This is a genomic window from Faecalicoccus sp. LCP19S3_E2, from assembly GCF_052121255.1.
GTDB lineage: Bacteria > Bacillota_I > Bacilli_A > Erysipelotrichales > Erysipelotrichaceae > Faecalicoccus.
Window position 1 is genome coordinate 1 of the sequence record NZ_JBQKEP010000008.1, and the last position, 57,671, is coordinate 57,671.

Annotated in this window: 58 protein-coding genes, 1 pseudogene and 1 other annotated feature (1 of these 60 running past the window's edge); of the genes and pseudogenes, 18 read left to right on the plus strand and 41 right to left on the minus strand. The window is 38.3% G+C overall.

The features are described 5' to 3' along the window. Positions 1-353: 353 nt before the first annotated feature. The 12 genes from dusB to rnmV are packed head-to-tail and all read right to left on the minus strand — an operon-like array spanning position 354 to position 10,949. Positions 354-1,322 carry a tRNA dihydrouridine synthase DusB gene (gene dusB, locus ACTQX6_RS08250; RefSeq protein WP_117446071.1) on the minus strand — a complete coding sequence of 323 codons (969 nt, stop codon included), beginning with the start codon at positions 1,320-1,322 and terminating at the stop codon, positions 354-356. Then, entirely contained in the window at positions 1,315-2,208 is an 894-nt protein-coding gene (gene hslO / locus ACTQX6_RS08255) for an Hsp33 family molecular chaperone HslO (protein ID WP_117446053.1), read from the minus strand. The genes dusB and hslO overlap by 8 nt, the downstream gene beginning before the upstream one ends. A 36-nt stretch (positions 2,209-2,244) precedes the next feature. Further along, a complete protein-coding gene (gene ftsH, locus ACTQX6_RS08260) occupies positions 2,245-4,194 on the minus strand; it encodes an ATP-dependent zinc metalloprotease FtsH (RefSeq protein ID WP_117446054.1) in 1,950 nt (649 codons plus the stop codon). A 15-nt stretch (positions 4,195-4,209) separates the two neighbouring features. Continuing rightward, positions 4,210-4,752 (minus strand): hypoxanthine phosphoribosyltransferase, encoded by a 543-nt coding sequence (hpt, locus tag ACTQX6_RS08265; protein ID WP_181965588.1) that lies wholly within the window; start codon positions 4,750-4,752, stop codon positions 4,210-4,212. A gap of 26 nt (positions 4,753-4,778) precedes the next feature. Next, positions 4,779-5,942 (minus strand): tRNA lysidine(34) synthetase TilS, encoded by a 1,164-nt coding sequence (tilS, locus tag ACTQX6_RS08270; RefSeq protein WP_117446055.1) that lies wholly within the window; start codon positions 5,940-5,942, stop codon positions 4,779-4,781. 12 nt (positions 5,943-5,954) lie between these two features. Next, the gene (locus ACTQX6_RS08275; protein ID WP_294689171.1) at positions 5,955-6,497 is read right to left on the minus strand and encodes a hypothetical protein; all 543 of its coding nucleotides are present in this window, start codon (positions 6,495-6,497) and stop codon (positions 5,955-5,957) included. Between the two features lie 44 nt (positions 6,498-6,541). Then, positions 6,542-7,612, minus strand: coding sequence for an MraY family glycosyltransferase (locus tag ACTQX6_RS08280; RefSeq protein WP_294689170.1), 1,071 nt, complete (start codon positions 7,610-7,612; stop codon positions 6,542-6,544). Then, complete coding sequence (locus tag ACTQX6_RS08285) at positions 7,609-8,535, minus strand: rod shape-determining protein (protein ID WP_294689169.1); 927 nt, start codon at positions 8,533-8,535, stop codon at positions 7,609-7,611. Before ACTQX6_RS08285 ends, ACTQX6_RS08280 begins: the two co-directional genes overlap by 4 nt. A gap of 2 nt (positions 8,536-8,537) precedes the next feature. Then, positions 8,538-8,747 carry a DUF1146 domain-containing protein gene (locus ACTQX6_RS08290; RefSeq protein ID WP_117446060.1) on the minus strand — a complete coding sequence of 70 codons (210 nt, stop codon included), beginning with the start codon at positions 8,745-8,747 and terminating at the stop codon, positions 8,538-8,540. An 8-nt stretch (positions 8,748-8,755) separates the two neighbouring features. Further along, positions 8,756-9,586 (minus strand): 4-(cytidine 5'-diphospho)-2-C-methyl-D-erythritol kinase, encoded by an 831-nt coding sequence (ispE, locus tag ACTQX6_RS08295; RefSeq protein WP_294689168.1) that lies wholly within the window; start codon positions 9,584-9,586, stop codon positions 8,756-8,758. Then, a complete protein-coding gene (rsmA, locus tag ACTQX6_RS08300) occupies positions 9,583-10,422 on the minus strand; it encodes a 16S rRNA (adenine(1518)-N(6)/adenine(1519)-N(6))-dimethyltransferase RsmA (RefSeq protein WP_259295328.1) in 840 nt (279 codons plus the stop codon). The genes ispE and rsmA overlap by 4 nt, the downstream gene beginning before the upstream one ends. Positions 10,423-10,424: 2 nt before the next feature. Continuing rightward, a complete protein-coding gene (rnmV, locus tag ACTQX6_RS08305) occupies positions 10,425-10,949 on the minus strand; it encodes a ribonuclease M5 (RefSeq protein ID WP_168966639.1) in 525 nt (174 codons plus the stop codon). A gap of 300 nt (positions 10,950-11,249) precedes the next feature. Here rnmV and ACTQX6_RS08310 point away from each other — a divergent pair, with 300 nt between their 5' ends. After that, a complete protein-coding gene (locus ACTQX6_RS08310) occupies positions 11,250-12,620 on the plus strand; it encodes an NAD(P)/FAD-dependent oxidoreductase (protein WP_294689167.1) in 1,371 nt (456 codons plus the stop codon). Here the strand turns inward: ACTQX6_RS08310 and ACTQX6_RS08315 are convergent. After that, complete coding sequence (locus ACTQX6_RS08315; protein ID WP_294689166.1) at positions 12,617-13,528, minus strand: alpha/beta fold hydrolase; 912 nt, start codon at positions 13,526-13,528, stop codon at positions 12,617-12,619. The genes ACTQX6_RS08310 and ACTQX6_RS08315 overlap by 4 nt on opposite strands. 175 nt (positions 13,529-13,703) lie before the next feature. Here ACTQX6_RS08315 and ACTQX6_RS08320 point away from each other — a divergent pair, with 175 nt between their 5' ends. From ACTQX6_RS08320 to ACTQX6_RS08335, 4 genes are all read left to right on the plus strand, one after another. Beyond that, positions 13,704-14,855, plus strand: a complete 1,152-nt coding sequence (locus tag ACTQX6_RS08320) for a DUF349 domain-containing protein (protein ID WP_181965590.1) — start codon at positions 13,704-13,706, stop codon at positions 14,853-14,855. 65 nt (positions 14,856-14,920) lie between these two features. Next, positions 14,921-15,703: a hypothetical protein gene (locus ACTQX6_RS08325; RefSeq protein WP_117446067.1), complete on the plus strand. Its 783-nt coding sequence runs from the start codon at positions 14,921-14,923 to the stop codon at positions 15,701-15,703. After that, positions 15,688-16,086 carry an HIRAN domain-containing protein gene (locus ACTQX6_RS08330; protein WP_117446068.1) on the plus strand — a complete coding sequence of 133 codons (399 nt, stop codon included), beginning with the start codon at positions 15,688-15,690 and terminating at the stop codon, positions 16,084-16,086. Before ACTQX6_RS08325 ends, ACTQX6_RS08330 begins: the two co-directional genes overlap by 16 nt. 8 nt (positions 16,087-16,094) lie before the next feature. Next, positions 16,095-16,481 carry a hypothetical protein gene (locus ACTQX6_RS08335; RefSeq protein ID WP_117446069.1) on the plus strand — a complete coding sequence of 129 codons (387 nt, stop codon included), beginning with the start codon at positions 16,095-16,097 and terminating at the stop codon, positions 16,479-16,481. Positions 16,482-16,648: 167 nt separating this feature from the next. On the opposite strand, the gene ACTQX6_RS08340 is transcribed toward ACTQX6_RS08335, so the two are convergent. The 4 genes from ACTQX6_RS08340 to rho all read right to left on the minus strand — a co-directional run bounded on the left by ACTQX6_RS08340 (position 16,649) and on the right by rho (position 19,840). Continuing rightward, positions 16,649-16,858, minus strand: coding sequence for a hypothetical protein (locus ACTQX6_RS08340; protein ID WP_168966944.1), 210 nt, complete (start codon positions 16,856-16,858; stop codon positions 16,649-16,651). Positions 16,859-17,003: 145 nt separating this feature from the next. Further along, positions 17,004-17,615 carry a hypothetical protein gene (locus ACTQX6_RS08345; protein ID WP_441657419.1) on the minus strand — a complete coding sequence of 204 codons (612 nt, stop codon included), beginning with the start codon at positions 17,613-17,615 and terminating at the stop codon, positions 17,004-17,006. Positions 17,616-18,217: 602 nt separating this feature from the next. Continuing rightward, positions 18,218-18,574: a carbon starvation CstA family protein gene (locus ACTQX6_RS08350; RefSeq protein ID WP_366558453.1), complete on the minus strand. Its 357-nt coding sequence runs from the start codon at positions 18,572-18,574 to the stop codon at positions 18,218-18,220. 132 nt (positions 18,575-18,706) lie between these two features. Next, positions 18,707-19,840: a transcription termination factor Rho gene (gene rho / locus ACTQX6_RS08355; RefSeq protein ID WP_117447104.1), complete on the minus strand. Its 1,134-nt coding sequence runs from the start codon at positions 19,838-19,840 to the stop codon at positions 18,707-18,709. Positions 19,841-20,069: 229 nt separating this feature from the next. Here rho and ACTQX6_RS08360 point away from each other — a divergent pair, with 229 nt between their 5' ends. Further along, complete coding sequence (locus ACTQX6_RS08360; protein WP_181965669.1) at positions 20,070-21,134, plus strand: serine hydrolase; 1,065 nt, start codon at positions 20,070-20,072, stop codon at positions 21,132-21,134. Positions 21,135-21,143: 9 nt separating this feature from the next. Here ACTQX6_RS08360 and ACTQX6_RS08365 read toward each other — a convergent pair whose 3' ends face one another. From ACTQX6_RS08365 to ACTQX6_RS08400, 8 genes are read right to left on the minus strand one after another with little or no spacing between them, the layout of a single operon-like run. After that, positions 21,144-22,736: a sensor histidine kinase gene (locus tag ACTQX6_RS08365; protein WP_441657418.1), complete on the minus strand. Its 1,593-nt coding sequence runs from the start codon at positions 22,734-22,736 to the stop codon at positions 21,144-21,146. Further along, on the minus strand, positions 22,720-23,424 hold the full coding sequence (locus tag ACTQX6_RS08370) for a response regulator transcription factor (RefSeq protein WP_117447107.1): 705 nt from the start codon (positions 23,422-23,424) through the stop codon (positions 22,720-22,722). Before ACTQX6_RS08370 ends, ACTQX6_RS08365 begins: the two co-directional genes overlap by 17 nt. A 52-nt stretch (positions 23,425-23,476) precedes the next feature. Further along, positions 23,477-23,788 carry a holo-ACP synthase gene (gene acpS / locus ACTQX6_RS08375; RefSeq protein ID WP_168966734.1) on the minus strand — a complete coding sequence of 104 codons (312 nt, stop codon included), beginning with the start codon at positions 23,786-23,788 and terminating at the stop codon, positions 23,477-23,479. Further along, the gene (locus ACTQX6_RS08380) at positions 23,785-24,747 is read right to left on the minus strand and encodes a hypothetical protein (protein ID WP_294688725.1); all 963 of its coding nucleotides are present in this window, start codon (positions 24,745-24,747) and stop codon (positions 23,785-23,787) included. Before ACTQX6_RS08380 ends, acpS begins: the two co-directional genes overlap by 4 nt. Before the next feature lie 15 nt (positions 24,748-24,762). After that, positions 24,763-26,304: an MBOAT family O-acyltransferase gene (locus ACTQX6_RS08385; RefSeq protein ID WP_294688728.1), complete on the minus strand. Its 1,542-nt coding sequence runs from the start codon at positions 26,302-26,304 to the stop codon at positions 24,763-24,765. A gap of 2 nt (positions 26,305-26,306) precedes the next feature. Next, on the minus strand, positions 26,307-26,534 hold the full coding sequence (locus ACTQX6_RS08390) for a phosphopantetheine-binding protein (protein ID WP_022790729.1): 228 nt from the start codon (positions 26,532-26,534) through the stop codon (positions 26,307-26,309). 13 nt (positions 26,535-26,547) lie between these two features. Then, positions 26,548-27,717 carry a diaminopimelate decarboxylase family protein gene (locus tag ACTQX6_RS08395; protein WP_294688731.1) on the minus strand — a complete coding sequence of 390 codons (1,170 nt, stop codon included), beginning with the start codon at positions 27,715-27,717 and terminating at the stop codon, positions 26,548-26,550. Then, positions 27,714-29,231 (minus strand): amino acid adenylation domain-containing protein, encoded by a 1,518-nt coding sequence (locus ACTQX6_RS08400; protein WP_294688733.1) that lies wholly within the window; start codon positions 29,229-29,231, stop codon positions 27,714-27,716. Before ACTQX6_RS08400 ends, ACTQX6_RS08395 begins: the two co-directional genes overlap by 4 nt. Before the next feature lie 243 nt (positions 29,232-29,474). Between ACTQX6_RS08400 and ACTQX6_RS08405 the strand changes: the two genes are divergently transcribed. Continuing rightward, positions 29,475-30,227, plus strand: coding sequence for a phosphatase PAP2 family protein (locus ACTQX6_RS08405; protein WP_294688790.1), 753 nt, complete (start codon positions 29,475-29,477; stop codon positions 30,225-30,227). Positions 30,228-30,446: 219 nt separating this feature from the next. Here the strand turns inward: ACTQX6_RS08405 and lysS are convergent, their stop codons facing one another. Together lysS and ACTQX6_RS08415 are read right to left on the minus strand one after the other, a co-directional pair. Next, the gene (gene lysS / locus ACTQX6_RS08410) at positions 30,447-32,405 is read right to left on the minus strand and encodes a lysine--tRNA ligase (protein ID WP_272002632.1); all 1,959 of its coding nucleotides are present in this window, start codon (positions 32,403-32,405) and stop codon (positions 30,447-30,449) included. Between the two features lie 39 nt (positions 32,406-32,444). Further along, positions 32,445-32,654: a binding site (T-box leader), on the minus strand. Between the two features lie 198 nt (positions 32,655-32,852). After that, positions 32,853-33,449, minus strand: a complete 597-nt coding sequence (locus ACTQX6_RS08415) for an L-threonylcarbamoyladenylate synthase (protein WP_294688736.1) — start codon at positions 33,447-33,449, stop codon at positions 32,853-32,855. A gap of 51 nt (positions 33,450-33,500) precedes the next feature. Here ACTQX6_RS08415 and mnmE point away from each other — a divergent pair, with 51 nt between their 5' ends. Genes mnmE through ACTQX6_RS08430 form a run of 3 tightly spaced genes read left to right on the plus strand, consistent with a single transcriptional unit; the run spans position 33,501 to position 36,236 of the window. Beyond that, a complete protein-coding gene (gene mnmE / locus ACTQX6_RS08420; RefSeq protein ID WP_294688738.1) occupies positions 33,501-34,829 on the plus strand; it encodes a tRNA uridine-5-carboxymethylaminomethyl(34) synthesis GTPase MnmE in 1,329 nt (442 codons plus the stop codon). A gap of 7 nt (positions 34,830-34,836) precedes the next feature. Then, the gene (locus tag ACTQX6_RS08425) at positions 34,837-35,187 is read left to right on the plus strand and encodes a DUF1622 domain-containing protein (RefSeq protein ID WP_117447115.1); all 351 of its coding nucleotides are present in this window, start codon (positions 34,837-34,839) and stop codon (positions 35,185-35,187) included. Positions 35,188-35,195: 8 nt separating this feature from the next. Continuing rightward, complete coding sequence (locus ACTQX6_RS08430) at positions 35,196-36,236, plus strand: metallophosphoesterase (protein WP_117447116.1); 1,041 nt, start codon at positions 35,196-35,198, stop codon at positions 36,234-36,236. Here ACTQX6_RS08430 and ACTQX6_RS08435 read toward each other — a convergent pair. Further along, positions 36,223-37,374 (minus strand): bifunctional folylpolyglutamate synthase/dihydrofolate synthase, encoded by a 1,152-nt coding sequence (locus ACTQX6_RS08435; RefSeq protein ID WP_240937841.1) that lies wholly within the window; start codon positions 37,372-37,374, stop codon positions 36,223-36,225. The two genes, ACTQX6_RS08430 and ACTQX6_RS08435, sit on opposite strands and share 14 nt — an antisense overlap. A 75-nt stretch (positions 37,375-37,449) precedes the next feature. On the opposite strand from ACTQX6_RS08435, the gene ACTQX6_RS08440 reads away from it, so the two are divergent. Then, positions 37,450-38,109, plus strand: a complete 660-nt coding sequence (locus ACTQX6_RS08440) for a uracil-DNA glycosylase (protein WP_117447118.1) — start codon at positions 37,450-37,452, stop codon at positions 38,107-38,109. Positions 38,110-38,265: 156 nt separating this feature from the next. On the opposite strand, the gene ACTQX6_RS08445 is transcribed toward ACTQX6_RS08440, so the two are convergent. Together ACTQX6_RS08445 and ACTQX6_RS08450 are read right to left on the minus strand one after the other, a co-directional pair. Next, a complete protein-coding gene (locus tag ACTQX6_RS08445; RefSeq protein ID WP_229035601.1) occupies positions 38,266-39,165 on the minus strand; it encodes a PHP domain-containing protein in 900 nt (299 codons plus the stop codon). Positions 39,166-39,210: 45 nt separating this feature from the next. Then, on the minus strand, positions 39,211-40,410 hold the full coding sequence (locus ACTQX6_RS08450; RefSeq protein ID WP_294688743.1) for an aspartate kinase: 1,200 nt from the start codon (positions 40,408-40,410) through the stop codon (positions 39,211-39,213). A 252-nt stretch (positions 40,411-40,662) separates the two neighbouring features. Between ACTQX6_RS08450 and ACTQX6_RS08455 the strand changes: the two genes are divergently transcribed. Continuing rightward, positions 40,663-41,208: a TetR/AcrR family transcriptional regulator gene (locus ACTQX6_RS08455; RefSeq protein ID WP_117447120.1), complete on the plus strand. Its 546-nt coding sequence runs from the start codon at positions 40,663-40,665 to the stop codon at positions 41,206-41,208. A gap of 93 nt (positions 41,209-41,301) precedes the next feature. Beyond that, positions 41,302-42,447 (plus strand): lactaldehyde reductase, encoded by a 1,146-nt coding sequence (gene fucO, locus ACTQX6_RS08460; RefSeq protein WP_117447121.1) that lies wholly within the window; start codon positions 41,302-41,304, stop codon positions 42,445-42,447. A gap of 52 nt (positions 42,448-42,499) precedes the next feature. Here the strand turns inward: fucO and ACTQX6_RS08465 are convergent, their stop codons facing one another. The 6 genes and pseudogenes from ACTQX6_RS08465 to ACTQX6_RS08490 all read right to left on the minus strand — a co-directional run bounded on the left by ACTQX6_RS08465 (position 42,500) and on the right by ACTQX6_RS08490 (position 45,676). Then, positions 42,500-42,631, minus strand: a complete 132-nt coding sequence (locus ACTQX6_RS08465; RefSeq protein WP_272002639.1) for a hypothetical protein — start codon at positions 42,629-42,631, stop codon at positions 42,500-42,502. Between the two features lie 27 nt (positions 42,632-42,658). Then, the gene (locus ACTQX6_RS08470; RefSeq protein ID WP_294688745.1) at positions 42,659-42,841 is read right to left on the minus strand and encodes a hypothetical protein; all 183 of its coding nucleotides are present in this window, start codon (positions 42,839-42,841) and stop codon (positions 42,659-42,661) included. Between the two features lie 88 nt (positions 42,842-42,929). Next, a complete protein-coding gene (locus ACTQX6_RS08475) occupies positions 42,930-43,295 on the minus strand; it encodes a P-II family nitrogen regulator (RefSeq protein WP_294688746.1) in 366 nt (121 codons plus the stop codon). Between the two features lie 11 nt (positions 43,296-43,306). Continuing rightward, positions 43,307-44,203, minus strand: a pseudogene (locus ACTQX6_RS08480) (ammonium transporter); the annotation flags it as partial. A 99-nt stretch (positions 44,204-44,302) separates the two neighbouring features. After that, complete coding sequence (gene tnpA / locus ACTQX6_RS08485) at positions 44,303-44,773, minus strand: IS200/IS605 family transposase (protein ID WP_294688748.1); 471 nt, start codon at positions 44,771-44,773, stop codon at positions 44,303-44,305. A 159-nt stretch (positions 44,774-44,932) separates the two neighbouring features. Beyond that, on the minus strand, positions 44,933-45,676 hold the full coding sequence (locus ACTQX6_RS08490; RefSeq protein WP_294688749.1) for an inositol monophosphatase family protein: 744 nt from the start codon (positions 45,674-45,676) through the stop codon (positions 44,933-44,935). Between the two features lie 109 nt (positions 45,677-45,785). Here ACTQX6_RS08490 and ACTQX6_RS08495 point away from each other — a divergent pair, with 109 nt between their 5' ends. The 4 genes from ACTQX6_RS08495 (at position 45,786) to ACTQX6_RS08510 (ending at position 51,921) form a co-directional block, all read left to right on the plus strand. Then, positions 45,786-46,640, plus strand: a complete 855-nt coding sequence (locus ACTQX6_RS08495) for a MurR/RpiR family transcriptional regulator (RefSeq protein ID WP_294688751.1) — start codon at positions 45,786-45,788, stop codon at positions 46,638-46,640. Between the two features lie 128 nt (positions 46,641-46,768). Next, entirely contained in the window at positions 46,769-48,160 is a 1,392-nt protein-coding gene (locus tag ACTQX6_RS08500; RefSeq protein WP_294688753.1) for a 6-phospho-beta-glucosidase, read from the plus strand. 1 nt (position 48,161) lies between these two features. Continuing rightward, positions 48,162-48,362: a C-GCAxxG-C-C family (seleno)protein gene (locus ACTQX6_RS08505; protein ID WP_294688754.1), complete on the plus strand. Its 201-nt coding sequence runs from the start codon at positions 48,162-48,164 to the stop codon at positions 48,360-48,362. Between the two features lie 301 nt (positions 48,363-48,663). After that, complete coding sequence (locus ACTQX6_RS08510; RefSeq protein ID WP_294688755.1) at positions 48,664-51,921, plus strand: DEAD/DEAH box helicase; 3,258 nt, start codon at positions 48,664-48,666, stop codon at positions 51,919-51,921. Between the two features lie 72 nt (positions 51,922-51,993). On the opposite strand, the gene deoC is transcribed toward ACTQX6_RS08510, so the two are convergent. From deoC to ACTQX6_RS08530, 4 genes are all read right to left on the minus strand, one after another. Next, the gene (deoC, locus tag ACTQX6_RS08515) at positions 51,994-52,713 is read right to left on the minus strand and encodes a deoxyribose-phosphate aldolase (RefSeq protein WP_294688757.1); all 720 of its coding nucleotides are present in this window, start codon (positions 52,711-52,713) and stop codon (positions 51,994-51,996) included. 116 nt (positions 52,714-52,829) lie between these two features. Further along, positions 52,830-53,588, minus strand: coding sequence for a DeoR/GlpR family DNA-binding transcription regulator (locus ACTQX6_RS08520; protein ID WP_117446957.1), 759 nt, complete (start codon positions 53,586-53,588; stop codon positions 52,830-52,832). Between the two features lie 31 nt (positions 53,589-53,619). Next, a complete protein-coding gene (abc-f, locus tag ACTQX6_RS08525; protein WP_294688760.1) occupies positions 53,620-55,080 on the minus strand; it encodes a ribosomal protection-like ABC-F family protein in 1,461 nt (486 codons plus the stop codon). 236 nt (positions 55,081-55,316) lie between these two features. After that, entirely contained in the window at positions 55,317-55,841 is a 525-nt protein-coding gene (locus ACTQX6_RS08530) for a biotin transporter BioY (protein ID WP_294688762.1), read from the minus strand. A gap of 353 nt (positions 55,842-56,194) precedes the next feature. Between ACTQX6_RS08530 and ACTQX6_RS08535 the strand changes: the two genes are divergently transcribed. Further along, positions 56,195-57,007, plus strand: a complete 813-nt coding sequence (locus ACTQX6_RS08535) for a putative ABC transporter permease (protein ID WP_320863302.1) — start codon at positions 56,195-56,197, stop codon at positions 57,005-57,007. Positions 57,008-57,462: 455 nt separating this feature from the next. Here the strand turns inward: ACTQX6_RS08535 and ACTQX6_RS08540 are convergent, their stop codons facing one another. Then, a protein-coding gene (locus ACTQX6_RS08540; RefSeq protein WP_320863303.1) for an SDR family oxidoreductase crosses the window boundary here: on the minus strand, positions 57,463-57,671 show its final stretch. The gene runs 658 nt beyond the window's last position; only the last 209 of its 867 coding nucleotides appear in the window; the start codon falls outside the window, past its right edge; the stop codon is at positions 57,463-57,465.

Sequence of the window (57,671 nt, forward strand, 5' to 3'; positions counted from 1 at the left end):
TAGAATATCAAAATATAAGGAATCACTTAAAAACAAAGCCCAATCAGCATAATACCAATTGGGCAAGAATTTTTACTTATTTAATGTGTCCACTTGACAGGGACCAGATCATATGATTCTCTGTCTTTTTAGTTATAAAATACTGATTTAGAAATGATCACTCCCTTTCAGAAACGATAGATGACAAAGTTCATTCTACGTACTTTCATCTATTCCGTACAGATTTTAAAATAGAGGGTCATAAAGATGCTTCAACTTCTAATAAATCCATGCTTTCTTCTATATATGATTGCTGTCGTTTCCGGAGACACAGTAATATGGTAATAGCATAAAAACAGACAAAAATAACGGCATTACACCGCTACTTTTGTCTTATATTCATGTAAGATTTGTTTGAGATCCTCCATGGTCTGCATACCGGAACAAAGGTTTTTAAATTCTCTGGCATTGGGTAAACCCTTTAAATACCAGGAAGCCAATCCTCTCATCTCACGAATCGCAATAGACTCTCCTTTGGTATCTGCCAGTCCTTGTGCATGATCTAGACAAATTTGAATGCGATCTTCGATTGAAAACTCATGTTTTTGTCCGGTTAAAGAATCCACGCATTCTTGAATCAAGAATGGATTTCCGATAATGCCTCGTCCGATCATAACACCATCGCATCCCGTTTCATTCATCATGTGATGGAAATCTTCCACACTTCGTACATCCCCATTGCCGATGACAGGTATCGAAACCGCATCTTTTACCGCTTTGATATAAGACCAGTCGGCTTTTCCTTCATACATTTGAGAGCGTGTTCGACCATGTACCGCAATGGCTTGAACGCCGACTTCCTCCATGGCCCTGGCCAATTCTACACAATTGATATGATCTTTATCAAAACCAATACGCATCTTTACGGTCACCGGTTTTGATACGCTCTGTACAACTTTTGCCATCAATTCTTTTGCGTATTCAATATCTTTCATCAAATAACTTCCGGCTTTCGCTTTGATCACTTTATTGACCGGACAGCCCATATTAAAATCAATGATATCGCAATCTGTCTGCGTATCCATAAATTTTGCCGCATATACTACGGTATCCATATCATGACCAAAAAGCTGAAAACTGACAGGATGTTCATGGGAATCACACTGGCACATTTCAAAAGTTTTTTTCGAGGCATAATACAGAGCTTTGTCACTGACCATTTCATTACAGACAAGTCCTGCTCCGAATCGTTTTGATATTCTTCGAAACGCAATATTGCTGACACCGGCAAGCGGAGCAACCACGACCGGATTTTCAATGTGAACCTTTCCTATATCAAACATTTTTTTCATGTCTTTTATCCAAAATGCTCTGTAATTCCTGTTCGGTAAATTCATAACGCTCATTACAGAAATTACAGGTCACTTTTGCTCCATGATCTTCCTCTATCATTGCCTTTAAATCCTTTTCATGCAGTGTGGACAGCGCTCTTTCCATACGTTCTTTGGAACATGGGCAGGAAAAAGAAACCTCCTGCACTGATAAAACATGAGCATCTTCAAACATATCTTTGGCCAACTGTTCCAGGCAGGAATCATCGTATTCCTTCATCAATGTACTCATTGGTTTTAAGCCTTCCAAAACATGTTCGCAAATGGATATATCTGTATCTGTCGCATCCGGTAATACCTGCAAAATCAAAGCGCCGGCACTGACGACATTACCGCTTGGATCCACCAACACACCGACACTGACCGCCGTAGGCGTCTGCTCACTTTTCGTAAAATAATACGCAAAGTCTTCTCCGATTTCTCCGCTGACAAGTTCAACGGTTCCGGAAAAGTTTTCCTGCATGCTTAAGTCTTTTGTGACCGTTAATGTACCCTCTTTTCCGACAACTGCTCCAACGTCCAGCTTTCCACTTCCCTTTAATTCTGTATCTACATGTGGGTTGGAACAAAAACCACGTACACTTCCGTCATGATAAGCATCTACGATCAAGGAGCCAATCGGGCCGTGTCCATTGATCGAAATTGTCAGCATCTCTTTTTCATCCTTCAACATGCTTCCCATCAAAGAGCCTACGGATAAAACTCTTCCCAATGCGGCACATGCGCAGGGATACAAATCAAAACGATCTCTTGCCTCCTGCACCAAATCTGTACTTCTCACCATATAAAGGCGAATATGGTCCTGACAAACTAAAGCTTTGCATAAAGTATCTTTCATTTTCTTTCCTCCAAAAGAAAAGACGTTCAAAACGCCTTAACTTTTCTTTTTTGTCAATTCATTCAGGGCATCATCCAAATCCTTTTGTTCGACTCCCTGTTTTGGTAATGGCGGAACTTCTGGTCCGCTTGTTTCTTCCGGTGTTTCCGATGTTTCGGTTTTTGTTTCCGGATTATCCAGAGTACCATAATTCATCAAATTGTTGATTTCTTCATTCGTCAATGTTTCATGTTCAAACAAGTTTTTCGCAATCAAGTCTAAAAGATCACGATTTTCCGTTAAGATCTTTCGACACTGTGTATGACACTCATCAACGATGGCACGCACTTCTTTATCGATTTCATCAGCAACTCCATCCGAGTAAGAACTTCCCTGCGTATAATCACGTCCTAAGAAGACATTTCCCTGTGGATCGGCATACTGAATTGGTCCTAAAGAAGACATACCGTAAACACGAACCATGTTTTTCGCAATCTTTGTCAACTGCTCAATATCGTTTACAGCACCGGCGCTCACTTCGCCAAAGACTAGCTCTTCGGCCGTACGGCCCCCTAAAAGACCAGTAATACGCGCAATAAACTCACTTTTACGATGGAAGTATTTTTCCTCACGCGGTGTCATTAAGTTATATCCACCGGCTTCGCCACGTGGAATGATCGTAACTTTTTGTACCATATCGGCATCTTCCAGCTTCAAGCCGATTACCGCATGTCCGGCTTCATGATACGATACCAGCATCTTATCTTTTTCTGTATATTTCTTGCTCTTTTTGGCCGGCCCCATCATTACACGGTCAATCGCTTCATCCAAATCATTCATCGTGATTTGTTTTTCTTTTTTGCGCACTGCCAGAATGGCACCTTCATTTAACACATTGGCAAGATCGGCCCCGGAAAATCCCGGTGTTCTTTTCGCCAGATTTTCCAATGAAACATCAGTAGAAAGCTTCTTGTTTCGGGCATGTACCTCTAAAATTTCCTTTCGGCCTTTTACATCCGGTAAGTTAACGGTTACACGTCTATCAAAACGTCCGCTTCGCAACAAAGCCGGGTCAAGTACATCCGGACGGTTGGTTGCCGCAATCACGACGATACCGATATTATCGGTCATACCATCCATTTCTACCAACAATTGGTTCAATGTCTGTTCACGCTCATCATTTCCACCGCCCATACCGGCTCCACGCTGACGCCCTACGGCATCAATTTCATCGATAAACACGATACATGGTGCGCTCTTCTGCGCATTCTTAAACATATCACGGACACGGCTGGCACCCGTACCGACAAACATTTCGACAAAGTCAGATCCGGAAATCGAGAAGAATGGTACGTTAGCTTCACCGGCTACCGCTTTGGCAAGCAGCGTTTTTCCGGTTCCCGGCGGACCTACCATCAAGATTCCTTTCGGGATATGCGCTCCCATATCGGTAAACTTCTTCGGGTTTTTCAGATAATCTATAATTTCTTTTACTTCTTCTTTTTCTTCTTCACATCCTGCCACATCTTTAAAACGCGTCTTTACATTCGACTCCACACGGGCTTTGGATTTGGCAAACTCAAATGCTTTGTTGCTGCCGCCACCGCCCATTTTGGCAAACATGATATAGAAAAAGACTCCTATAATCACTAACGGTAGTATATTGGACAACAATGTGATCCAAATACTGGATTGGTTTGGATCTTCTACCGTAATTTCTCCACCATCATCCGTCAATGTTTCATTCAACCATTCCATATTGGATTCTGAATAAGGAATGATCACACTGTAAGATATTTTTTCATCATGACGAGAATAGGTTCCATTCACATGGATGATATTAGAGGAAATGGAAACACGGCTGTCACCAAAATCCGCATCTTCCGCTATTTTTTCAAATTGTGTATAATTCATTGTCCGTGTAGATCCTTGTGAACTGTAAAAGAACAGAGACAAGACGATCATGATCACAAACAACGTAGGCAAATAATTGATCCATTTTTTCATGGGCATCCTCCTTGGTTACTGGTAAACTTCAGGTTTCAGTATTCCTATGTAAGGTAAATTCCGATATTTCTGGTTGTAGTCTAAACCATAGCCCACTACGAATTCATTTGGTACAGGGAAGCCTGTATATTCTGCTTCGATATCCACAACTCTACGCTCCGGCTTATCTAACAGACTGACAACTTTAACATCCTTGGCCCCTTTTCGCAAAAGCAGCTTTTTGACCTCTTTTAAAGTTCGCCCTGTATCAACGATATCTTCTACGATCAAGACAGGACGTCCTTTACAAGAAAGGTCCATATCTTTGTCAATGCGCACATCTCCGATTGATTCAGTACCATCATAAGAGCTGACAGACATAAAGTCGATTTCACAGGCAAATGTGAATCGTTTGATCAACTCTGCCATAAACGGCACACTTCCTTTTAACAATCCAACGATGATCGGAATTTCTCCTTTCGCATTATAATCATTTTCAATTTCCTTTGCGAGTTCTTCGCAGCGTTCTTCAATTTGATCTTCACTAATCAAAACTTTTTGAATATCCTTACTGATCATAACATAATCTCCTTAAGATACGAATTTCATTGTATCATAAAAGCATTCGGTTTAACACTAAAATGTTGGACATCACAGCCTATTTTTGGTACAAAAATGATTCTTTTCTTACTGTTTTCTACAACCAGCCAATTTTTTCGTAAAATCCTTGGAATCTTTCTATCGATGAAGATGCGATGGATCTTTTTGGTTCCCCAGACCATTTCGATCTTATCGCCGGCCTGCACACTACGAATGGTCAGGGGAAAGTCCTCCGGATAGAGTGTGATCCCTTCAATTTTCCTTCCCGTTTTTTCAATAGAAAAGCCTTCATATTGACCATATTTCAAAGAAGTCAATTGAATGAAAACCGGATTTTTTTTCTTTTGAAGATACAGCTTTTTATGATAGCTTTCCAGATCGTAATCACCCAGATCGATCAAAGTATCACTTTGCAGCTGCTTCATCAAATCCATACATTCCCTTTTGGAAAACCTTTTTTGTGTGCATCGAAAGAGCCATTCTTCCAAAAATAACCAATCCGGCAAAGAATCCACACTTTGATCCCAAGTATCCAAAAATAAAGAAATCTGTTCTCTTTTTTTATTCCATTCTCTATTTTCTTTTTCGATCGTATGAAGCCATTCCTCTTTTTGGTCTTCAGAGAGTGTATCTACCAAGGAATGACGAATTTGATTGCGGGTATAATCATCCTTTAAGTTCGATTCATCGATTCCAAAAGGAATCCCATGGTCCAAACAATACTGCATACATTCTTTTTTACTGAGGCCAAGCAAGGGACGGCAAATACGTATTCCTTTATACATACTTTCGACTTTCAAGCCATAAGTTTCACAAAGCATATGCCGTTGTTTCTGAAAGAAATAGGTTTCCAACAGATCATCTTTTTGATGCGCAACATAAATTGTATCAATGTGATATTTCAAAGCCAGATCGACAAAAAAATCATAACGCACCTGCCTTGCCCAAGATTGAAAGTTACCAGCTTTCTCTTGTTTGGGCGCATATACAAACAAAGGAAGATGATGTTGATCACAAAAATTGCGAACAATCTGTTCATCGCGATCTGCAGTATCTCTTTTATGGTAATTGACATGTGCCACAATGACTTTTTTATAACACAGCTTTGCCAACAAAGCCATGCTGTCAGGGCCGCCTGAACAAGCCACTATTCCTTGATATTGAACCATGCAACTATTTTATCATCCTTTTTGAAATGCTCCAATGCATTCGCATACGCATTTTAAAATTTGTTGAAACTGTTTACCCTTTGGATCGATATGTCCTTTGACATCAATAATACGTGCGGTATTGATCCATTTGGCATCATTTAAAAAGAGACACGATTCTTTGTAAAGGCCCGAAATCTCTCCCAATGCGAAAAGATGGCTCTTCATTTTACGAATCGGTTTCCCTGTCATCGGCACTACAAACGCTTTATGGTGTTTAAACGCAAGAATCAATCCAAAATGCTGATAACCAATCTCCATTAGGTAGGCCTGTCCAAAATCTATAAAACAAATATCGCCTTTACGAATTCGTATCTCCGGTAGTATTTCTTTATAGTTATATGTCTGTTTTCTTTGACAAAAATTCAACTTTGAAATCATATAATCATACACTTCATTCGGATTTAATGCCTTCAACATTTCCATTTCCTCTTTTTTTGCCTGATGAATCAATTGTTCTAGGGCACAAGCAGAGATGCCATATTCTTTTTGTTTAAGCCATTCTTTTGGTTCCATATTCTAATCAAAACAAAAAGATGTGACCAAAAAATGACACATCTCTATTTTTTTCGCTTATTTTTTAAACGTATCCCCTGCGCCTGTATCCAATGGCTCACACTTAGAATGGGATGATAATGGTTGGAGATCATTGATGATTTTTCAATAAAGAGTTCTACTCCAAACAGGATGACAAGCATCACAAAGAAGCCAATCGTTCGATTGATCATGTAAACAAAGGCACTGACACCGAATAAAGAAGTCACCCCACATAGGATAATTACTGTATTGCGATGGCCAAACTGCCGCATCAAAAGATGATGAAGATGGCTTTTATCAGCCTGCATAAAGCGTTGTCCTTTTAAGGTTCTGCGCAAAATGGCAGACAATGTATCAATAATGGGAACCATCAAAATCAGTACCGGCAAGGCAAGTGTCATGATCGTACTGGATTTAAAGCCCATGATCGATATAGTGGAAACCATGAATCCCAAGAATAGCGAACCACAGTCGCCCATAAATATACTGGCCGGATGGCAGTTATATACAAGAAAGCCTAAAATGCTGCTGGCAAGAATGAATGCCAAAGACATGATATCAAGACGTCTTTCGATGATAGCCATACTGCCAATGATGATCAGCACAATAACACACAATCCACCGGCAAGTCCATCTAAACCATCAATCAAATTAACCGCATTTGTGATGCCGATGATCCAAATCAAGGTAAACAGAACAGAAAAGATACCGATATCGATCGTTATGCCAAATGGGAGTCGAATGATATCAACACGAACCCCAAAATATATCGCAACAATAGCGGCAATCAGTTCCAGAAAAAGCTTCATACGCGGTTTTAGATCGATCAAATCATCAACCAGTCCCGCAAAAAACATGATACTTCCGCCAAGAATCACACCATTGATCGTTGAATCCACCTCAATAAACAAAGAAGCAACCACGATAAAAGAAAGATAGATGGCTACCCCGCCGATTCGGGAAATCAAGCCATGATGTACTGTTCTTTCATTTTCCTTAGCATAGGCTTTAGCCAAAACGGAATATTTTTTTACAAGTGGGGTCAGGATCAAGCTACCCAAAAACGCTAACAAGATCCACTGCAGATCGATCATCCCTTCAGCTCCTTCATCGTATTGATGATATCATATTCCGGAGTGTTTGTATGCAGTATCGTACAACCAAACGCCTGTTCCAAAAGCTGTCTTAATCCAAAACAATGTGCCAGCCCTCCACTTAAAAGGAAGCCATTTTTCAACAGTGCTTCTTTCATCTGCAAAGGTTGTTCCTTAAAACACTGTTTGGCCCAAAGTACGATCTGCTGCTCTATCATTTCCATTCCCGGCCACAGATCCCAGGCACTGATGGAAATTCTTTGCATATGTTGATAACGATCCAGTGCTGTGCAGGAAAGACGCACATTTTGATTTTTCCAAAATGCATCGCTCGCCGCTTTTTTTAATGCCATCGCATCTTCATTGGAAATCAGACAGTTGGTTTTTGTCGCAACGATACGTTTGATCTGCTCATCCATACGACTTCCCGCAAAAAATATCTTCTTATATGATCGGCAAGTTCCGTTCACATAAATTCCCATTTCCGTATAAGAATGACCGGCATGAATTAAAAAACAAGCTTCTTTGGTCTGCAGTAAATCCATATTCGTGATGAACTTCACTTTTTTGATACCACTATCTAATAGAATGTGCTGCCATTTTGTGCGGTAGGCTTCATCATACCAATTGGGAACTGCCATCCAAATGCATGGCTTTAACAAAGATTGATCCGCCTGCAAGACATTCATACAGTTTTCAATCAGAGAATGAATCATGGAATCCACAGAGTCTTCCCAGATCGGATAACGTATCTGCATCAAAGGATCCTGGTAGATGCAGGAAATTGCCTCCTGTCCATAGAATAAAGGCTGATTATTTTTTACGGCAACGATCGTTCTTGTTTTGGCATCGGTATGTTTGGAACAATCATGCAAACGCAATTCATAAGCACCCGCATCTAATAAAAACCAGCGTTCAAACATATTTAAACACCCAATCCGTTATAGATCGTCAACGCTAATATGGCCTGTGTACAAAGATACGATAAGGCCAATGCGCATAAAAACATCAATAATGTCACTTTCGCAGGCTGTTTCACACGACAGAACTTATCGAACTGCACGGCACTGATCGCATAAAAACTCAACACAAAGCACACAATATATAAAATAATTTCTATGATTGAATTGGCCATACTTCCTCCTAACCGATCGTAACGATCTGACTGAAATAGCCTTGATTTGAAAAATATTTCTGTGTCTGTAATAAAAGTTCCTGATTGAATGAAAAGCCCATCAGACAGGAACCGGAACCGGTCATCATGACGCGATCCAAGCCAAACTTTTCCATCGATTCCTTTAATTCCTTTAAAGATGGCTGCAACATAAATGCTGGTGTTTCCAATGCGTTCTGCATCGTCCTTATCAAAGAATTATAGTCTTTTTGTTCAATGCATTTCTGAATTTGTGATACATCTATAGAACATTGATCTCCACTCTCCCAAAGTTGGAAAGCCTGAGGGGTCGATATGCCAAACGATGGTTTGACTAAAAGGCAAGGCAATTTCCAATCGGTTGTGATGCATTCGATTTTTTCTCCGATTCCTTTGACTCTGGCGAATCGATTAACCATACAAAAAGGGACGTCAGCGCCAATACGAGCCGCAAGCTTTAATTGCTCATCCAACTCCATAGAAAGTCCTTCCATGGCACAAACAGCCTTAAATACAGCAGCTGCATCAGCACTGCTGCCGGCTAGTCCGGCTTGATCGGGAATATGCTTGATCACATGAATCTGATAATGAGGCAGATCCGGCTTTTTCTCTTTTAAGACCTGTAAGGTTCTGTGAATGGTTGAATTTTTTGGAAGAATCATGGTATCGCATGTAATCAAATCTTGTTGGGATGGATGGATTTCTATTTCATTATATAAGGAAACCGGTGCCATGATCATATCAAGTTCATGATATCCGTTTTCCATGATTCCCACTACATCTAAAGCGAGATTCACTTTTGCCTGTGCCTTTATTTTCATGCCAACACCTCATACAACAAAATAAAATCGTCTAAACTTAATTGCTGTGCTCTTGTATTCAAAGGAATACTCGCCTTAGCAAGCACTTCCTCTGCTTTTTTCTTATCTTTTAACCACTGGCCTAAATTGTTATAAATGGTTTTTCTTCTCTGCTGAAAACAAGCTTTAACCATCTCAAAGAAGAAATCTTCATTTTCTACACGATATTTATGATGAAAGGTAAACTGCACGACCATCGAATCCACATTAGGCTTTGGCCAAAATACATGGCGCGAAACATCCATGATCTTCTTTACATCACAACGATATTGAGTAATTACACTCAACGCATTGTATTCACTTTCACAATTGGTAGCCAAAAAACGTGCGCCCACTTCCTTTTGCATCATCACGGTAATCCGTTCAATCGGCTCTTTGGCTTCAAATAATTTAAAAAGAATAGGAGTCGTAATGTAATACGGCAAGTTGCTGGCAAAAACTACTTTTTGATGATCCTTACGTTTAGATGCGATCAATTCATCAATATCTATACTTAATACATCCTGTAAGATGATTTCCAGATTTCCATCAATTTCCCGTTTTAAGATTTCCGGCAGTCTTTCATCAATTTCCAAAGCGATAACACGATCGGCTCTTTGGCATAAAAACTGTGTCAAGGCTCCAATCCCCGGTCCGATCTCAAAGACTAGCTCCGAAGGATCTTCTATAGCTGCCTGTGCGATCTTTTCCACGACCTTAGGCTCTATGATAAAGTTTTGTCCATAGCTCTTTTTCGTAAAGATTTGATATCTTTCCTGAATCTCTTTTGTCCTTTTGATCGTCGCAATCGGCTGCATACTCATTCTTCCTCAATTTCTTTTCTTGTCACTTTCATCTGATTCAAGCGTTTAAAGCATGTCTTCGCATTACAAGGCCCGATATGAAACTTCTGACAAATCTTCTCTCTTCTTTGCGCACTGTCAGCTAAGCCTGTCAATCCCAAATCTACAAACTCTTCCCAGCTTAACGTGCTGACACCTTGTTCAAAAGTAACCACATGGCATAGCGATTCCCATAAATCTTTTTGCGAAGCATGTTCTACACCGACCTTTTTTGTCGTTCTTGCCTTGTATTTATCAATAAACGCATGTTTACAATTTGGTATATGCTCTTGTATCATTCTTCGAATGTGTTCTCCCGGATGATCGGGATCGGTAAAAATGATGACACCTCTTTTTTTCTGTGCCTCTTTGATTCTTTCAATCGTCTCCCTTTGAAGTTGATCTCCACCTGTTTCAATCGTATCACAATCGAAATAAGACTGAAGCCGATTTGTATCATTTTTCCCTTCCACAACGATGATTTCCTTGATTTTTTGTTTCATAGATAATAAAAAAGAGAAGGCAGCGTCATAATGGGGTTTGTTCGGGGTTTGAACAGGTGACGGCCGTTTCTCTTTTATTTACCCCCTTAATCGACAACCATTATAGCACGGTTTATAAAGAACTCAAATATTCCATCTTTTGTTACAGCGATAAATTCCGTATAATAAACATATAGACATGAAAAGAAAAGTATGTGTTCTTTCCTATTATATAAGGAAAAGGATTATAAACCAAAATATTGACAATTCTTTTGTTTTCATGAATAATACTCAAGGTTTGAAAAAAAGGAAGTGTGTCGTATGTATGATGTAATCATTATTGGAGCAGGCCCCGGCGGTATTTTCTCAGCCTACGAACTGCTCAAAGAAAAACCGGAAGCTAAAATCGCAATCTTTGAAACCGGTGGACCATTAGAAAAAAGAAAATGTCCGATCGATGGAGAAAAGATCAAATCCTGTATCCACTGTAAGACTTGTGCCATTATGAATGGTTTTGGAGGGGCTGGTGCCTTCAGCGATGGAAAATACAACATCACCAATGAATTCGGCGGTGACTTGTTCAATTATGTCGGACATAAACAAGCCATCGAACTGATGGAATATGTCGATCAGATCAACTGTGAATATGGCGGTGCCCAGACAAAGCTGTATGTCAACACACATACAGAAATCGCCAAAAAGTGTCTGCAGCACAATCTGCATCTTTTAAAGGCAAACGTGCGTCATTTAGGTACGGATATTAACTATATTGTGCTGGGAAATCTGTACGATATCCTAAAAGAAAAAGTCGATTTCTATTTCTATACACCAGTTGATACCGTTGAAAAAACAGAAAGCGGCTATGAAGTCGTTTGTCAAAATCAGAAGCGATACCAGGGACATCGCTGCATTATTTCGACCGGTCGTTCCGGAAGTAAATGGATGGAGAGTGTTTGCTCAAACCTTGGTATCAAGACCGAAAGCAATCGTGTGGATATCGGTGTACGTGTTGAACTGGCCGCCGATACCTTTAGCGAGCTGACTGATTCTTTATATGAATCCAAGATTGTGTATCGATCCAAAAAGTACCAGGATTTGGTTCGTACTTTCTGTATGAATCCTCATGGTGTCGTGGTTAACGAAAACACTAACGGTATCGTCACCGTAAATGGACACAGCTATGAAGATCCGGCAAAATACACCAACAACACCAATTTTGCTCTGTTGGTTTCCAACCACTTTACTGAGCCGTTCTCCCAAAGCAACCAGTATGGTGAATCGATTGCCCGTCTTTCCAATATGTTAGGCGGCGGTGTCATCGTCCAGCGTTTTGGTGATCTAATCCGTGGTCAGCGTTCTACACCAAGTCGTATCGCATCCGGATTTGTAAAACCAACCTTAAAGGCAACACCGGGGGATCTGTCTCTGGTCATTCCAAAGCGCCAGTTGGATGATATCATCGAAATGATCTACGCATTGGATGAAGTCTGTCCGTCAACCGCAAGCGATGATACTTTGTTGTATGGTGTGGAAGTCAAATTCTACAATATGCAGGTACAGGTGGACAAACGCTTAGAAACATGTCATAAAGGATTGTTTGTAATCGGGGATTGTTCCGGTGTTACCCACTCCTTGAGCCATGCCAGTGCCAGTGGTGTTTACGTCGCAAGAGAAATTGCCAAAGAGCTTTAAGACTTGATAAAGTCAAGGATATCGCAAATCACGGTATCCTTTTTTTCTTCCTGTAATATTTCGTGTCGCATATGCGAATATACTTTTTCTTCGATCGTATCGTATCCTTGTCTACGCATGTCATCTTCTGCCTGATGCAGTTGTTCTACAGAGCCAATGACAGGATCGTTTTCTCCTGCCAGAAACAAAATCGGAAGAGTGGGATTTTTAACTTTCCAGCCTTTTCCATCAAATGTTCTTTTCACCATCAAAAACAGATTTTTAAACCCATTCAACGTAAAGATAAAACCATCTTTTTCTTCTGCGTTATACGCCATCACATTATGCATATTTTCCGATAACCAGCGATTCTCATGGATTCCTTCAAATTTTCGATCATATCCACCAAAAGCCAGAGATTGAATAAAATGACTGCGGTGATGCTTACCAAAACATAAGCTTAAAACGTTTGTCAAAAAAAGTGCTGCTGTAACTAGTGGATTTTTAACGACCGGTCCGGAAAGAATCAGCTTGTCGATTGTATCATCATACTTCTTACAATACAGACGCGCTACCAGTGTTCCCATAGAATGTGCAAATAAAATAACCGGAACTGATGGAAATACCTGTCTGACATGATTGATCACATCTTTGACATCTTCCACGATATAATCCGCATCCTCCTCATAGAAATAGCCATAGTCATCCTTTGAACATACGCTTTCTCCATGCCCTCTATGATCATAGATCAGTGCCGCATACCCGTCTTTCGCACACGCCTGCATAAAATCAACATAACGCTCTTTATGTTCGGCCATACCATGTAAAATCACGATGACTCCCTTTAACGCAGTATCTGGCTGGATCAACAAGGCCGACAAGGCAAGTTCATCACTTGAAGATGATATTATAAATTCTTTTGTATTCATGATAAACCTCTTTCTTGTTTCTATTGAAACACGTATTATTTACATTTACAACTGCAATTTTGCGATCATTTTCTACTATTTTTAGAAAACCACTAGGAATTTTGTGGAATTTCTTGGGATGTTTCTGATTTTGTGATATACTTCATATATGTATCAAAAAGTAGGGGGTGAGCGTATGAACGAAAACTACTTTGAAGAAAAATACGACGATATGGATGAAGATATCCAACAAAAAGAGGCTCTTGTGCTAGAGGCAGAGAAAATCGATGAAATAGAAGATGATCATGAAGCCAGCCAGAAAATCAATCAGTTACGACGCAGCTGGAGACAGATTCATTATTGGGAAAGCGAGTACGAAGAAGATCTAAAAAATCGCTTTGAGGCAGCCATCGATGCTTTCTATGCAAAGTTTAAAGAAGCCGAAAAAGAACACGAAGCAGCTAAACGCGCTCTGATCGAGAAAGCGAAAGAATTATCGCAAGCCAAAGATCTGAAACAGACGACAAAAGCGCAGCAGGAATTGTTTGAAGAATGGAAAAAAATCCCAAGTGCCGGACGTAATTTAGATGACGTTCTCTGGGAAGAATTCCAGAAAGCACGACAGGTATTCTATGACCGCAAACAGGAAGCCTGGGAAAACATGAATCAAAACTTTGATAAAGCCAAAGAAGCTAAAGAGGCTCTCATTGAAAAAGCCAAAGAGCTTGAAGATTCTGTTGAATGGAAAAAAACATCTGAAAAATTCCGTGATTTAATGACGCAATGGAGAGAAGCCGGATTTGCGGGAAAAGAAGATAACGACGCTTTGTGGGAAGCCTTTAATAGCGCCCGTCAAAAATTCTATACCCGCCGTAACGCTTTCTATGAAGAATTGCATAGTACACAAGCTGTCAATTTGAAAGAAAAACAAGAATTGATTGAAAAAGCTCGTGCTATTAAGGATAGCGAAGATTATTCTCGTGAAAATACAGAAACGATGAAGGATCTTGCGGTACAATGGAAAAAAATCGGTTCCTGCGGAAAGAATAAAGATGATAAGATCTGGAATGAATTCCGTGAAATCAACGATATCTATTTTGACGGTTTAGGAAAATCAAATGCCAAACGTCAGGCCGATCATCAGAATCGTATGAAAGATGCTCGTGCTCGTAAAGTTGATTTATTGAACAATCAAAAACGTCAGATTGAACGTCTTCAAGATTCTTTGTATGGCTTAGTTTCTGAGCAGGAAATGAAAGACATCGAAGCGCAGATTCAACAAAAAGAAGACTTCATCAAAGAACTGGAAGCACAAATCGAAGATATCGATTCTAAGATTGGTGAATAGTAGAAAAGCTCGTAAAAAAATCGAGCTTTTTTTAGTATTGTCTTATAATGATATTGGTGATATTTATGTCTATTACAATACATTCAGATTCAAAATATAAACAATATGAAAACTTATTACTCGAAAAGGATCAAATTCAAAAAGAGGCAAATCAATATCAGGGTTTGTATCTACATCATTTCGGTGAAAAAATTGTTACTCTTTACAGACTCAAAGTAGAATGCATTCGTCTTAAAAAGAAAATTTCCCTTTTTCAATTTCAAATCAATCAAAATCAAGGTATTGATATACATAAAATCAACTATATTCTTAAACATGAAATGACATCTTATAATAATTATCTTGAACAACTACTTAATGATGTCAAGAATTGTAAAAAGCTTAAATATTCCAGCGACTATGAAATCAAACGTTCTAAACAGCTTTATCGTCGACTTGCCAAACAAATTCATCCAGATGTCAATCCATTAACCGATAAAACACCTGAATTAATGGACTTATGGAATCAAATTACGATTGCATATCAAGCTAATGATACCAAAGAGTTAAGTGAATTAGATGTTTTAGTTCAAAGGATACTTCAAGACCTCCATTGTTATGCGCGTTCTATCGATATACCTAATATAGATGAAAAAATTCTACAGCTAAAAGAAGAAATTCAAGAATATATTCAAAATGAACCTTATACCTATAAATTTATTGTAATGGATGAAGACAAAATTTATCAAAAAGATATTGAATTAAAAAAAGAAATTCAATCTTATAAAGACTATCAAAATAAGCTTAATGATGTGATCAGTAAACTTTTAGAAGACCAGGAGGTGTTTCAAACATGTCAAATGAATTGATACAAAACCATTCCAATGAATTAGTAGAAACATTGAATCAAAATGGTGGTGTTGATAAGCTTTTAAAACCGTTAATTCGTGAAATTCATTTATTTGATACTTATATTGCAGGTACAACACATTTAAAAGATCCATCCATTTTACTACAACTGAACCCGCAAGAATCTTTAAAACTAGTACGTGAACAAAATCAATTTGATCCAAATGCCATAGTCGTCTTAGACTCTTCCAATAAAAAACTTGGTTATATCCCTGAAAAGGATAATATTGTATTTTCACGATTAATGGATGCAGGAAAGGCATTAAGTGCCAAAATCAAATCGATTCAAAAGAAAAAGAGCTTCATGGATGTTCGGATATCCATATATTTAGTAGATTTTTAGGTATACTTATGGAATTTAAATACGATCCACAAAACAGACGTTTGATCGAAGGATGGAACTTAATCTTCTATGATACAGAAGATACTATACATTTATCAATGGAAGAATATGAACAACTCGCATTTGATTTTAATTGGAATGGAATGATTGACTGCGCTTTTCGTACCTATCATCGTGGAATTGAGGCTGGCTATAAAGAATTAATCCCTTTACTAGGCGAGCTTTACGAACAAAATGACGACTTAGAAAATGCATATCGATGTTATTTAGAAGCTGCTCTGATCAATGATCTAAACGGCATAAAGAATCTTTCAAGAATGTATAAAAAAGGAATCTATGTCCAAAAAGATGAAAAAAAAGCCAAAAAGCTAAATATGTTATCAAAAAAACGGTAGAAAAAAAGTTTAGAATTATCAGGAAATGAAAGACATCAAAGCACAGATTCAACAAAAAGAAGACTTCATTGGGCTTTTTTTAAAGACAAAAAGCCAGACAACTCAAATCAAGACGCCTGGCTTTTAAACATAAATGAACTAACTTCCTGTGATCAATAAAACCATTCTTATCTGTTTTCTAAAATTCTTTCTATATCTGAACGCATTTTTTCATCTACAGACAACATATCCATTGCCTGTTCAATATTGGATGCGATATGATTTTTGACCAATTGTAGAACACTGTCAGCTTTTCCTTGAAGAATACCTTTGATCGTACCTTTGGTCTCACCTCTCAGCTCGCCTTTCTCGATCAATGCCTCGCTAAACGTACACATCTTCCTGACCTCCTCCTCTTCCTCTTTTTCTAATAGTGTATCATATTTTTTCTCTAGGATTTCCAGGATCTGCTCCGCCTTCCTGTTTGACAGAAAGATCAGCTGTATGAACTCCATCACATCCCTGGGGCGCTTTAGGATCTCTTCAGTAGAAATCGTATCGATATCGTCTCCGGGGATACAGGATCAGGACTTCCATCGTATCCTTGCCTCTTCGTTTTGTTTTGCCCTTTCCCGTTATTCGATTCTCCTCTACATAATATCGGTAGAGTTTGTTATCTTTGTACCTAGGATGCCTTAAACAGATCCAAAAAGAAATCACTTTGTGCATATCCGCATACGCATCCCCTGTAAATCCCTGTGGATCGTTTCTTTGTCCGTCAATCAGTCGGCAGACATAGTAGAACCCTCGATGATACAGGACATCTTTTCCCGGGTCGATTCCCTGCGGTTCCATATCGATCCATAGCCTTCTTTTCGGATCCTTTGGATGGGCAAACTTAAACAGCAGATCATAGGAAACCTTACTGTCCGGTATCTTGAGATCCTCTACATTTTGGCTGACCATTTTATTCGATGTTGGATCCGTATCCAGCCGATCATAAATCTCCTTTAAGGAAAGATGCCTGTATTCGGATAAGCACTCTTTATAGAGATAGGCCAGAATCTTTTTTAAAGACAGGATCTTCTTGCACTGGGCATCATAGGATCGTTGGGGATCCTTCAATAAAGCTTCCCAAACTTTTCTTTCTTCCATCGTTTTTTCACCTCTCTTTCGTTACACATAGATGGAAATTAGAAACCTTCCTATTATTAGTTACGATAAAATTTCAAAAAACTATGAAAAAAGTTGAATTTTTCTGATTTTAACTAAAAATGGGATACCTTTGCATATATTACATCAAATTCAGAAATATTCTTTGATATATCAGAAGATGTACTCTGATTAATGAAACATTCTTAAACAATCTAAGAGGAATAGAACTCAAATTCATTCAAGACTTCCTAAATCAATTCACGAATCTTGCTTCTTTCATAACTTCCAAATTTTTTTGTCTGTTTTTTTGTTCTGTTAGACATTTAGACTTTGGTATGAACAGTCCTCTCATCCATTATTTAGCCTTGTATCTGATTTTTATTCGTACGCTCAAAAATAGGACATTCTCATTTCTTCATCCCTGAAATTGTCATCGGCGACTTGTGGTTTTCTACACTTGGTAACGTAATTGGCTTATCTTCAACTGAATTTACATTTTCCCTACACAATAAAAAATCCACCAAAAATACGTTTGGTGGACTCCATACATTTAAAATTTTCTATCTATTTGCTATATCTGTTTACATGATTTTGTTATTTTATTACGCTTCTTTTTTTACTTCTATCAATTTCTTTCCCGATCCCCAGGTAATCATCACGTCTAATAAAACTAATAAAATCGCAACGATCAACTGCAATCCATCTGTTAAGAAGGCAAATCCTCCTGTCACAAACAATTTCATACAAATATTGTAAATAGACATAATCAAACTGGTCATCGTAACAATCAACATTAATACCATTGGTACATACAACATAAATCCTTTATGTCCGGTAACTTTTAGGAAAACCGTCAATGTTATCAATACCATTGCCGCTAAAAACTGGTTTGCACTACCAAATAATGGCCACATATTGTTGTAGCCTCCTTTTTCAAAAGAAAAGCTCAGATTCCTTATTGTTTTTCAATAAAATCAATAGAAACATGACTTATTTCTTGTATTTTTCTTTAATTTCATTTGTCCTATATCGACTGACACAATGCACAAAATTATGTCTTAAAGCATGAAAAAGCAGGGATTACTGAATCCCTACTTCATAGCTAATACTTGTTGAACAAGCACCTCATTCGTTTTATATGTTGAAAACAAATTTAATACACTTTCTGTCGCCTCTTCTGTTGAAAGTCTGTTAATGAATTTACGAATTTTAGTCACAGCTTCCTGTTCTTCTTTTGACAATAACAGATCATCTCTTCGGGTTCCCGATTTTAATATATCAATGGCCGGGAAAATACGGCGTTCGGAAATATTTCGATTTAAAACCAACTCCATATTCCCGGTTCCTTTAAACTCCTCATAAATCACATCATCCATTTTACTTCCGGTATCCACTAAAGCCGTCGCTAAAATGGTTAAGGATCCTCCTTCTTTTTCCCGTGTATTTCTGGCAGCCCCAAAAAACTTTTTAGGAAAGTGAAGGCTGGCAGGATCCAAGCCTCCTGATAATGTCCTACCGCTAGTCTGTGAAGTAAGGTTATACGCTCTGGCAAGACGAGTAATGCTGTCTAACAAGACAACTACATCTTCTCCATGCTCCACCAGACGTTTCGCTCTTTCTAATACCATTTCCGCTACACGCGTATGGTGCTCCGGAAGTTCATCAAACGTTGAATATATGACATCCACTCGCTCCTGTGCTTTATGCTCTTTGATAAAATCCTTAAAATCAGTAACTTCTTCCGGCCGTTCATCGATTAGAAGAATGATCATCTTCACCGTTCTTGTTCTCTTTATGATCGAATTCGCCACGCTCTTTAATAACGTGGTTTTGCCAGCTTTAGGAGAGGATACAATAAGTCCACGTTGTCCTTTTCCGATTGGTGCTAACAAATCGATGATACGCATCGCCAACCCACCATCCGGCGTTTCTAAATTAAACTTTTTATTCGCAAAAACAGGTGTCAATCTTTCGAAGCTCTTTCTTCGGAAAGCCTCTTCCACAGTATGGCCATTGATCAGATCCACACGCATCAATCCGCGATATCGTTCTGTTTCTTTTTTCTCTTTTGGCTCTCCTTCGATCACATCACCGGTACGAAGTCGCAATGATTTGATTTGTGAAGGCGAAACATATACATCGTTCTCCGTCGACAAATAATTATCTCCCCGCAAAAAGCCGAAACCATCTGGTAATACTTCTAAAATTCCTTTGACTTTTTCCATATAACCCTCTTTTCATTACAGTTTAAAAACTAGTCATTTTGCTTTATAATAACGTAAAAGGTGTGAATCGTCTATGCATTTGATGGCAAATTTAAATAAATCAACGAAGAAACTAATTCTTTTCTCCGGCCTGGTTATCTGTCTTTTCTTTTTTTTATGCATTTTTTTCATTTTTGATCAAACTCAAAAGACCGGATTTATCCAAGCCTCGCTCTTTGATTCCTCACATATGATCTACATTGATAAAAATCATGAGCAGCTTTACGGACCGCAGAAAATAGATAACGACTTTTATTATTTTAATGAGGATACAGGTTATATGCATACAGGCTTTTTAGAAACAGAAAACGGAACCTACTACTACGATGAAAACGGAAAAATGGTAACCGGTCTGCAAACGATCGATTCCGATCAATACTATTTTAATGAAAATGGATGTATGAAGGTTAGTACCTTTCAAACCATTGAATCGGATATCTATTACTTTGATGAAACGGGAAAAATGGTCACAGGGGACGTGACCATAAATGGTGTTACCTATGTTTTTGATGAAAACGGAAAACTACAACTAGATATTTCTTCTTTACAAACACAGATTCAATCGATCTTAAATACCTATCCGGGAAACAATGCCGTCTATTTTAAAGATCTGGATACTGATGATAGCTTTTTGATTCATGATCTGGATATGTATCCATGTTCCATCATCAAAATTTTTGTCATGGGCACTGTCTATGAACAAATTGATCAGGGGCATCTAAGCCTCGATGAATGCCACCCCTATTTAGAAGCCATGATCATAGATAGTGACAATACCTCCTACAACATCTTACTTCAAAAGTTAGGCAATGGTGATGGAGTTGCCGGTGCACATAAGGTCAATAGCTTTTGTGAAAAGCTGGGTCTTACGCGTACAGAGATTCATCATGGTCTTGTTCCCGGTGACGGCTACTTTTCCGACGGAAAGAATAATACGACTTGCCCGGAAGATGTTGCCAAATTTTTAGAGCTTCTCTATCGTTCTGATGTCGTATCGAAATCTTATTCTAAAGAGATGTTAGAACTCTTAAAACGATGTGCCGATGATACCGGAATTGTCGCAGGACTTGCAGAAGGTACAGAATGTGCACATAAATCCGGTTGGGCAGACGCCTATTATTTAGATGGCGGCATCATTTATACCGAATATAAAGACTACATACTTGTCGTATTTTCAGATAGTTCCTACCAAAAACCCGCTCAGGAAATCAGCCAATATGTATTTTCTGCCATTCAAAGCTTATACACCAAATAAGCTAACCGGTCATTCATCCTGCGGCAGTTCGATACAAAACTCTGTAGAATAGCCATTTTGCGGCTTTTCCATGACCATAATCGTTCCATGATGCAAGGCTACAATCTTCTGCGCAATAGACATTCCTAATCCATTGGCATGCAAATCATGTCTGGATTCATCACCGGTCACAAAAGGCATAAAAATGTTTTTGCGAACCTCCTCTTTCATGCCTTTGCCATTATCTGCCAAAGTCCAGATAATTTTATGTTGTTTTTGTCGCAGCTTCACAAACACAATCGTTCCTGCCGGATTATGTCTTAGACTGTTTTCTACGATATTTTCAAGAACTCTATCAAACAGCTTGGTATCGATTCTTCCATAATAAGGCTGCTCAGGGATATCGATCTCCAATTCAAATTTTTTGGCCACGATTTCCGGGTACTTTTGCGCAAAGAACTGTTTGGTATATTCACAAACATCTGTTTTCTGCGTATGAAGCTGATACGATGGATGTTCGATCTTCATATAACCAAATAAAGAATCCACCAGATCATTGGCCATCAAAGAGCGTTTATGAATCGTTTGTAAGTATTTCTGTTCTTTTTCCTTTGGAACTTTATCTTCAAGTAAAGCTTCCGAAAAACCCCGAATCACGGTCAGCGGTGTTTTTAAATCATGGGATATTCCGGAAATCAGAGCATACTTTTCCTGTTGAGCCTGCAATCTTTCTTTTTTGGTTTCTTCTAAAGCTTGTATAGTATATTGAAATTCTCTGGCCGTCTGACGTAATTCCAAAGGAATTGTGCCTTCATCAAAACTAGTATTCGCATTTTCACGATATCGCACAATTGCCTTTTGAAACGGCAAAAAAGAACGTTTTACAACATATTTAAACAACAGAATCTGTACCAATACGATAAATAGAAAAATAGGAAAGGCATAAATCTGACGTTTTCCATCATCTTCTATGATTCGATGGTAGGCTGGTTCTGTCATTGTCGGCGATACAAACACCAGTACACGCTTTTCTCCGGCTGTATTGGAATAAGTATACTTTTCCACATTCATCTTTTTATCATAAATTCCCTGTAGGAAGTTTAACTCTCTTTTATTCAGACTTTTTCGGTCTGAGAACAAATTTCCTTCTACGATTTCATATTGACTGTTCAATACACAGCGATCATAGATCGTTCTCATGGAATCTTTTTCATCATACCCTTCCTGGCTGATGATATAAAAAGGTTCCTGATCCTTATTTATGATTTTAGATACGTTGAAATAGCGACTTGTCGAAAAATCATTGATAAATTCCAGATCATCATAATAGATATTCTGCAGGATCTTCTCATCCGATGCATAGACAACACTTCTATTTTTCGCATCAAATACGATAAACGCACTGTGAGGAAATTGATGAATGGGAATTTCTTCGTATCGTTCTTGTTTTAATAATTCGGTATCTTCTACCACGCTCCATAAATCAGGGAAAGCATTCAACATTCTCTGTGTTTCCATGGATTCAAAAACAGCACGATAAATCAAAAGACTGGTCGTATAAATCAATAACAAAATAGCCAATAAGCCGGTTACGCTGTACCATTTTTTAAACATCTTCATCATCGAACCTGTACCCCAGCCCACGAACTGTCTTTATATATTTTGGCTTAGAAGGATCCTCTTCGATCTTAGAACGAATACGGGAAATATGAACCATGATGGTATCTTCATCCGCCTGACAAAAATCACGGCTGATGACTTGATACAGCTGCAGCTTGGTAAAGACACGTCCCGGTGCTTTCATCATGGCAACTAAAAGCTTGAGCTCATAGGCTGTCAAAGAGATTTCTTTTCCCGCTTTTTTTAAACACATTTTTTCCGGGTCATAAACCAGATCGCCTCGTTTTAAAAAGAAAGAACTCGGCTCCTGTCCTGAAGTCGAAAAACGATAGCTTCTTCGAATCATTGCCTTGACCTGAGCTACAAGTTCTAAAGCATCAAAGGGTTTTGTCATGTACATATCGGCACCGATCCCCAATCCCAACACTTTATCTTGATTCATACTTTTGGCCGATAAGATTAAAATCGGTATCTTAGAGACTTCTCGAATCTTGCGAATCGTTTCATACCCGTTGAGTTCCGGCATCATCAGATCAACGATCAAAAGATCGATGTCCATCTTTTCAAACAATTCCAAGGCTTCTTTGCCATTTTGTGCCAGTACGACCTGAAAATCATCGTTTTCCAAATACAGGGAAATGAGTTCCGCAATATCCGCATCATCTTCGGCAATCATTATTTTATAAGGCATGATTTCCACCTCACTTTATTTTCTAATAGTATATCTCGATTTCTGATAAAAGCTATAGAAAAACTCGTAAAGCTACAGCCATGGCATATTCTTTTTCATGAGAAATGCTGATTTGTACATTCTCAATATTGCAGATTGGCCTTCCAATTTGATCATAGGTGATTTCTATATCTTTAAAATCGACAGGTTTATCCAATGTCTTAAAAACGGCTTCTTTTGCCGCAAAATGCCCCGCAAGAAATTCAATGGCGCGTTTTTCTTTCAAGGTTTGATATATTCGTTGTTCGTTTTCACTTAAGATTTTATGAGCTAATGAAGGTCGTATGCGTTGGATCTGTACGATATCACAACCAATGCGCATCATTTCCTATCCTCTATCGTTTTATTATAATTGACTAAAGAATCATTCCATGACTGATATTGTTCATCTTGACGATGATCCTCTAGATCATAATGTTTTTTCAAGTATTCTTCCATATATTTTGTGACCTTCATAGCCCCTTCGTAATTTAGATGATCGCCCTGGTCGCGCGTATCTTCTTTCCAGTCGATTGACAACGATTTTGTTTCTGTATTCAAATCCAAATACGGGATTTGGTTATCATCACAATAGGTTTGCACCGCATCATGACGTTTCCAGTTCCAATTTTTATAGCTTGGTGTGCTATAGATAAGAAGCTGACAGCCTTTTTCTTTACACATCTGCACGATGGAATCTAAAACCCATCGGTTGAGTACCGAAATACTTTCACCCTTTTTGTGATCATCCATGTAAGATTCTATCTTTTGCACCGGCTTAATTTCACGATTGATGCGAAACCCCTTTAAAATATTGTTGTAAGTATAATGTACATCCCCTGTCCAATCCTGTGCCTGAAGATTTTTCCACCGGTCATGATATTCAAACAAAGGGAATAGCTCTTTTATTTTCTCGACAGCAGGATCGGTCGCCAAAAAATCCCGGAAGAATGTATCTGCTTCTAAAACAACAAGCTTTGGCGATTGATTTTGCAGTGTTCTTTCCAACAAACTTTTTGTGTAATACAAAGGTTGTGCCGGTGTCGAACACAAATAACTGGTAAATCCTTCTTTTTCATACATCGCCATAGGTGAGATGGAAGAATATACCAAACTATCTCCTAAAAATAATACATCGATTGAATCTTTACGTTCGCTTAAGATACCATTAGCCGAAACATCTTTCATGCCAAATTGATCCAAATTGTCTTTTGGTTCAACAATGCGGGAACCATACCATACCAGCGTAAAAAAGATCAAAAAGAAAAGAAAGATACGGACGATTCTATTCCATTTTTCTGACATAGCTGTACTCCTTCCTTAGTAGCTTGCATACATAGGATCCACCGGAACATACCCTGTTCCATAAGCACCAAACAGGATCACCGCAAAAATCAAAGTATAGTAAAGTGTCCAGCGCAAAACAATGGGACCGGAAGCCACTTTTTTACGAATCTGTACATTCTTTTCTTTACATACACTGATCACAAATACGATCAATACAGAAACACAAACCAATAGAATATCCTGCATATCAATGTGTAATGTTGCGAGCATTTGGGCATTCAAAGATTCAAATTGAAAATCAACGAACATCTTTTTAATCATTGCCAGCGCAATACGAAGTCCATCGGCTCGGAAGATCAATTCACCGATACATACCAAAATCGTTGTTCGAATCATAGCCAAATATCGCAAAAATCCATGATTAAACTGCAGATGATACTTTCGCAGCAGCGGAAGCATTAAATTTCCCATCAAAATAAAGAAAAAGTGATACAGCCCAAAAAAGATAAAGTGCCAGCCTGAGCCATGCCATAATCCATTACAGATCCAGACCGCAAACAATGCGATGGAACCGGCTACCAAAGGTGCATAGTAATACCCTAATTTTTTCTTTGTCTTCCGTGTTATTTTTTTAGCCATTTTAGACATGGAAACCGGATAAAACACATAGTCTTTAAACCATGTCCCCAAGGTAATGTGCCAGCGCTGCCAGAATTCGGCAATACTTTTGGAAAAGAATGGCTGTCTGAAATTTTCCGGTAGATGAACACCGAAGATTTCTGCCGTACCGATCACAACATCCATGGTTCCCGAGAAATCCATATAGAGTTGAAGCGTATAGGTCACCATCGCAATACATACCATACCACCACTGTAATTTTGATAATTGGTGAACAGTTCATTGACCATTGGATTCAATCTATCGGCAATCACCAGCTTTTTAAAAACGCCCCACAAGATTCGCTGTGTACCAAATGTTAAAGATGAATACGATATTGATTTCCCTTCCCATAAAGAATAGGCTGTCTGTTCATAGCGACAAATCGGCCCTTCCATGATCGTAGGAAAGAAAACCAGAAACAATAATAAACGAAGCGGATTGTGATCCGCTGTGATTTTTTGTCGATATACATCCACGCAATACGATACAGCCTGCAGGCTGTAAAAAGATATTCCGATTGGCAATCCTATTTTCGGTACCTGTATCAATATCGGAATGTTAAGCCATACAAAAAGCGAATTGATATTTCCTAAAAGGAATCCCGTATACTTACAAAGCACAAGAATTCCAATGTGCATACAAATCGCAAAAACTAAAACACCTCTTTTTTTCTTTTGCGCTTCTTTATGCGAACTGCATTGAAGATCGATATTCTCCATCCACAATCCAAAATAATGGATCATAAAACCAGATAAGATCACAAATAAAATCAAACCGCCACTAATGGACCAGAAAAAAATCAAACTGGCAACCAATAAAACGACCCACCTTTTCTTTACCGGAAACAATTGATAGACAAGCATTGTCACCGGTAAAAAGAAAAAGGCAAACATCACTGTGAAATAAGATTCCAATCCTATTCCTCCTCAAGCAAACGATCGACCATGGCCTTCATCCGTTTGACTGAATTAAAATTATCCGGTGTGATCTCAACCGCCGGAATCATTAAATCGAAGGCATCTTCCAATTCCGCAACCAGGGATAAGATAGCCAGTGAGTCCAGCAAATGCCCATCGATCAAATCTTCTCTTGTGCAATCCAGATCCGGTTGGATCTCCTGTAAAATTTCTATAATTGTTTCCATGTTTTTAGCTCCTTTACTTTAGTTTTGGCGCATTGAGTAAAACGACACTCGTATGATCACGCACCATTAATTCTTCTTTTTCATTCACGATGACTACGGCCGGTAAATCCCTTGTCAAGAATAAAGACATACCCTCCGTGGGACAGTAAGCTCCTGTATTTTCAAATACAAAAAGATCTCCTATCTGCGGTTTAGGCAGACTCACCTGTTTCATCAAGATATCGTTGATCGTGCATAGAGCGCCACACACATTCCAGTTGTCTTCCGGCTGATCTTTCTGATTCAGAAAGCGAAAAGGTGGTTGCTTCATCGCCATGCCCTGCCCATAATAGACAAGATGATGAATGCCGCCATCAACCAGCGCATAATTTTGATTTCGATTCGTTTTGGTATCGACTACCTGTGTCACGTAAAAACCACAGCTTGCCGCAATGCTTCTTCCCAGTTCTAATACGATCTTTAAGTTTCCAAACGGTTTGATAGCTTCAGAAAAGAACTGAAGATGTTCATTCTCTTCAAACTTCATGGAAGAAAAATAATCAACAGGAAACCCCGGACCATACTCTAATAATTCCGGTACAAAATCCATCTCTTTTAACTCTGCCAAAAATTCTTCCAGCAGATCCAATTCCTTCAATACGCGTTTTTGGGAATGTTTCTGTGTCCCTGAAAAGTATTGAATGCCCAATACATGTAAACGAGAGGATCGGCAACGAACTAAGATATCTTTTAATACATCTTTATCCAACCCAAACTGATTGCCACTGGTCAACCGTAAAAGTACCGACACATTTCTTTGATAGATATCCGCCAGTTCCTGAATCAATTTATACTGTTCAAAAGATTCAATCGTCATAATAGGAAGTTCTTCTTTAGCCCTAAAGATTTCTTCAATATCCTCTTTATTTTTATAGACCCCGGATAATACGATCTGCTGGTTGGATATCTGGAGTTTCTTACAAATATGAAATTCACCCGGTGAACAAATTTCGAAATGAGTCACTTTGTTCTCCAAAAGTTTTAATATAAAAGAATTTGCCTTTGCCGCATAGCACAGTTCGACATTTTTTGGCAGTGATGCTTTTAAATAGTTCACTCTTTTGCTTAATACATCCGCATCAAAGCCATAAAATGGTGTTCCATATTTCGATACCAGTTTTCTAATTCTTTCTTCCTGTATCATCTTCTTTTTCCTTTCGTCAGTTCAAACAATGCTTTCCGATCTGTTTTTCCATTCTTTGTCAAAGGCATGGATTCAAGAAGAAAAAGCCGAGTAGGCACCATGTAAGCCGGTAAATCCTTTTTTAAACAAGTTACAAAGTCTTCCTTGGAGAGGGTACCGGTATAAAACCCATACAACCGATGTTTTACATCATCGAAAAGACAGATGCACTGTTCAATTCCTTCTATGCGAAGCGCCCTTTTTTCTATTTCTTCCAATTCAATTCGATGCCCCAGATACTTGATCTGATAATCCTTTCGACCTTTGAAATAATATTCACCGGATGCATCTCGATATGCCAGATCACCGGTGCGATAAATTCTTTCCTCATAAGCCTTTTGAAGCGGATTGGAGGTAAAGTGAGCCTGTGTTTGTACTTCATTTCGATAATAGCCCAACGCTAAGCCTCTTCCTTTTACACACAGCTCCCCGGTCTGATTTGGTTCTATAATTTCATGATCTTGCTCATCCAATAAAAACACACCTTTGTTTTCAAAAGCCTGTCCGATCGGAATTCCCTGCTCATAAGCACGATTTGGATCTAAAATATGATAGGTACAGTTACAAGTAATCTCCGTTGGTCCATACAAATTTACAAATAGTGCATCGGGCAAGGCTTTCTTCCATGATTGATAATGTTTTAGCGGCATGACCTCTCCACTAAACAGGATCTTTCGTACCGTATGGGGAACTTTATAATCCAAGCCATGGAAAGCACAGATCAGACTTAAAGCCGATACTGCCCATACCATCGTTGTAACTTCTTTATCACAAAGATAATCAATCAAAGCGGTTGGCTTGGAAAAGTAGGCTCTTGGTATGATGACCAAAGTAGCGCCGGTATATAGACAGGAATAAATATCTTTTACAGATACATCAAAGTCAAAAGGTGCCTGATTTCCAAAACGCTCATCCTCCTGTATTGAAAACGTCTTAACAAAGGATTCGATAAAATCAATCACCGATCCATGCGAAATCAATACGCCTTTAGGAACGCCGGTAGAGCCGGAAGTAAAATTCACATATAAAGGATCCGTATCGATCGTATTCTGCATCAACGTCTGAATCGATGATTCCTCTACATCAGTAGAAAGAATCGTTTCTAAGACAACGATCTTGGCTCCTTTAAAAACAAGCTTTGCCTTTTCTTCATAGGAAGCCGTTGTCAAGACGATCCTTGCCTGCAATACACTTTGTATCTGCTCTAAACGAGATTCCGGAAATTCCGGATTCAATAAAGAATAAAAGTTTTGTGCATAGGCACTTCCAAAGAAAGCATATAATGCCATAATACCTTTATCCATAAATACGATAACCGGTTCCTGTTGTATAGAATTCTGTATCAAATAACTTGCGACAGCTTTCGAATACCTTTGCAGTTGTGTATAAGTGCAATGTTTTTCTTCTTCGATCACTGCAATCTTATCCGGATATTGTCTGGCTGATCTTTCCAGCATCAACAAAACATGATTCATTCAATCACCCCTTTGTATCATCATATAGGTGGTTTCTTTACAGATACTGTAGAAAATATTAATTTTTCTTAATGTTTGTCAAAAGAAAAACATCTTTCATCAAAGAAATCTAAAAAACATCCAGCTTACTTTCTCAATTGTTATGTACAAAGAGATGCATTGATGTACATTGTCTTTTTTCGTATGTTTTGTTATGATACGAGGCAACGAGGAAAATCTATGAATAAAAACATTACAGTCACAATGATAAGTATTGGATGTATCTTCTTATGTATCGGCACCTTTTGGGATTTGGAAATTAACACTCTATTCTACGACCCCCAAAATAGGATCGGCATCTTTTTGCAGGAAGGCTGGCCCCTTTTGCTCAAATTGATATTAACGCTTTGTTTTGCGTTGCTGATAGATCAAAATCATCCTTTCTTTTCTATACCTTTGTTCATCTGTGGACTTCTCTTTTCACAGAATGTTATCACTTTAACAGAGTCTTCCTGGTTTAGCTTCATATCCATTGGAGCCATATTAACCCCTTTAGTAGTAAGCATCTTTATCTGTTACAAATTAACAACAGAACAAAAAAATAAACTTCGGCCTTATATCATAAACTATTTACAATTATTCTTTACGGTTTTAATCGTAATCACGCTCTTTAAAGTTTTATGGGGTAGGATCCGATTTAGAGATATGCAACAAGCTTCTCAGTTTTGTGTTTGGTATCTTCCCTGCCACAAAGGTGGTTTTTCTTTCCCCAGCGGCCATACAAGTTCTTTTGCCTGTTCTTTACTCTATTTATTATCAACGCCACTTGTACAAAAACATAAGCTGTCGCTCAGTATCATCGTATGCACAAGTATCTTTTTGATGATGGCTTCCAGAATCGTCATGGGCGCTCATTTTTTAAGCGATACGGCTGCCGGCATGATGATTGCCCTTGTCATCTGGGCATTCTATGATAGACGATGGAAAAACAAAATAAGTAAACAAAAACACCAGTAGGATACAAAGTTACTCCTATTGGTGTTTGTTAATAACAGATTATGCAAATCTGTAAATACAAAATATTTATTGATTGAAAACACTTTGATTATGGCAAATACAAAACTACCTACTTTTCCAATGATCTAAAATTTCGCGTTTCTCTTATTAAACCAACATGTAAAAACGCCCAAAGTTCACTCTGAGCGTTCTTATCATTTCTTTGTGAGATTCTTTGATTTAGTATAATTTAGCCCCTGCCGGAATCGCATCATCCAACACTAACAAATTCAAGCGTTCTTCACCAGCTTCGTTATGTACGGCCGATATGATCATACCACAGGAATCAATTCCCATCATTTTACGTGGTGGAAGATTAGTGATTGCCACTAAAGTCTTGCCTACCAATTCTTCCGGTTCATAGTAATCATGAATACCACTTAAAATCGTTCTGTCTTCTTCGGTTCCATCATCTAAGATAAACTCTAATAATTTTTTACTCTTTGGAACCGCGCGGCATTCTTTGACTTTTACGGCTCTGAAATCTGATTTCGAGAACGTTTCAAAATCAACAAAATCTTTAAACAACGGTTCAATTTCCACTTTGGAATAATCGATGGTTGGTTTCTTGTTGACTATGCTTTTTACATCTGCAGAAGTTGATGACACAGCTTCCTGCGATTTCTTTTCTAACTTGGCACCCTTGGATTCTCCTGTTAACTTCATATGCGGGAACAATAACACTTCACGAATGGTTCTCTGGTCTGTCAACAACATCACAAAACGGTCAATTCCTAAGCCTACACCACCTGTCGGAGGCATACCATACTCCAAAGCTTCTACATAATCTACATCCATCTCATTGGCTTCTTCATCTCCTAAATCACGAAGTTCCAACTGTTTTTCAAATCGTTCTCTTTGATCGATCGGATCATTTAATTCCGAGAACGCATTGGCGTATTCATGACCACAGATAAACAGTTCATAACGATCTGTAAATCGAGGATCTTCATTGTTTTTCTTAGCCAGTGGAGAAATTTCAATTGGATATTCATAGACAAACGTTGGCTGCACGATCGTTTCTTCTACATATTTGTCAAAGAACAGCTGAATGATATGTCCAATCGAGTTATGAATTTTTTCCACTTCAATATCGTGTTCTTTTGCCAGCTGGCAAGCTTCTTCATAACTTGTGACCTGTTTAAAATCGATACCTGTTTTTTCTTTGATCGCATCACACATTGTTATACGCTTAAATGGCGCTTTCAAAGAAATCTCTTGTCCCTGATACGTAATTTCAGTTGTTCCTAAAACTTTATTAGCTACATGATCAAACAAACCTTCAATCAGATCCATCATGCCATGCAGATCACTGTAAGCAACATAAGCTTCTACGGTTGTAAATTCCGGGTTATGTGTGGCATCCATTCCTTCATTACGGAACAAACGTCCAATTTCATAAACACCTTCCAAACCACCAACGATTAGACGTTTTAAAGGAAGTTCCGTTGCGATACGTAAATAGAAAGGCATGTTCAAAGTATTGTGATGCGTAACAAACGGACGAGCCGCTGCCCCACCTAAAATCGGCTGTAATACCGGTGTTTCTACTTCCATCAATCCCTGTCCATCCAAGTATTCCTGTACCGCACGAATGATTTTCGGTCTTGTGATGGCAATATGTTTAGCCTCCGGATTCATGATCAAATCCACATACCGACGACGGAAACGTTCTTCTACATCCGTCAATCCATGATATTTTTCCGGTAATGGACGTAAAGCCTTCGATAAATGCGTATAAACCTGTGCACGAACGGATAACTGTCCATGATCGGTTTTCATGATCGTACCTTCGATACCAACAATATCTCCTAAATCGTTTTTCTTGAAGATCTCATATTGTTCTTCGCCGACAACATCTTTACGAACATAGATCTGAATTTGTCCATCTACATCCTGAATGTGCATGAATCCGGCTTTTCCCTGACGACGTTTTGTCATAATACGTCCGGCAATCTTTACATGAACATCCAGTTCCTGCAATTCTTCTTTTGTCTTATCCTCATACTGTGCAATGATTTTTCCGGAAGTTGTCGTTCTTTTATACGCAGAGCCAAATGGGTCAATTCCCATATCCTTCAAATCTTGCATCTTCTGGCGACGTACTCGTTCTTGTTCTGTTAATTTTTGTTGTGCCATATTGTTCTCCTTTTCTCTACAAAATAAAAAAGCATCCATCCAAGGGACGAATGCTCGTGTTACCACCCTAATTCATTTTTCAAATCACTTTGAAAAATCTCTGCCACTGTCTATGAACAGTGCTTCCTTTAATGCAGGAAATACATGCAGCTCCAAGGTTTTATTCCTTTAAGTCCTGTGCTTTTTTTCACCATCCAAAAGCTCTCTGAAACATTTTCTTAAAGTACTCGTCCTCTTCTTAGCCTTTACGGGTTGTATCGTACTAAACGAATGTATTTTTGTCAACGTATTTCCTTTATATTTTTTTTGGTCAATCTAATGTTTTTATTTAAAATCAGTCTATCTTTCAGTTTTATGTCTGCTACTGATTCAGACATTCGATAATTTGTATACTTTAGAGTATACTACTTACGAGTATACAAATTAAAAAGACCCTCGCAAGCCTTTTTACAAACATGCCTCCAACTGTTCTAAAGTGATAGGCCCCGGGCGAAGGATCTTTAACTTTTCCTGTGTACAATCTACGATCGTGCTGGCCTGTAATGCTCTACATGTGCCTAATACAATTCCATCAATATCAGGAAGCTGTTCAAACACATCATCGCTGGTCAATGCGGTCTTAGCTCCGGATTGATTGGCACTGGTTACCAACAAGGGAGTATTTAATACATCGATTACCTTTAAGATAAAAGGTTCATCCGGAATACGGATTGCTATCGTTTCCAACCCATTGGTATATTCTGCAGGAACCTCTTCTTTGACTCTTAACACCAGTGTCAAAGCCCCCGGCAAAAAATGCTCTGCGATCTTTTTAACTCTTTTGTCAACTACAGCTACTTGTTCCATATGCTCTATGGAAGATACCATCATCGGAATCGGTTTGGTTTCCGGTCTGTGCTTTGCGTTTTTCAGTCGCTGCAAATCCTTTAAATCTCCATACATCACGCCCACTCCATAAACTGTATCTGTCGGCAAGGCAATAATTTTGTGATTCTGCAGTGCATCGGCAACCGCATTTATTTCTTCTTTACTATACGTTTTCATAGCTCTATTATAGGTTTATGTTAAAATAGATACAAGAGAAAGGATGGTTTCATGTTTGAACATACGATTTGTGCCATTTCTACCGCTTTACAGGATGGCGCTATTTCTATTATCCGAATCAGCGGAGAACAAGCCATACCCATCACAAATAAAATTTTTACCAAAGATCTAAGCGATGTACCAAGCCATACCATCCATTACGGAAATATCTTAGATGAAGCCGGCAAACCAGTGGATGAAGTCCTTGTTTCTGTTTTTCGGGCCCCTAAAACTTATACACGCGAAGATATCGTAGAAATCAACTGCCATGGTGGCGTGTTTATTACACGAAAGGTTTTATCGATCGTTTTAAGCCAGGGAGCTGTATTAGCTAAACCCGGAGAATTCACTCAACGCGCCTTTTATCATGGAAGGATCGACCTGTCACAGGCAGAAGCTGTGCAAGATATGATTGATGCCAGCAACGATACGGCTGCCAGTTTGGCCATCCAGGGCATCCGAGGAAGTGTAAAAAAATTGCTTCAACCTCTTATTGACGAGCTATTAGACATTATTGCACAAATCGAAGTCAACATTGATTATCCGGAATATGAAGATATCAAACAACTGACTACACAGGAACTTTTACCTAAAACCAACGACTGGCTTAGTAAAATCGATCAAATATTAAAACGCGTTCAAACCGGACAGTTATTAAAAAAGGGAATTGATACAGTGATCATCGGACGGCCAAACGTGGGTAAAAGTTCTCTACTCAATGCTTTGTTGGAAGAAGATAAAGCCATTGTAACTGATATCGCCGGCACGACCCGAGATATAGTAGAAGGACAGATTCATATCGGTTCCGTGCAGTTAAACTTAATCGACACAGCCGGAATTCGTAAAGCAAGCGATAAGATTGAACAGATTGGTATTGAAAAAAGCCAGCAGATGTTACAGAAGGCACAGCTTGTTTTACTTGTTTTAGATGGAAGCAGTCCTTTAACAAAAGAAGATCAAATTCTCTTAGAACAAACAAAGGATAAACGACGTCTCATCCTTTTTAATAAAGAAGACCTGCAACATCAAGATAAAGAGGGAATTTGGATCTCTGCCAAAAATCATCAAATACAACCTCTTCTAGATGCTTTAGAGAACATGTATAAACAAGATCTTCTCAAGGAAGAACCTGTTTTATCGAACGAACGACAAATTGGTTTATTAAACCTTGCCAAACAAGATATGCTTCGCGCAAAGCAGGCAATGGAAATGATGATGGAACCCGATCTTGTGGAAATAGATATTCAGGAAGCACATAACCATTTAAAAGAAATTCTTGGAGAAGTCTATAGAGAAGATTTACTAGATACGTTATTTTCAAAATTCTGTTTAGGAAAGTAGGTGCATAATGGAAACTTTAATTGAACAACTGCACGAATGGCTGATTCAGATTGCCTATTTGACCGTTTATTTTTTAGAAGCTCTTTCCCTGGCAAGTGTCATCTACAGTACGTTTCATTCTTTGCTTGCTACATTTCGTAAAGATAAAAACAGTAAAAAGCCGTTATTACGCGGTTTAAGTATTGCCTTGACCTTCAAGCTGGCCGCTGAAATTGTACGGACAATCACGGTAAGAAGTCTTGCGGAAATCCTGCAGATCGGCGCTTTGATCCTAGTCAAAGCGGCCATCACCTTCTTGATCCATTGGGAATGGAAAAGCAGTGATGTTATGCATAAAGACGTAGATGAATTTGAGTAGGTGTTGCCATGATTTATTTAAAGATGGGCTTGGCAATCCTTTGCCTTTTGTTGGTCGTAGATCTTTTTCTGTTGATTCATCGCTGGTTTCCGCAGTTTCCTTCATGGGCTTTATGGGGATTATTGTTATTATTTGTGCTGCCTTGTATCACTTTTAATACGATCTTCCCTATCTTTTATTTACATCTCTTGTTTTGTCTTCTAATCACGCAGCTTATCTGTTTGATCTTTCATCAGGATGTAAAAGGATGGATCTTCTTTATTCCTTTTTTGTTGGCAATAACAATCTGCATTTACGGCATCTTCAATATGAAGAATATTGAAAAAACAACGTATGATCTTCAAACATCAAAAAACATTCCTGATACCAAAATCGTCATGATCAGCGATTTACATTATCCAAATGTCATGACGGAAGAAGAGTTAAGTAGCATCGTAAAAGATCTTCAAAAAGAAAAGCCTTCTTTTTATATTCTTAACGGAGATATCGTTGATGAGTTCACAACCGTTGATCAAATGAAAACGGTATTTCAGACACTGGGCAAACTGACAAAAACTGCTGATGTCTATTATGTTTTTGGCAATCATGATAACCAACATTACGCAAATGATCCCGTTTTTTCCAAAGAAACATTAAAAGAAGTGATCGAATCCAATGGTATCACCGTCTTACAGGATGATATCCTGCATTTTGGAAACATCACCTTAATCGGCAGAGAAGACTTGGAAGAAAATAGACGATCCCTGCATAGCCTTATGAAAACATGTGACTTAGATTCGTATATCGTTGTTTTTGATCATCAACCCAGCGATCTAAAACTCTGTAAAGAACTCGGGGTCGATCTTCAGTTAAGCGGACATACACATAGCGGTCAAATTTTCCCAGTCGGCTCTTTGGCAAATTCTTTAGGAATTTTTGAACACGGTTATGGCATGATAAAAAAAGGAAACTTTACACAAATCACAACATCCGGTATTCATGGTTGGGGATTTCCAACCCGTACGGAGGGGATCAGTGAATATGTTTCCATTTCTATTACTTCGAATTAAACCATTTTAAGACTTCACCGACAAAATACAAAGAACCACACACTAAAGCTCTTTGATGTGTCATTTGAAGTCTTTTTTCCATTTCTTCCATAGATAGTACCTCAAATCCCAATGTTTCCAGAGGATAAAGTCTGTCCGATGAAAAGTTGACCAGGTGAATCTGTCCTTGAAGACTCGTTAAAACATCTAACATGTGCTTTGCATCTTTTTCCTTTAAAACCGAAAAATAGATATCCCCCTGCCAAGTTTTTATGGAGGTTACCAATGCATTGATACCATCCAGATTATGAGCACCATCCACCACCAGCAACGGCCTTTTTCTTAATATCATACAGCGTCCCAAAAAAACAAAATGATCAATAGCATTTTGAAGCGTATTATAACGCAGGCGAAAACCTAAATGATACAATGTATCGCAGGCCAGTATAAAATTTTTCATCTGGTAAAAAGGCTGATCAAAAACAAGGATGCCATCCATCGAGTCGATCCAATATTTTTTTCCTACTTTTTTATATTCTGGTAGATAAGAATAATAAAATGGTATTCTTTTGGCTCGTACATTTTGTTCAATAACTTGTTGCGCCTGTGGCTTATCTTCCCCACAAACAGCTAATACCCCTGGCTTGAAGATACCACTCTTTTCCTGCGCAATCTTTTCTATTGTATCCCCCAAGATTTCAGTATGTTCTAAACCAACATTGGTCAATACTGTCACATCATAATCTAAAGCTGTGGTCGCATCCAGTCTTCCACCTAAACCCACTTCTATGATGGCATAATCAACTCTCTTTTCTAAAAAATAAGCAATGGCCAAAAACAAATCCATTTCAAACATGGTCATTTGATGTTCTATAAAGACATTTTGATATTGATCAAACAAACGCTCTAAATCCGAATCAGAGATCATTGTTTCGTTGATTTGTATTCTTTCATTATGAACGATTAAATGCGGAGATGTAAAAACACCAACTTGATAGCCCAGTTCTTCCAGCATCAAAGCCATCCAACGACATGTACTGCCCTTTCCGTTTGTACCAGCTACCTGAATTTTTTTGAGTTTCTTATGGTATGGTAAATACCGATCCATAATTTCTCGGTAATCAACCAAATCCATATTTTTACTTTTCTTAGATTCCATCCATGAAATTTTTTCCTGTAGATTCATGATTAGTATTATAATAGACTTCGTACAAATAATCCATGGAGGTTTACAATGAACTTTAATAATGACTGGCAAGAACTTTTTGATACAGAGATTCAAAAAGAATATTTGAATAAAATTAATTATTTTTTAGCTCGTGAATATAAGACCAAAAAGATCTATCCACCAAAAGAAAAAATCTTCAACGCTTTTTTAACAACATCTTTAAAAGATACAAAGGTTGTTATTCTGGGGCAAGATCCATATCATCAACCCGGACAGGCACAAGGTTTTGCGTTCAGTGTAGCACCCAACGTTAAAATTCCTCCTTCATTAGTTAACATTTACAAAGAGATTGAGGATGAATATCATGTTAAACTTCATCGTAATGGTGATTTAACAGACTGGGCTAAACAAGGAGTCTTATTATTGAATCCTATTTTGACCGTAGAAGATTCAAAACCTCTTTCCCATCAAAATATTGGCTGGCAAAATTTTACGGATGCTGCCATACAGCGCATCAATGAAAAAGAAGACGCAGTGGTCTTCTTATTGTGGGGATCTAAAGCAGGCGCAGTTCGTCGTTTTTTGAATAACCCAAATCATTTGGTCCTGACAAGTTCTCATCCAAGTCCATTAAGCGCTTATCGTGGATTCTTTGGCAATGGGCATTTTAAAAAATGCAACGAATTTCTCGTTGCACATGGTAAAGAACCAATTCACTGGTTTTAAATAAATTTCATCACAAAAATTAAGACAAAGAGTTATCATTTTAACTAATTATGCTAATGATAACTCTTTATTCTTAAACAATATGAAAAAACACTTTCATGCAGCTTCAAAAAAGGAGTAGATATCCTATACCTATCTACTCTCATAAAAATCCTTCTATTCTTTTTCCAATGCCTTCAAAAAGCTTTCTAAAAATGGGGTTCCATCTTTATGTAAACCATATTCCCCCATGCGTATGCTTGGCTTTTTCTCTCCATGAAAATCACTGCCACAAGTAATTAACAAATTATGTTCTCTGGCAAATTGTTCATAGTATTCATTATGATAATCTTGATGATAGTTGCTGTAAGCTTCTAATCCATCAATACCACAGTCTAAAGCATACTGCAGACGTTCTTCCTGTTTATAAAATGTCTGATAAGGATGTGCAATGATCGCCAAGCCATTCGCTTCATGAATCTTTTGTATCGTTTCTTTAAAATCCGGATTATATGCTTTTACATAAAGATCGCTGCCTGGCATACATTTGTCCCAAAAGAAATTGACCGGTGCCGGATCACTGCGCTTGCCACCGGGAATATAATCTTTAAAATCTTCGATATTCTGATAACGAGGATCCTGGAAGAGTCTTGTCATCATAATAAACCATGGATTGGTTCCATTGGCATCTCTGACTACCTTTTCTTCATCGATTTCTACTCCATATTTTTGCCGAAGTTTTTCAACTCTTTGATGAAATACACCATCATTCTTTTTTTGTATGTTTTCCTGTAACGTCTGAAAATAAGGATCATCCAAATTGATTCCATATCCTAATACATGTACATCATAATCTCCTAATAAGGTAGAACATTCGATGGCCGGTATGATTTGTATTCCTTCTTTTTTCCCTTCCACCATCATATCCGGAACACCTTTAACAGTATCGTGATCACTCAATGCCGCTACTTGAATGTCCGCCTTTTTTAACATCTGCACAAGCTCAGCCGGTGTAAATTGTCCATCACCACTTTGATTCGAATGCATATGTAAATCAAAATGAATCATCTCTTTCATCCCTTTCCTTCATTCTTTTCTATAATTTATGAAATGTCGCATATTCTATAAATCAAAGGCTTTTCCCAATACTTGAATGGCTTTTTCCTTATCTTGTGCGTCAATTGTCAATGAAATGGAGATTTCACTGGAAGTAATCATATAATAAGGAATATTGTTTTCACGTAATGTATTTAATACTTTCGAAGCAATTCCACTATGCGTTGATATTCCCAAGCCTACCAAGGAAAGCTTAATAAATCCAAGCATACGGGTAATTGGGTAATTCTGTCCTACTTTATCCATATTTTCCATGATCATACGACTTTGTTCTTCTGTACAATAGAAAGAGAAATTCGCCTTTCCTTCATCATCCAACTGCTGCGAAATTGTATCCAGGTTGATGTTTAGATCCGCAATCATTTGGAAAAGCTTTCCTAAAAAGACACCATCATTTTCAATGTGGCTGATACGCATGATCGCATAATCATCTTTTACACTTAAGCCTGTAATGGGCATATCTTCCAATTGTTTTGTATGTTCCATGATCCATGTTCCTCTCTTTTTTGAACCTTCCAATGCCTTTCCAAGATACAGCGGCACTTGATATTTACTGGCCAATTCTACACTGCGAGTTTCTAAGACGCCAGATCCGAGACAGGCCATCTGCATCATTTCCTGATAATTGACTTCTTTTAATCGTTTTGCCTTTGGATAGAGTCGCGGATCGATCGTATAAATGCCATTGACATCCGTATAGATATGACAAGCCCATCCTAATTTAGCGGCCAACGCTACTGCTGTAGTATCGCTGCCGCCTCTTCCCAATGTCGTAATTTCGCCATGTTCTGTAGCCCCTTGAAAACCGGCTACGACAACCACTTTTCCTTGTTCTAAATGCTTTTTAACATTGGTTAGATCAATATCCTTGATACGTGCGTGTGCATGATGATGACTGGTAATAAAACCACATTGATAGCCGGTCAGTGAAACAGCCGGTATGCCCAATGCATCAATAGCCATTGCCAATAAGGTAATTGTTCTTTGTTCACCTGTTGACAATAAAGAATCCAGCTCTCTTGTATTGATATGATCAGAAACCTGACTAGCCAGATCGATCAGTTTATTGGTCATGCCACCCATGGCACTGGCGACAACAATCAAAGTATGTCCCGCTTCGCGCATCTCTTTTACATGCTTGGCAATCGCTTGTATTTGTTCTATGGAACCCACGCTTGTTCCACCATATTTCTCCACAATATTCATAAGCAACACCCTTCAAAACGGATTTATTTTATCACTAGAAAAAAGAATGCACAATGAAATCATGCATTCTCCATTATGACTTTCTTAGAAAGTCCGGAAAGCTTTTTAATTCATTGGAAGATTTTCTGTATTATCTATACATACATCAATTCAAAGTTCAGACTTTTTTGAAATTTGATCCGACTTTTTTTGGAAAAAATTTTATTTTTCGTTCATTTTTTCTTATGATATTACCAAGAAACAGGAGTACTTATGGACACAAAATATATTTTTGCGGATGCACTAAAAACATGTATGAAGAAATCACCCTATGAAAAGATTACTGTAAAAGATATTACAGATACTTGTAATCTATCTCGTCAGACATTTTACCGACATTTTTTAGATAAACAAGATTTAGTTAACTGGTATTTTGATAAGATCCTACAAGAATCTTTTCAACATATGGGAGAAGGAAAGACGATTTATGAAGCTTTGTTTAAGAAGTTTACTTTTATCCTTCAGGAAAAATTGTTTTTTAGAGCCGCTTTTCAAAACGATGATCAAAATAATTTAAGAGATCATGATTTTGAACTGATTTTATCTTTTTACACAGATCGAATCCAGAGTAAAACAGGGATGCCTTTATCTTCTATTTTAAAGTTTCAATTGGAAATGTATTGTCAGTCTTCTATATACATGACGGTAAAATGGTTATTGGAAGATACACCCATTTCTCCGGATGCACTGGCAAGCCAGCTATGTGATGCGATGCCACCGGAAGTCAAGAAAGCTTTTGTTTCCATTGATTTATTATAAAGTGACACTTTCCTTATTCTGTAACTTATCTTTTTGAACATAAATCGTTACAATTGAATTGATAAAGCGCTTACAGAAAAGGAGAAAAACACTATGTCAAATCGAATTATGTTAAATGAAACATCGTATCATGGTTCTGGTGCCATCCAGGAAATTGCCAATGAAGCCAAGGCAAGAGCTTTTAAAAAAGCTTTGGTCTGCTCCGATCCGGACTTGATTCAATTCAAAGTCACAGAAAAAGTTACCAATGTATTGGATGAAGCAGGATTGGAATATGAAATCTTTTCAGATATCAAACCGAATCCAACGATTGAAAATGTACAAAACGGTGTAAAAGCTTTTAAAGAAGCTAACGCCGATTACATCATTGCCATTGGTGGAGGTTCTTCTATGGATACATCTAAAGCCATTGGAATCATCATTGCCAACCCGGAATTTGAAGATGTACGAAGCTTAGAAGGAACTGCTGCCACTACTAAACCTTGTGTTCCTATTATCGCCGTTCCGACAACAGCCGGGACCGCTGCCGAAGTTACCATCAATTATGTTATTACCGATGTAGAAAGAAAAAGAAAATTCGTTTGTGTAGATCCACACGATATGCCGGTCATTGCCGTTGTAGATCCTGATATGATGTCTACAATGCCTAAAGGTCTAACCGCTTCTACAGGTATGGATGCATTGACGCATGCGATTGAAGGTTACACGACAAAAGCTGCCTGGGAAATGACAGATATGTTCCATTTAAAGGCCATTGAAATCATCAGCCGTTCTTTACGCAGTGCGGTAGCCAATGAAAAAGAAGGACGTGAAGGTATGGCTTTAGGCCAGTATATCGCCGGTATGGGATTCTCAAACGTTGGACTAGGAATTGCCCACTCTATGGCTCATACGCTGGGTGCAGTTTATGATACACCACATGGTGTTGCCTGTGCAATGATGCTGCCGATCGTTATGGAATATAATGCCGATTGTACACAAGAAAAGTATCGTGAAATTGCTCGTGCCATGGGTGTTAAAAATGTCGATTCCATGACACAGGATGAATATCGTAAAGCAGCCGTGGATGCGGTACGTCAGTTATCACAGGATGTAGGCATTCCACAAAAACTGGAAGCTTTAAAAGAAGAAGATCTTGATTTCCTTGCCCAATCGGCTTATGCCGATGCCTGTGCTCCGGGCAATCCAAAAGATGCCAGCATTGAAGATCTAAAAGCGTTATTTAGAAAATTAATGTAATCTCTATAGACAAAAGTGCATCCAAACGCCGGATGCACTTTTGTTGTAATATCTATTTGTATAACTTTTTCCCCAAAGAAAAATTAAACCGGGCAATCTGTTCTTTTCCTGTTTCGATGGCAACTTTTGCCAGTTCTTTTACATTTTTGACAAATGCCCGAGTCAGATTGATCTCAACCAACATGCCTAAATTCACACCGCCAACGACTTCTTATTTTTGATAAGAAATGCCTATTTTTACTGCTGTTTTAAAAGGAACACCTCCGATAAGATCACATAAAACAAGGATTTCATCACACGTTTTAAGAACATTGAGTGCATCTATCATCTTATTAAATATATCCTCTAGAAAATCACTTTCTCTATAATCAATCGGTACATAATTTTCAGGCACGCCAACAATTTATCTTAAACTGTTTGTTAAGCCAGTTGCGAAAATCCCGTGATCTGTTACAATCAATCCAATCTTTTTTCTCTTGTTTTCATTCCACTTTATCAGTTGGCTGAATCGCATCGTAGCCGGTTTCTTTTGTACGGATACGATAAGCCGAGCGAATTTCATAACTAAATATCTTCCCGTCCCCTATTTCCCCCGTGTAAGCTGCCTTTGAAATTGCTTCGATAGTTTTCTTTTCCCATTCCGGAGAAGATACAACGATTTCAAATTTGATCTTTTGCTGCATCTGCAGATCTACTTTTACCCCTCTGACTACTTCATTGTATCCTTTTTGAATACCGCAACCCATCACCTGATAAACCGTTAAACCCCTGACTTCAATTTCATTTAAAGCCGTTTTGACATCTTCAAAAGCTTCTTCACGCACGATGGCTTCTATTTTAATCAGCATATCGATCCTCCTTAATCAAATCCATTAAAACTTGGATAAGCTTGTTCTCCATGCATCGAAGCATCCATACCTATGGCTTCTTGTTTAGCTGTGGCTCGAAGTGGCACAAAGCATTTTACGATAAAACCACAAATCAAAGTCCCTGCTACAGCAATCAGGATCGTTATCACGATACCCTCCAGCTGAGCTGCAAAGAGCTCTGTTTGTCCAAAAAATAAACCGTTCCACTGTGCGACATCATTGATGCTTGTCATACCAAATAATCCGGTAGCGATACCGCCCCAAATCCCGCCTAAGCCATGACAGCCAAATGCATCCAGTGAATCATCGATCCTGCACTTCGATTTCACTACTTTAAACCCAAAATAACAGATAGGGCTCACCAATGCACCAATGATAAAAGATGCCCAAATCGGAACAAAGCCGGCTCCCGGTGTAATGGCAACAAGTTCGACCACAAGACCGGTAGAGGCTCCAACCAAAGTCGGTTTTCCATCTACGATCACATCAATCAACATCCACGACAACAAAGCACTCGCCGAAGCAAAGGCACTGGTCATAAAGGCATGGGCCGCTAAACCATTGGCTCCTAGTGCACTTCCGGCATTAAAGCCATACCAGCCAAACCATAATAAAGTCGCGCCTAATACCACAAAAGGGATATTGTGTACACGATAAACCACCTGATCATACCCTTTTCGCTTTCCAAGCCATATGGCCAATACGAAGGCTGTAATGCCTGAACTGATATGCACAACATTTCCGCCGGCAAAATCAACAGAACCTAAGGAAACAATAAATCCATTTTCACCCCAAACCATATGAGCCAGTGGATAATACACAAGCAATGACCATAAAGCTACAAAAAGAAACAATGCCTTAAAGTTCATCCTTCCTACTAACGCTCCGGTAAATAATGATCCCCCGGCCTAGCCGGGGGATCATATGCGGGCATAGCCCTGCTTTCAGAGCTGCGCTTTACAGCGCTGCGTGGTCTGTGACTTGCATTATTTCTGTTTTCCCGTAAACGGGTCTTCGAATTCCAAAGTCAGTTGCTCGGCTATTTTATCCTCTTTCAGCTGATTTCTTATATACTCCTCTATCTTTTTTATGTTTTTCCCTACCGTATCTACATAATAGCCTCGACACCAGAATTGTCGGCTTCGATACTTGAATCTGGCATTCGACCATTTCTCATAGATCATCTGACTACTCTTCCCTTTCAGATATCTCATAAATCCAGATACACTCATCTTTGGTGGTACTTCCAAAAGAATATGTACATGATCCACGCACACTTCGGCTTCGAGAATATTGACTCCTTTCCACTCACATAACTGTCTTAATATTTGACCGATTTCGAGCCTCCTTGCATCATAAAATGCTTTCCTGCGATATTTGGGTGCAAATACCACATGATACTTACCATTCCATTTCGTATGTGATAAACTGTGTAAGTCATCGGTATACTGTGACATAAAAAGACCTTCTTACATCTTTCGTTGTAGTTTGCAGACCACATACGAATTATAATGCAAGGAGGCTCTTTTTTTCATAATCTCTTCGCTTAAGCTTAGGCGGACCCTAGACTATCTAGGGGTTTTACTAGCCAAAAAAAGGAATCGCACTTGGATTCCTTACAAATATTCTTTTATTGTTTCAATCACTTCCTGGGTATGAACTGCTATGTATAGATTGGGCTCACAACTGAAATAATCTTTTTTACACCAGGATATCCCCTGACATTCCTTTAAGAATACATCCGCTGCCGCATAGTCCCAACATTTAGCCTGCTCCGTCAGATAAAAATCTGTTTTCCCTAAAGCTGTCGAAATCACCGATAAGCTGCAACAACCACGGGAACGATGTCCTCTTGTCTGTTGAAATAAATCAATCAACTTTGGAAATACCAACAATGTATTTAAGCTGGCTTCCCATACACATTGTGAAAGTGGTCTTTTTGGCAGTGCTTGTTCCACCTTCTTATCATTAACAAAAGCGCCTTTTCCTTTATAGGCCCAATACATCGTATCTTCTGCCACATCATATACGATTCCTAAGATTGGTTGTTTATCTTTTACATACGCTAAGCATATCGCATACCCCTCCTGCGCATTGATGAAGTTGGTTGTACCATCAATAGGATCAATAATCCACATGGAATCACTGATGACTTGATTTCCTTCTTCTCCAATGAAAGTACATCCCGGTGTAAATGTTTGTAATACTTCTCTTAATTTCTTTTCGGTATTCTTGTCCATGTCGGTCACAAGATCCTGAATTCCATTTTTTGATTGTACTTGTAATTCTTTGTCCTGTTTTAAAGGTTCTCCGATTTCTCGAACTTTCTGTAATAGTTCTTTTATTTCTTTTGTATCCATAACGTTAGTCTCCTTATGCACATTGTAGTCCAAATATTTGTTTTTTACACAATCTTTTCCAGTGATATGATAAGATGACGATATAAAAAGATTTAGAAAAGAGGCAGCTATGACATTAGAAAAACGCATACAGGCTTGTAAGCACTTAACACCGGCAGAAACCGAAATAGGATACTATATTCTAACGCATGCGCAGGATGTGATCCACATGTCACTACAAGATCTCTGCAACGCTCTTTATTTTTCCAAGTCTGCCATTCATCGTTTTTGTAAAAAGATCGGATGTACGGGTTTTAATGATGTCAAAGTGCAACTTTCTCAGGATCTCTCAAACAATAAGCTGACACAACATGATATCGATGTAAATTATCCGTTCATCAAATCCGATGCACCTATGGATATTGCCGAAAAACTTGTCAAGCTCTATGAAACAAGTGTGCGTGATACAATGGCTTGTCTGGAGCCTTCTATTCTACAGGATGTGGCTTCTATATTATTTCACGCAAAGAAAATCGATATTTATACACATGCGCATAATATGCATGTTGCCAAAAACTTTCAAGATCAGATGATCACGATTGGAAAGGAAGTAAACTGTCCTGTATCTTTTTATGAACAGCGTTTATATGCTCTGGCATCTGATAAAAGTCATGTAGCTTTGATTTTATCCTATTCCGGAAAAGCATCTTTTATTCTTCCGATACTTAAAAAATTAGATGAAAAACAAGTTCCTGTTATCTTGATTTCTCGTATCGGATGTAACAGCTATCCTCAGTATGTGAAATATCATCTGGCTTTAAGTGATACAGAAAAGCTGCAGGATCGTATATCGCAATATGCCAGTCATATTGCCTTACAATATGTAATGGATATCCTTTTTGGATGTATTTATAATTTAGATCGAGAACGTAATCATAACTACGTGTGGCAAGCTATGGATTTTATGGATGATCGTTTAGACTAAAAGTTTCAGAAAGTTCCAATTTTTCTGACACTTTTTTATTATTTTAGGGAAAAAATATCTACTCTTCTCTCGTCTATTGTTCTTATTTTGTAATGGATATATATTGAACTCGCAAGGAGGACTAGAGAATGAAAAAGGGATTAAAGATTGTAACAATTGGTGGCGGCAGCAGTTATACACCGGAATTGATGGAAGGATTTATTCGACGATATAACGAACTTCCGATTCGTGAAATTTGGTTGGTGGATGTAGAAAATGGACAGGAGAAAGTCAACATTGATGCCGATATGGCAAGACGTATGTGGAAAGCAGCCGGTCATGATGTACAAATCCATGTCAGTATGGATCGAAAAGAAGCCTTAAAAGATGCGGATTTTGTGACAACACAGTTTCGTGTAGGATTTCTGGAAGCTCGCATTAAAGATGAGAGAATTCCTTTATCTTATGGCATGTTGGGACAGGAAACCAATGGCGCCGGCGGTATTTTCAAAGCATTTCGAACGATTCCTGTCATTCTGGATATTGTCAAAGATATGAAAGAAGTCTGTCCCAGTGCCTGGTTGATCAACTTTACCAATCCAAGCGGCATGGTGACAGAAGCTGTCATCAAATATGGAAAGTGGAATAAATGTATCGGTCTTTGTAACGTACCTGTTATTGCGATGATGAAAGAACCGGAAGCCATTGGCTATGACCCAAAAGATCTGACATATCAGTTTGCCGGAATCAATCATTTTCACTGGCATAAAGTTTATGATAAACAGGGGAATGACTTAACACAGAAAGTCATCGATGCTTTATTTGAAGGAAAAGATATTGGTTTACCGGCCAATATCAACAATGTGCCTTTCTTTAGAGCACAAATCGAACAAATGAAGATGATTCCATGTGGCTATCATCGTTATTATTATCGCCAGGAAGAAATGTTAAAGCATAGTTTGGAGGAATATGAAACGATCGGTACTCGCGGCCAGCAGGTAAAGCATACCGAAGAAAAACTGTTCGAGCTTTATAAAAACAAAGAGCTGGATCATAAACCCGAAGAACTCAGCATGCGAGGTGGAGCATATTACAGTGATGCTGCCTGTGAATGCATCAATGCCATCTACAACAACAAAAAGATTCATATGGTCGTAAGCACGCAAAATAAAGGCGCCATTCCGGAACTGCCGGTAGATTCCATCGTAGAAGTCAGCTCAATCATCGATTGCAAAGGGGCCACACCAATCGTCTGGGGCAAGTTTCCAAGCGCGCAAAGAGGATGGCTACAGTGCATGAAGGCCATGGAAGAATGTACGATCAACGCGGCCATTATCGGAAATTATGGAATGGCTATGGAAGCTTTTGCACTAAATCCTCTGATTCCATCCGGAGAAAGTGCCAAACAAGTCTTAGACCAGCTTCTTTTAGCCCATGAAGCTTATTTATCTCAATTCGCATCAGCGATTCAGCACTTAAAAGAAGAAAACGTACAAATCAAAGATCCCGTTGTCCAGGAACTGATGAAAGAAGGAAAATAAGATGAACTTACAAGAATGGATCGATCACTTTTACCTGGAAGAACACTATAACTGCAGCGAAACGATCATTCGTGCTGCCAATCAATACTATCATCTTGGTTTAGATGAAGAATCCATGAAAATGTTATCTGGTTTTGGAAGTGGTATGTACACCGGGTTAACTTGCGGCGCCTTAATTGGCTGCACTGCCGTTTTATCCTAGCTTCTCATTCAGACAAAAGCACATGATCAGCTGGATACCTTTAGGCCAATCATCCAGGCTTGTGTTCGTAACTTTAAAGAAGAGCTTCACGATACGGAATGTAGAAACATACGCAAAACATGGTATGATCCTAAACTTCATTGCGTACATACTGTACAGGCAGCCGGAAACGCATTAGCGAAAACAATAATCGAATCACAGTTGATCTAAGCAGTTAAAAAAACTGCTTTTTTTATCTTTCAAGCTATTCAAAGACGATTCATCCAAAATCATGATAAAATAAAGAAATCGAGGTGATTCAATGGTCTTAATTACAGAAGAGAATCTAAAAATCATGAATTCTCGCACTTTAGCCCTTGCCAGACGATATTTAAAACAAGGATGTTTAAAACGAATCGTCGTCAATGAATTAGAAAAAAATGCCATCTATAAAGTTGAGGGAACAATACAAGTCAGTTCTTATGAAAATGTCTGCCACTTTTTTATCAATGTTCCTTTACATTCCGTATATTCTACACATTGCGAATGCCCATGGTATTTTGATGATGAACATATTTGTGCCCATATCGGTATGTTGATGATCTATCTGACAAAAGTAGATATCCAGAATTTTCCTTATACTTCACAAAAAGAAGCATCTCCTTATTCTCTTTATAATGAAGATTATCTGGCTCGTCGTCAAAGAATTGAAGAGGAACTTAAAAGAATTCAAATGGAAGAATCGTATCAGAAAACACGGGATCTCATCCTCCAACAAAAAGACAATCAGGATCATCTGGTCCAACTGGAGCTGCAGACGCAACAATACGATATTCTTCCGGTATTTTCTTTTCTTGATTTTGATGCGTTTTTATTGAGTTTTACCGTCGGTGCACAAAAACAATATACGATCAAAAACATTCCCGATTTTCTACATTGGATCGACAATGAACAATATCACAGATACGGCAAACAACTAGGCTTCATTCATACACGCAACGTCTTTACACAACAGGCACAAAAATACATCGAATTCATGCGCATGGCTTATGCGACACCGGATTACGATCGATACTATTATCGTTATAATAATTCACGTTTTATCCGTATCCATTCTTTGTTGCCGGCTTTTTATGCAGCGTTTAAAGATGATCCAAATGTTCCGATTCGAGAAGAATCTTTTGTGATGCCGATCCACATTAAAAAAGAAGCTAAGCATTACACAATTTCTTTAGTATGGGATAAAGAAGAACACATTTTGACCAATGATCATCAAATGTTTGCTTTACAGGACAACCCTTTTGAAATCATTCATTATGCGATCCGTCCGCAGTCCTCTATTGCCACATTATTCAGTGCTTTATCAGAAAATCCTCTTCATATTCCGTTTGATGAATACGATGACTTTGAACGCTATATTTTAGATCCAGCCAGAGATTATTTACAGATCACAGAGGGACAAGAATTACTGCCGGCATCCAATGCCCTTCACATCCATCATCCCATCGTCTATGGCGACATGGATGAAAATGAAACTGTTTCTTTTCATGCGACAGGGAAAGATGAACAAGGAAATACTATTGAACTTTTATATAATGAAAAAATCAGCTTCGACTGGACAATCGAACTCATTCAAAAGTTTTTAGAAAACTATGCGACATGGATCGATCAGGAAACACATACGATCTATATGGGATTGGAAGATGAGCGAACCCTTGACTTTCTTCAACAAGGCATCACACAGTTGCAGAAATATTGCGATGTATATATCAGCGATGCACTAAAAAAGCTGGGCAAAAGAACAAAATATAATCTTCAAACCGGTATTCGCATTGACAACGGTTTATTAGAGATTCAATTGGAATCCACAGATTTTGATGTCAATGAAGTGCCTAACATCTTACAAGCTTATCATCGTAAGAAACGTTATTTTAAGCTTAAAAACGGACAGCTCTTACATCTGGAATCTGATCAATTGCAAGAGCTTGACGAACTCATGCAGGACTTTGATATTCACGAAGATGAAATCAAGGATGGTAAGCTGCAGTTAGAACTCTATCGAACCTTGGGAATGAATGAAAGACTGAATCATGCAGAGTCCCTGCAAGTTTACAAAGAAGATTCTTTGACAGAATACATCCAAGGCTTTGAAGAACGAAAATCTAAGATTGCATGCGATCCCCATTATGCATCCATTTTAAGAGACTACCAGAAAAGAGGAGTTGAATGGCTTTTAATGTTGTATCAATACAACTTAAATGGAATTCTTGCCGATGAGATGGGATTGGGAAAGACTCTGCAAGTCATTGCGCTTTTAGACTCTATACGAGATAAAGAGAAACACACATTGATCGTTTGTCCGGCCTCTTTGATTTATAACTGGGAAGATGAGATTCGCCGCTTTTCTGACACTCTTTCCTGTATCAGTATTACGGGTACAAAAGAACAGCGAAAGAAGAGAATTCATGACATTTCCAAATATGATATTCTCATCACTTCTTATGACTATTTACGCAGAGATATTGAGGAATATCAGGATATCACTTTTGAATATGTAGTCTTGGATGAAGCGCAGAACATCAAAAACCAGAAGACGAAAAATGCAACCAGTGTAAAGGAACTGCATTCCAGACATCGATTGGCTTTAAGTGGTACCCCTATTGAAAATTCATTGGCTGAACTTTGGTCGATCTTTGACTTTTTGATGCCAGGCTATTTATTCTCTTATCATTATTTTAAAACACAGTATGAAAGTCCAATCGTGCTAAATCAAAACGAAGATGTGACCAAAAAACTACGTTCTTTTATATCACCCTTTATTTTAAGACGAACCAAAAAAGAAGTATTGAAAGAATTGCCGGATAAAGTGGATCATCAATACTTGATTGATTTCTCAAAAGAAGAACAAAAGCTATACCTTGCCAACTTAACACAGGCCAGTAAAGAATTGCAGGCAAAAATGAACGAGCCTCATATCGATCATATTGCGATTCTGGCAGCCTTGACCAGACTTCGACAGCTTTGTTGTGATCCAAGACTTTTATATGACAATATACAAAAGCCTTCTTCCAAAGTACAGGCTTGTATTGAATTAGTACAAATCTTGACCGAACACAACAAAAAAGTCTTATTGTTTTCCGCATTTACTTCTTTGATTGATTTATTAACACAAGAGTTAGAACAAAATCAGATTTCACACTATGTTTTAACCGGCAGTACATCAAAAGAAGAAAGACGACAATTAGTTCATGCGTTTCAAACCGATAACACACAAGTCTTCCTGATCTCCTTAAAAGCCGGTGGTACAGGATTGAATCTGACGGCAGCTGAAGCCGTGATCCATATTGATCCCTGGTGGAATATCTCGGCACAAAATCAGGCGACCGACAGAGCCCACCGTATCGGACAGAATGCCAATGTACAAGTGTATCGACTCATCATGAAAGATTCAATCGAGGAAAAGATTGTCAAAATGCAGGAACGAAAGAAAGATCTGGCCGATACCTTTGTCGAGGGCAATGATGGATCTTTATCGAAGATGTCCAAAGATGAAATTTTAAGTCTGTTTCAAAGAGATTAGCTTTTTAGCATAACGAAAAAAGATCGAGATATCCAAAATGGTTCTCGATCTTTTCATTATACTGTTTTATCCTTAACGCTTTAAATCCAATACGACCGGTACAGATTTATAACCGACTCCCATACGATCGATACCCATATCGATCAGCTGTAAGAAGTGTTCTCTGGTACGAATGCAGCCACTTCCTTTGACTTTGCATGCATCGCCAACTTCTTCCTGCATCACTTTAATGATTTCCGGTGTGGCCCCATGGGCTTCAAAGCCAGTCAGGAACCCTGTACTTGTCTTAACAAAATCGGCTTTGGCATCCATTGCACAATGGCAAGCTTTTCGAACCTGTTCTTCATTTAAGGCATCGGTTTCAAAAATCACCTTGACCGGAATATTCTTTTCATGACATACATCCACGACAGCCTTGATATCCTGCGTTACCGCATCATATTTTCCACTGCGAATCCAGCCAAAGTTTGCCACAATATCCAATTCTCCAATCACATCGGCATAGTGATCGACCAAAATCTTAGCCTGTGCTACTTTAGACTCTGTAGAGCTTGTTCCAAATGGAAAATCACATACCGGACAAAGCTTTGTTTCAGACCCTTCAACATATGGTTTACAAAGCTCCATATAACCCGGATTGATACAGATCGTTGCACAACCCAGCTCAACACCATCCTTTGTCAACTCGACAATCTGATCTTCCGTAAATTCAGGCTTTAAAACCGAATAATCGATGTAGGAAGCCAATTCCTTTAAACTCATTTCACTTGCTTTTTTATTTGGGTGTTTCATACGTTATCATGCATTCAAAAAGAATGCTTTCCTCCTGATTTCACTCTAGCATTCTTTTCTTTGTTTGTAAACATTTGATGTTTGTTTTTGTATTTATTTTTTCGTTTTTGTTCGTTTTATACAAGAATATAATTCTCCGGTAAACTTTCTACATCCAGTTTCCTGCTTTGGTTACAGATAATGGCATCAAAATCATCACTGTCAATAAAGCTGCAAAAACCTCTGATAGCAATTTTTGAACTGTCGATCAGCAAATACTTTTGTGCCGATAAAGACATGGCCTTTTGTTTTACAGCCATCGTATCCATTTCAGCCGTATAAACCAGCTTACGATCCAAATCGATACCTGCACAGCTCAAAAATGCCAAATCAAAGTTAAAACGATCCAGTTCACTGATCGTAATCGGCCCCACACTCATGGCATATTCAGGAATATAACGCCCACCGATCACAAACAATTCCGATTCTGTACCGGAAAACGCATCTACGATCAAATGAGAATGCGTAACGATTTTGATTTTCTTATCTTGAATATACGGAAGGATCGGTCCAATGCTCGTTCCTCCATCTAAAAAGATACAATCGCCATCTTTGACAAGTGTTGCAGCTTTCTTACAGACGATATCTTTTTCATAAAAGAACTCTTTACGCTCTTTCATCGTCTTTTCATCTTTTGTCGATAAGATCACTTTCGGGCGAACACTTTTAGCCCCTCCATGCACTCTTAACAACAGCCCTTGTTTTTCCAGTTCTTCACAGTCTCGGCGAATCGTGGTTTCCGTCACCTGCATCGCAACGGATAATTCTTTTGTGCTGATAAAGCCTTTCTGGTTTACGATCTCCACTATTTTTTCAAAACGTTCACTTGCTAACATATAACCACCTGTTCTTATTGTACACGAAAGATCAAAGGACTACGACTTTTGTGGCTACATTTTCGCGAAACGCTATATCGTGTTCTACGATCAACATTGTGGCCTGGCTTGACAAGATCATCTTTTCAATCTGCATTCGTGTATAAATATCGATAAAGTTCAAGGGTTCATCCCATATATATAAATGTGCCTGCTCACAAAGACTTCTTGCGAGCATGACCTTTTTCTTCTGACCATCAGAATACGATTGAATCTCTTGATCAAACAGCCAACGCTCAAATCCCATTTTCCGTAATAATGTCTTATATAAAGTTTCATCGATACCATACTGTTTCGCATATTGTGCCAATGTTCCTTGTAGAAATGATGTATCTTGGGATACATACGATACGATCAAATTCGATGCACAATCAATCTTGCCGTTATGACTTCTTTTTAGATCCACCAGCAGCTTCAATAAACTGCTCTTTCCACATCCGTTTTTCCCATCCAAAAATACACGTTGTCCTTTTTCTATCTGAAAGCTTTGTGGTTTTCCAACAATTCTACCATCATAGAGTGGACAAACTTCATCAAATGATACCAGAACAGAAGCAGGATGAGGTAAAGGCTTCATCTGCAAGTTTTCCATCTCTTCCACGTTTTTTAAGAGATCTTCCTTTTGTTCGATCGCTGCCTGTTGTCGCTTTGCGATATTTTTACTTCGTTTCATCATCTTAGCTGATTTATGCCCTACAAATCCTTTATCGGCTGCCCCAATCTTGGAAGCCTCCACTTTGTCAGACCACATCGAAGTACGAAAGGCCGAAGATTTTAATCGACGAATATCCTTGCGTAATCGTTTATCTTCCTGCATTTCCTTTTCCTGTTGTGTTTCAAATCGAGCAAACCAGGAAGAATAATTACCGGACTGTACCTCGATCGTATGACGATTGATCGCAAGAATATGATCGACACAACCGTCTAAAACCTTTCGATCGTGTGATACTAAAATAAAACCTTTTTTTCTTTGCAGGTAATTCATCAATACGACTCTGGCTTTGACATCTAAATGATTGGTGGGCTCATCAATCAATAAAAAGTTACCCGGCTTCAAGAATAGGATTACTAATAAAACTTTGGTCTGTTCTCCCTGGGACAGAGTAGAAAATTCCCTCCATAAAACATCATCCTCTACCTGCAGATAGGAAAGCTCTCTTTGTATTTGCCAATCCTCGACAAGGGGATAGATCGATCGCACTACATCGATCGTCCATTGTTCTTTATTCTCAACGACAAAAGGGAAATAATCAAAAGATACAGAGGAATGAATCTTTCCTTGATAAGGATATTTCTTCATCAATAACGATAAAAACGTTGTTTTACCGCGACCGTTTCTTCCCACCAGTCCCAGCTTCCAATCGGTATCCATAGAAAAACTGACATCATCAAACAACATTTCCTGTTGGCTGTCATACGAAAAACTTAAATGTTCTACCTGAATCATAGACATAACAAAATTCCCCCTTTGCATAAAAAAACGGCACTGAAACAGTACCGAATGTTTTCATAGATTTTGTTTTAACTTGGTTTATGCATCGACTATCAGACTAAAAATACACTCTTCCATCACAAAAAAAAGGTTCTGTTTTTCGTTGTTTATCGTAAAGTATCCTCTCGTCTGATCATCTTCATGCTATCACCGGATTCAATATATCACAAGTAAGCTTCTGATACAATCTATAATGCTTAAATATAAGGCTTTAAACGTCTTGCCAATGTATAAGCCAGAAAAATTTTAATACAATCCGGTAGGATAAACGGAACCACGCACGTCATAAGAACACTGCCAATTGTCAAAATCGAGTCTTGTTGCTGACTGACAAGCAAAAACCAGGTTGTCCCAAATCCATAACAAATGACTAGACCCATCAAAGCAAATAAAAGGCTGATCTTCTTACAAGGACTCCATACCCGTTGTGTACCCCATAAAAGAAGAGCACTCAAAAGAAAGCCGACAATATAGCCGCCCGTTAATCCAAAAATCACGTGTACTCCGCCTTGAAATCCAGAAAACACCGGCATTCCCAACAAGCCACATAAAATATAACAGAATACATAAATTGAACCTCTTTTGGCACCAAATAAAACACAAATGAAGAAGATCGCAAAGGTCTGCATCGTAAAAGGAACAGCAAATGGAATAGAGATCCAGGAACAAATTGCCATTAAAGTAATTGATAAGCCACCGTATGTTATATCTTTAATTGTCATATAATCTACCCCTGGTATATTTCAATAGTTTATATTATAAAAATTTTTATTTTGAATGTCAAAATATTTTTCTTTCACGATCAAGATCATAAGGATCAACAAATTTTGTATCAACAGGCATCACTAACGCTTACTAGTGTTTTTTGATTTTAAAACATACAGTAATATATTTAATAGAAAATGATGATCCGCATTCTTTTCAGCTTCATCATAGCCATCATGACAGTATGCAAAACAAACAATTTTAATGAATTTAAAACTTTCATTTAGGGAGACTTCCATTCATGATACAATAAACATAGTTTTCAAATAGGAAAGGTGCAGATATGACATTATTTTATGAGTTTGTAATTATGGCATTTATTTTTTCTATCCTTGGATGGATCATGGAAGTTTCCTTAAAATTTATACAATATCATCGTTTCATCAACCGTGGCTTTTTAATTGGGCCTTATTGTCCCATCTACGGCTTTGGTGTGGTCGGTGTAACCATTCTGGTTGGTGGTTTGATTGGCCGAGAAGGAACCTACGCCGAAACTTTTATGGCAGGCTTTGTGATTTGTGGATTTCTTGAATATATGACCAGTTTCTATATGGAAAAAATGTTCCATGCTCGATGGTGGGATTATTCTTCCAAGCCTATGAATCTTAACGGCAGGATATGGATCGGCAACCTGATCTTATTTGGCCTTGCTTCTGTAATTATTGTGAAATGGATAGCACCACACTACTTTGATTTCATAGAAACATGGAATCCTTTTCTTCTAGGAGTATTCGCATGGGCTATTCTTGCTTGTATGCTTTTTGATTATACAATTTCTCATTTCTTAATGAATATTGTCAAAAAGGAAATTGATACAACAGATGGAGATAATACCGAAGAAATTTCAATACAAGTGCATGCGATGCTGCAAAATAAGAACTTATTATTACGACGGATCTATCAGGCATATCCGGAATTTAAGGTACTTCCTTCCCACTTGACAAAGAAATACAAAAAACTTAAAAAAGATTACAAAGCCGCACAAAAGGAATGTCGAAATCTATTGCATCAAAAATTCCGTGCTAATTTCAATTCTGAACAGTTAAAACAAGCACAACAAAAATTGGAAGAGGCTTATCAACAACTCAACCAACTTACCGGACGTTTTAAAAGACGCTATTAAACAGAAAACCCGTAATCTCTAAACTGATTACGGGTATTTTATGAGATTAACTCTATTGAATTTTAAATTCATAGTTTGCATATAGGATATTTAATAAAATAAATCTGGACAGATCAACACAGGTAGTCCTGGTCGCTTAGACCGGGGAAGCGTTAAACCTCGTTAACATAGATGGCCTGTTTTAACGGCCTATAAGGAGGTGAGCGCTATGACATCATTTGAAACATTGTATCTAATGTTAATGATGTTTCATATAGTCGTGATACTTCTGATTGAAATCAATCGTAGTAAATGACAAATAAAAGAACTACCTCGTCTTGGCAAATTAGGTAGTTCTCTTATGAATCACTAAATCCAGGACTCCTTGTTGCCTGTCCTTTTACATGTCTATTATAACATGCATCTTAAAACATACAAGCACAATATGTTTTAAATTATACCCTCGGAATTCATCCTTACTTCCATCCAAAATCTTTTAGTATTTCATCCACGTTTGATTCAAAGGTTCCAAATGTAATTCCTTTAGATGCCAGTTTTGATGCATCAAGACGATAATCTCTAAAGCGATCGCTATATCTCTCTGTATTTGGGAGTATGTATTTCTCAATAGCTTCCGGGCTGGCACCTAATTCTTTGGCAATATAAACAGCGCTTTCATAAGTGG

What these genes read in the sequence shown, in the direction of transcription:
- dusB (WP_117446071.1), bottom strand. Translation starts at nt 1,322, where the DNA reads ATGTTTGATATAGGAAAGGTTCACATTGAAAATCCGGTCGTGGTTGCT.
- hslO (WP_117446053.1), bottom strand. Translation starts at nt 2,208, where the DNA reads ATGAAAGATACTTTATGCAAAGCTTTAGTTTGTCAGGACCATATTCGC.
- ftsH (WP_117446054.1), bottom strand. Translation starts at nt 4,194, where the DNA reads ATGAAAAAATGGATCAATTATTTGCCTACGTTGTTTGTGATCATGATC.
- hpt (WP_181965588.1), bottom strand. Translation starts at nt 4,752, where the DNA reads ATGATCAGTAAGGATATTCAAAAAGTTTTGATTAGTGAAGATCAAATT.
- tilS (WP_117446055.1), bottom strand. Translation starts at nt 5,942, where the DNA reads ATGGTTCAATATCAAGGAATAGTGGCTTGTTCAGGCGGCCCTGACAGC.
- ACTQX6_RS08275 (WP_294689171.1), bottom strand. Translation starts at nt 6,497, where the DNA reads ATGGAACCAAAAGAATGGCTTAAACAAAAAGAATATGGCATCTCTGCT.
- ACTQX6_RS08280 (WP_294689170.1), bottom strand. Translation starts at nt 7,612, where the DNA reads ATGATCGATCTGCAGTGGATCTTGTTAGCGTTTTTGGGTAGCTTGATC.
- ACTQX6_RS08285 (WP_294689169.1), bottom strand. Translation starts at nt 8,535, where the DNA reads ATGTTTGAACGCTGGTTTTTATTAGATGCGGGTGCTTATGAATTGCGT.
- ACTQX6_RS08290 (WP_117446060.1), bottom strand. Translation starts at nt 8,747, where the DNA reads ATGGCCAATTCAATCATAGAAATTATTTTATATATTGTGTGCTTTGTG.
- ispE (WP_294689168.1), bottom strand. Translation starts at nt 9,586, where the DNA reads ATGAAAATAAAGGCACAGGCAAAAGTGAATCTCGCTTTAGATGTAGTG.
- rsmA (WP_259295328.1), bottom strand. Translation starts at nt 10,422, where the DNA reads ATGCAGCCGATTGCGACGATCAAAAGGACAAAAGAGATTCAGGAAAGA.
- rnmV (WP_168966639.1), bottom strand. Translation starts at nt 10,949, where the DNA reads ATGAAACAAAAAATCAAGGAAATCATCGTTGTGGAAGGGAAAAATGAT.
- ACTQX6_RS08310 (WP_294689167.1), top strand. Translation starts at nt 11,250, where the DNA reads ATGTATGATGTAATCATTATTGGAGCAGGCCCCGGCGGTATTTTCTCA.
- ACTQX6_RS08315 (WP_294689166.1), bottom strand. Translation starts at nt 13,528, where the DNA reads ATGAATACAAAAGAATTTATAATATCATCTTCAAGTGATGAACTTGCC.
- ACTQX6_RS08320 (WP_181965590.1), top strand. Translation starts at nt 13,704, where the DNA reads ATGAACGAAAACTACTTTGAAGAAAAATACGACGATATGGATGAAGAT.
- ACTQX6_RS08325 (WP_117446067.1), top strand. Translation starts at nt 14,921, where the DNA reads ATGTCTATTACAATACATTCAGATTCAAAATATAAACAATATGAAAAC.
- ACTQX6_RS08330 (WP_117446068.1), top strand. Translation starts at nt 15,688, where the DNA reads ATGTCAAATGAATTGATACAAAACCATTCCAATGAATTAGTAGAAACA.
- ACTQX6_RS08335 (WP_117446069.1), top strand. Translation starts at nt 16,095, where the DNA reads ATGGAATTTAAATACGATCCACAAAACAGACGTTTGATCGAAGGATGG.
- ACTQX6_RS08340 (WP_168966944.1), bottom strand. Translation starts at nt 16,858, where the DNA reads ATGTGTACGTTTAGCGAGGCATTGATCGAGAAAGGCGAGCTGAGAGGT.
- ACTQX6_RS08345 (WP_441657419.1), bottom strand. Translation starts at nt 17,615, where the DNA reads ATGGAAGAAAGAAAAGTTTGGGAAGCTTTATTGAAGGATCCCCAACGA.
- rho (WP_117447104.1), bottom strand. Translation starts at nt 19,840, where the DNA reads ATGGAAAAAGTCAAAGGAATTTTAGAAGTATTACCAGATGGTTTCGGC.
- ACTQX6_RS08360 (WP_181965669.1), top strand. Translation starts at nt 20,070, where the DNA reads ATGATCTACATTGATAAAAATCATGAGCAGCTTTACGGACCGCAGAAA.
- ACTQX6_RS08365 (WP_441657418.1), bottom strand. Translation starts at nt 22,736, where the DNA reads ATGATGAAGATGTTTAAAAAATGGTACAGCGTAACCGGCTTATTGGCT.
- ACTQX6_RS08370 (WP_117447107.1), bottom strand. Translation starts at nt 23,424, where the DNA reads ATGCCTTATAAAATAATGATTGCCGAAGATGATGCGGATATTGCGGAA.
- acpS (WP_168966734.1), bottom strand. Translation starts at nt 23,788, where the DNA reads ATGATGCGCATTGGTTGTGATATCGTACAGATCCAACGCATACGACCT.
- ACTQX6_RS08380 (WP_294688725.1), bottom strand. Translation starts at nt 24,747, where the DNA reads ATGTCAGAAAAATGGAATAGAATCGTCCGTATCTTTCTTTTCTTTTTG.
- ACTQX6_RS08390 (WP_022790729.1), bottom strand. Translation starts at nt 26,534, where the DNA reads ATGGAAACAATTATAGAAATTTTACAGGAGATCCAACCGGATCTGGAT.
- ACTQX6_RS08395 (WP_294688731.1), bottom strand. Translation starts at nt 27,717, where the DNA reads ATGATACAGGAAGAAAGAATTAGAAAACTGGTATCGAAATATGGAACA.
- ACTQX6_RS08400 (WP_294688733.1), bottom strand. Translation starts at nt 29,231, where the DNA reads ATGAATCATGTTTTGTTGATGCTGGAAAGATCAGCCAGACAATATCCG.
- ACTQX6_RS08405 (WP_294688790.1), top strand. Translation starts at nt 29,475, where the DNA reads ATGATAAGTATTGGATGTATCTTCTTATGTATCGGCACCTTTTGGGAT.
- lysS (WP_272002632.1), bottom strand. Translation starts at nt 32,405, where the DNA reads ATGGCACAACAAAAATTAACAGAACAAGAACGAGTACGTCGCCAGAAG.
- ACTQX6_RS08415 (WP_294688736.1), bottom strand. Translation starts at nt 33,449, where the DNA reads ATGAAAACGTATAGTAAAGAAGAAATAAATGCGGTTGCCGATGCACTG.
- mnmE (WP_294688738.1), top strand. Translation starts at nt 33,501, where the DNA reads ATGTTTGAACATACGATTTGTGCCATTTCTACCGCTTTACAGGATGGC.
- ACTQX6_RS08425 (WP_117447115.1), top strand. Translation starts at nt 34,837, where the DNA reads ATGGAAACTTTAATTGAACAACTGCACGAATGGCTGATTCAGATTGCC.
- ACTQX6_RS08430 (WP_117447116.1), top strand. Translation starts at nt 35,196, where the DNA reads ATGATTTATTTAAAGATGGGCTTGGCAATCCTTTGCCTTTTGTTGGTC.
- ACTQX6_RS08435 (WP_240937841.1), bottom strand. Translation starts at nt 37,374, where the DNA reads ATGGAATCTAAGAAAAGTAAAAATATGGATTTGGTTGATTACCGAGAA.
- ACTQX6_RS08440 (WP_117447118.1), top strand. Translation starts at nt 37,450, where the DNA reads ATGAACTTTAATAATGACTGGCAAGAACTTTTTGATACAGAGATTCAA.
- ACTQX6_RS08445 (WP_229035601.1), bottom strand. Translation starts at nt 39,165, where the DNA reads ATGAAAGAGATGATTCATTTTGATTTACATATGCATTCGAATCAAAGT.
- ACTQX6_RS08450 (WP_294688743.1), bottom strand. Translation starts at nt 40,410, where the DNA reads ATGAATATTGTGGAGAAATATGGTGGAACAAGCGTGGGTTCCATAGAA.
- ACTQX6_RS08455 (WP_117447120.1), top strand. Translation starts at nt 40,663, where the DNA reads ATGGACACAAAATATATTTTTGCGGATGCACTAAAAACATGTATGAAG.
- fucO (WP_117447121.1), top strand. Translation starts at nt 41,302, where the DNA reads ATGTCAAATCGAATTATGTTAAATGAAACATCGTATCATGGTTCTGGT.
- ACTQX6_RS08465 (WP_272002639.1), bottom strand. Translation starts at nt 42,631, where the DNA reads ATGTTGGTTGAGATCAATCTGACTCGGGCATTTGTCAAAAATGTAAAA.
- ACTQX6_RS08475 (WP_294688746.1), bottom strand. Translation starts at nt 43,295, where the DNA reads ATGCTGATTAAAATAGAAGCCATCGTGCGTGAAGAAGCTTTTGAAGAT.
- tnpA (WP_294688748.1), bottom strand. Translation starts at nt 44,773, where the DNA reads ATGTCACAGTATACCGATGACTTACACAGTTTATCACATACGAAATGG.
- ACTQX6_RS08490 (WP_294688749.1), bottom strand. Translation starts at nt 45,676, where the DNA reads ATGGATACAAAAGAAATAAAAGAACTATTACAGAAAGTTCGAGAAATC.
- ACTQX6_RS08495 (WP_294688751.1), top strand. Translation starts at nt 45,786, where the DNA reads ATGACATTAGAAAAACGCATACAGGCTTGTAAGCACTTAACACCGGCA.
- ACTQX6_RS08500 (WP_294688753.1), top strand. Translation starts at nt 46,769, where the DNA reads ATGAAAAAGGGATTAAAGATTGTAACAATTGGTGGCGGCAGCAGTTAT.
- ACTQX6_RS08505 (WP_294688754.1), top strand. Translation starts at nt 48,162, where the DNA reads ATGAACTTACAAGAATGGATCGATCACTTTTACCTGGAAGAACACTAT.
- ACTQX6_RS08510 (WP_294688755.1), top strand. Translation starts at nt 48,664, where the DNA reads ATGGTCTTAATTACAGAAGAGAATCTAAAAATCATGAATTCTCGCACT.
- deoC (WP_294688757.1), bottom strand. Translation starts at nt 52,713, where the DNA reads ATGAAACACCCAAATAAAAAAGCAAGTGAAATGAGTTTAAAGGAATTG.
- ACTQX6_RS08520 (WP_117446957.1), bottom strand. Translation starts at nt 53,588, where the DNA reads ATGTTAGCAAGTGAACGTTTTGAAAAAATAGTGGAGATCGTAAACCAG.
- abc-f (WP_294688760.1), bottom strand. Translation starts at nt 55,080, where the DNA reads ATGTCTATGATTCAGGTAGAACATTTAAGTTTTTCGTATGACAGCCAA.
- ACTQX6_RS08530 (WP_294688762.1), bottom strand. Translation starts at nt 55,841, where the DNA reads ATGACAATTAAAGATATAACATACGGTGGCTTATCAATTACTTTAATG.
- ACTQX6_RS08535 (WP_320863302.1), top strand. Translation starts at nt 56,195, where the DNA reads ATGGCATTTATTTTTTCTATCCTTGGATGGATCATGGAAGTTTCCTTA.